The sequence below is a fragment of the Pseudomonas neuropathica genome (genome assembly GCF_015461835.1).
GTDB classification, from domain to species: Bacteria; Pseudomonadota; Gammaproteobacteria; order Pseudomonadales; family Pseudomonadaceae; genus Aquipseudomonas; species Aquipseudomonas neuropathica.
Genome location: NZ_JACOPX010000014.1, coordinates 172,410 through 230,080, shown reverse-complemented (window position 1 = coordinate 230,080; position 57,671 = coordinate 172,410). Strand labels below are relative to the sequence as shown.

Genomic DNA, 57,671 nt, shown 5'->3' with positions numbered 1-57,671 from the left:
ACATGGCGCCTACCGACCAGCGACATGAACACGCCCTGAAAGTATTTCTCGACGCGCGTCCCGAACTGCGCGAATCCCTCGACCACCTCAACCCGCTACTGGCTCAGGCCAAAGGCGAAACTCAGGCGCAGTATCGTGAAGAACGACTGCATGAAGCGTTCGAGGCCGAGGCGGAACAACAAGGTCTGTTTGCCTGGGAGCTGACACTGCTACTGACGGCCGCAACGCCTGAGGAATACCAAGCGCAGCGCCTTGAGGTGCATCGTGAAGTCGCAGAAATGGCTCATATGGGCTGGCTGGAATATTGCGATCTGTATGGCATAGAACCCTAACCGCCGCCCAAGGACACTTCTACCGATGCTGCCATCCGCCTCGACTCACCGCGCCAGCCCCGGCCATCTGCACACGCAAAAGTGGCGCGGTCGAGTGGGTCTGGCGCTGGTGGCCAGCCTCTCGGTGCTGGCCGGCATGACCGATGCCATTGGCTTTATGGCCAGCGGCGATTTCGTCTCGTTCATGAGCGGCAACACCACTCGACTCGCCGTGGCGATCAGCGATGGCGAGGTCGGGTTGACCGTGCGCCTGGTGATTCTCGTCGCAACTTTCGTTGTCGGTAACGCTTTGGGTGTTGTCGTCGCACGTTTCGGCGGACGCCGGGCGCTGCCACTGCTGCTGTGTATCGCCACCCTGCTGTGCGCGGCGGCGGTCTGGCCATTCGAACCCCAACTGCCGGCGCTGATGGCGGCGATCATTGCGATGGGCATGCTCAACGCGGCGGTCGAAGAAGTGAATGGCTTGCCGGTCGGGCTGACTTACGTGACTGGCGCGTTGTCGCGGTTCGGCCGTGGATTGGGCCGCTGGATGCTGGGCGAACGGCGCAGTGGCTGGCGGGTGCAACTGGTGCCCTGGAGCGGGATGTTTATTGGCGCGATTCTGGGCGCGGTGCTGGAACACCATTGGGGGCTGAAGGCGATGTTTGTCAGCGGTTTGCTGGCCGCAATGATCGGGCTGCTATCGCTGAAAATCCCACGGCGCTGGCAGTTGGGTTACATGCCGCGTTGATTGAGACCTCACCCCAATCCCCTGTAGGAGCTGTCGAGTGAAACGAGGCTGCGATCTGTTGATCTTGCTTTTAAAGATCAAGATCAACAGATCGCAGCGTGCCGCTGCTCCCACAGAGATCGTGTTTCGCTGCAAGCGCTGCGATCCTTTGCGGTCTGCAATGCTTTATCATGGCCGCAGTTTTGCTGATCGAGTCCGTCATGAAGTTCGCCATTGCGCTGTTTTCCGCCGCCCATGCGCCCTCCTCGCGCCGCGCCCTGCTATTTGCACAAGCAGCGCTGGCCGGCGGGCATGAAATTGTCCGGCTGTTTTTCTATCAGGACGGCGTTTACAACGCTTCGGACGCGGTGGTCACCCCGCAGGACGAACCGGACCTGCCCAAACAATGGCGCACCTTCATCACCGAACAAAAGCTCGACGGCGTTGTGTGTATCGCCGCCGCCCTGCGCCGTGGCGTGCTGGACGCTGAAGAAGCCAAGCGCTATCAGCGTGACGCCGTTTCCGTCAGCGCGCCGTGGGAATTGTCCGGCCTCGGTCAGTTGCATGACGCGGTGCAAGACGCTGACCGCTTGATCTGCTTCGGAGGTGCGTGAGATGGCCAAGTCCCTGTTGATCATCAGCCGCCAGTCGCCATGGTCAGGCCCCGCGGCCCGCGAAGCGCTGGACATCGTGCTGGCCGGCGGCGCCTTCGATCTGCCGATCGGCCTGTTGTTTCTCGATGATGGCGTACTGCAACTCGCCGCCGGGCAGAACGCCAAGGCCCTGCAACAGAAAGACCTCAGCGCCAACCTGCAGGCACTGCCAATGTTTGGTGTAGAAGAACTGTTTTACTGCGCCGACAGCGCCAGCACACGTGGTCTCGGCAATCTGTCGCTGGACGAAGCGCAGCCGCTGGCCGCCGAGCAAATCACCGCCCTTATTGACCGTTACGACCAGGTGATCACCCTCTGATGTCGACTTTGCATGTGTTGTCTCATTCCCCGTTCGGCGATGATCGCCTGAGCAGTTGCCTGCGCCTGATCGGCAGCGCTGATGCCCTGCTGCTGTCCGGCGATGCCGTCTATGCATTGCAACCGGGTACAGCGCCATTCACCGATCTGCAAAACCGCCAGATCAAATTGTTGGTTCTGGCCGAAGATGCACAGGCTCGCGCCATCGAAGTCCCGGATTGGGCCGACGCCATCGATTACCCGGCCTTCGTCGAGCTGTCGATCCACCACGACAAGGTCAACAGCTGGCTATGAATTCCATGACCGTCGGCGCCCGCGCCATCGAACTGGACAAGGACGGTTTTCTCGTCGACCTCAGCGACTGGTCTGCAGACGTTGCCAGCGCCCTCGCCGCTGCCGAAGAGATCGAGTTGACCGCCGAACACTGGGAAGTCCTCGAACTGCTGCGCAGCTTCTACGAAGAATTCCAGCTGTCCCCGGCCACCCGGCCGCTGATCAAGTACACCGCGTTGAAACTCGGCCCGGACAAAGGCAACAGCCTGCACCTCAACCGACTGTTCAAAGGCACCCCTGCCAAACTCGCCGCGAAACTGGCGGGCCTGCCCAAACCGACGAATTGCTTATGACCGACTTTCCAGCGCTGACCCTCGAAACGCCTGCCGAACACCCGTTCGCCCAATTCGTGCGGATTCTCGGCAAAGGCAAACGTGGCGCTCGCGACCTGACCCGCGAAGAGGCGCGCGAAGCCATGGGCATGGTGCTCGACGACAAGGTTGAAGACACCCAGCTCGGCGCGTTCCTGATGTTGCTGCGGCACAAGGAAGAAAGCGCCGAGGAAATGGCCGGCTTCACCGAAGCCCTTCGTGACCGCTTGCAGGCGCCGGCACTGAACGTCGATCTGGACTGGCCGACTTACGCTGGCAAGAAGCGTCATCTGCCGTGGTATCTGCTGGCAGCCAAGTGCCTGGCACAGAACGGCGTGCGCATTTTCATGCACGGCGGCGGCGCACACACCGCCGGGCGTCTGTACAGCGAGCAATTGCTTGGTGAATTGAACATTCCGCTGTGCCGCACCTGGCAACAGGTCGGCGCGGCACTGGACGACGGCGGGCTGGCGTTCATGCCGTTAGTGGACTGGGCGCCGCAGCTGCAGAACATGATCGACCTGCGCAACACCTTGGGCCTGCGCTCACCGATCCATTCCCTGGCGCGGATTCTCAATCCGCTGGGCGCACGCTGCGGCCTGCAAAGCATTTTTCACCCTGGTTATCAGGCGGTACACCGCGATGCCAGCGGATTGCTTGGCGACACGGCGATTGTGGTCAAAGGCGATGGCGGCGAAATCGAGATCAACCCGGATGCCGACAGCCACCTCTACGGCACCACCGGCGGCGAGAGCTGGGACGAGGAATGGCCGCAATTGTCGGCGCAACGCCACGTCAAACCGGCGACCCTGGACGTCGAACACCTGAAAGCCGTATGGCGTGGCGAGGTGGTCGACAGTTACCCGCAAATGGCCTTGATTGCGACCATGGCGCTGGCCTTGCGCGGTCTCGGTCAAAGCCGTGAGCAAGCCTTCGCAACCGCCGAGCACTACTGGGCCGCGCGGAACAAATCGATTTAACCGATCATTCGCGCCTGATCTTTGCGCTTTTTGTTCGAACTCATCGGAATAGACTCGACTCCAACGATTATTGGTTTACGGAGTCTTGATCATGGGTTTACTCGTCGATGGCCACTGGCAGGACAAGTGGTACGAAAGCAGCAAGGACGGCGCCTTCCAGCGCGAACAGGCCAAGCGCCGCAACTGGGTGACCGCGAACGGCGAACCCGGCCCCAGCGGTGAAGGCGGTTTTGTCGCGGAGGCCGGGCGCTATCACCTCTATGTTTCGCTCGCCTGTCCGTGGGCGCATCGCACGCTAATCCTGCGCAAACTCAAAGGCCTGGAAAGTCTCATCGACGTCTCGGTGGTCAGTTGGTTGATGCTGGAAAATGGCTGGACCTTCGACACGGCGCTCGGCTCAACCGGCGACAAACTCGATGGCTTTGAATTCATGCATCAGCGCTATACCGCCGACACTGCCGATTACACCGGCCGCGTCACCGTGCCGGTGCTGTGGGACAAGAAGCTCAAGCGCATCGTCAGTAATGAATCGGCGGAAATCATCCGCATGTTCAACAGCGCGTTTGATGGTTTGACCGGCAATGATCTGGATTTCTATCCGGCGCCATTACGCGGCGAGATCGATGCGCTGAACGAGCGGATTTATCCGGCGGTGAACAACGGCGTGTATCGCGCAGGTTTTGCGACGTCGCAACAAGCTTATGAAGAAGCGTTCGATGAGGTGTTTGCCGAACTCGATCACCTTGAAGGCGTTTTAAGCGCAAACCGCTATCTGAGCGGCGAATACCTCACTGAAGCTGACGTGCGCCTGTTCACTACGATCATCCGGTTTGATGCGGTGTATCACGGCCACTTCAAGTGCAATCTGCGGCGCATTGCCGATTATCCGAACCTGTCGAACTGGCTGCGGGAGATGTATCAGTTGCCGGGGATTGCCGAGACGGTGGATTTCCATCACATCAAGAATCACTACTACGGCAGTCACAAGACGATCAATCCGACTGGGGTTGTGCCGAAGGGGCCGGAGCAGGATTTCAGCGTGGCCCATGATCGGACGCGGCTGGCTGGGAAAGGGGTTTGGTTGAAGGGTTAATAGCAAAAAGCAAAAGATCGCAGCCTTCGGCAGCTCCTACAGGGAACGCATTCTCATGTAGGAGCTGCCGAAGGCTGCGATCTTTTGATCTGACTCAGACCTGCGCCTGAGCCCCTTCGAACCACGCCAGCTTCTCGCGCAGTTGCACCACTTCACCAACGATCACCAATGTCGGCGCATGCACTTCATGCTCCGCCACCAGTCGCGGCAAATCAGCCAGCGTGCCGGTGAAGACGCGCTGATTGACCGTGGTGCCCTGCTGAATCAACGCCGCCGGGGTATCGGCTGAACGACCATGTTTGATCAGTTGTTCGCAGATGACCGGCAACCCGACCAGGCCCATGTAGAACACCAGCGTCTGCGCCGGCGCGACAAGGTCGGCCCAAGGCAGATCGGTGGAGCCGTCCTTCAGATGGCCGGTAACAAAGCGCACCGACTGCGCGTAATCACGGTGCGTCAGCGGAATCCCGGCATACGCCGCGCAACCACTTGCCGCCGTAATACCCGGCACCACCTGAAATGGAATGCCGTGAGCGGCCAGCTCTTCGATCTCTTCGCCGCCCCGGCCGAAGATAAACGGATCACCGCCCTTCAACCGGACCACGCGTTTGCCGGCCTTGGCCAGATCGACCAGTTGCTGGTTGATCTGATCCTGCGGCACGGCGTGATCAGCACGACGCTTGCCGACGTAGACCCGCTCGGCATCACGACGGCATAGCTCAAGAATCGCAGGTGCAACCAAACGGTCGTAGAGCACCACGTCGGCTTGCTGCATCAGACGCAAAGCCTTGAAGGTCAGCAGATCCGGATCGCCCGGGCCCGCGCCGACCAGATACACCTCGCCGGTCGTGACCATGGCTTCACCATCGATCTTGGCTTGCAGCAGACGCTCGGCTTCGGCGCCCTGCCCGGCCAGTTGGCGATCGGCAATCGGCCCCTGAAACACGTCTTCCCAGAAACCACGACGCTGTTGCACATCCGGAAACAGGCCTTTCACCTGATTGCGAAAACGCGCTGCCAGCCCGGCCAATTGGCCGTAGGTCGATGGAATCCAGGTTTCGATCTTGGCGCGGATCAAACGCGCCAGCACCGGCGCATCGCCGCCGCTGGACACGGCAATGATCAGCGGCGAACGGTCGACAATCGCCGGGAAGATCACGCTGCACAAGGCCGGCGCGTCGACCACGTTGACCGGCACGCAGCGCTTGTGCGCATCGGTGGAGACTTGTGCGTTCAGCGTCTCATCGTCGGTAGCGGCAATAATCAGCCCGCAACCGTCGAGATCCGCCTCGACGTAACCGCGCAACAGGCATTCACCGCCAGAAGCGGTAACCAGCTCACGCAGTTGCGTTTCGATTTCAGGTGCGACCACCCGCAGCAGCGCACCGGCATCGGCCAGCAGGCGGGATTTGCGCAAGGCAATTTCCCCCCCACCGACGACCAACACACGACTGCCGCGCAGGTTGTGAAACAGCGGCAGATATTTCATTTAGCCGATGACCTCAAGGCCACCCATGTACGGCTTCAGCACGTCCGGCACACGGATCGAACCGTCGGCCTGCTGGTAGTTTTCCAGCACGGCAACCAGCGTACGGCCGACTGCCAGACCCGAACCGTTCAAAGTGTGTACCAGCTCAGGCTTGCCGGTTTCCGGGTTGCGGAAACGCGCTTGCATACGACGGGCCTGGAAGTCGCCGCAGTTCGAGCACGAGGAGATTTCGCGGTACTTGTCCTGGCTCGGGATCCACACTTCCAGATCGTAGGTCTTGACCGCGCTGAAACCCATGTCGCCGGTGCACAGCGCCAGGGTGCGGTAAGGCAGACCGAGCAATTGCAGGACCTTTTCAGCGTTGGCGGTCAGGCCTTCCAGCGCTTCCATCGAAGTCGATGGCTCAACGATCTGGACCATTTCGACTTTGTCGAACTGGTGCTGACGGATCATGCCGCGGGTGTCACGGCCCGATGCACCGGCTTCACTGCGGAAGCACGGAGTGTGCGCGACGAACTTGATCGGCAGCAGTTTCGAATCGACGATTTCGCCGGCAACGATGTTGGTCAGCGACACTTCAGCGGTCGGGATCAGGTACAGATCGGCTTCGCCTTCGCGCGCGATCTTGAACAGGTCTTCTTCGAACTTCGGCAGTTGACCGGTGCCTTGCAGCGCCGGGGCCTGGACCAGATAAGGCGTGTAAGCCTCTTCGTAGCCGTGCTCGTTGACGTGCAGGTTGATCATGAACTGCGCCAGGGCGCGGTGCAGACGCGCGATCGGGCCACGCAGCAGGGCGAAACGCGCGCCGGACAGCTTGGCGGCGGTTTCGAAGTCCAGCCAGCCGAACTTCTCGCCCAGGGCAACGTGATCTTTCACTTCGAAATCGAAAGCAGTCGGCGTGCCCCAGCGGCGCACTTCGACGTTGTCGTCTTCGTCTTTACCGACCGGCACGGATTCGTGCGGCAGGTTCGGGATACCCAGCAGGATCGAATCCAGTTCGGTCTGGATCGCGTCCAGCTCGACTTTACCGGCGCTCAGTTCGCCCGCCATGCGCTCGACGTCCGCCATCAACGGCGCGATGTCTTCGCCGCGCTGCTTGGCCTGACCGATGGATTTGGAACGCGCGTTACGCTCAGCCTGCAGTGCTTCGGTGCGGGTCTGGACGGTCTTGCGCTGATCTTCCAGCGCTTCGATGCGCGCGGTATCCAGGGCAAAGCCACGGGAAGCCAGGCGGTCCGCTACGTCCTGAAGGTTGCTACGTAACAGTTTGGAATCGAGCATGTCGGTTTCTCGTTATCAAAGTTTGGTCAAAGACAGGCCGGCCCACGTCGCGAGCAGCCCGCCGAATACGCTGAGTGCCGCATAGCCCAGGGCCAGCGGCACTTGCCCGCTTTCCAGCAAGCGCACCGTATCCAGTGAAAAGGATGAAAAAGTCGTCAGCCCCCCGAGGAAGCCGACCATCAACCCGGCACGCACCTCGATCGGCACTTCCGGGCGTATCAAAAACAGGCCGTACAACACGCCAATCAGCAGACAGCCCACGATATTAACGGCCAGCGTCGCGGTATAGAAGTGCCGCGGCCAATTGGCGTTGACCCAATTACCGGTGGCGAAGCGCAACAAGGTGCCGGCAACCCCGCCAGCGGAGACCGCAATGATCAATGGAAGCACTATTTTCTCCGCTGCCGAGGGCTTAAACGATCGAGTTGGGCGAGGTGGTTGAGCTTCTCGCCGATCTTCAATTCCAGACCGCGCGGCACCGGTTGGTAGAACGGGATGGGATCAAGCTCTTCCGGGAAATAGTCTTCGCCGGCGGCATAAGCGTCCGGCTCGTCGTGGGCGTAGCGGTATTCGTCACCGTAGCCCAATTGTTTCATCAGTTTGGTCGGTGCGTTGCGCAGGTGCAGTGGCACCTCAAGAGAGCCGTTTTCAGCGGCGGCGCGCAAAGCGGTTTTGAAGCCCATGTACACCGCGTTGCTTTTTGGCGCACAGGCCAGATAGGTGATGGCTTGGGCCACGGCCAACTCGCCTTCCGGGCTGCCGAGACGCTCCTGCACTTCCCACGCCGCCAGGCACAGGCTGAGGGCGCGCGGGTCGGCATTGCCGATGTCTTCGCTGGCCATGCGCACTACGCGCCGGGCCAGGTACAGCGGATCACAACCGCCGTCGATCATTCGCGCAAACCAGTACAGTGCACCGTCGGGGTTGGAGCCGCGCACGGACTTGTGCAGCGCCGATATCTGGTCGTAGAACGCTTCGCCGCCCTTGTCGAAACGCCGGCGGGTGTCGCCGAGCAGGCTCTGCAGCAGCTCGGTGCCGATTTCGCTGTTGTCTTCAGCCAGGTCCGAGGCGTTTTCCAGCAGGTTGAGCAGACGCCGGCCATCGCCATCGGCGGCGGACAGCAGCATCTTGAAGCCTTCATCGTTCAGCGTCAGGTTGCGCTTGCCCAGACCGCGCTCTTCGGTAAGCGCGCGGTGCACCAGTTTGCGCAGCGCCGCTTCGTCGAGGCTTTTCAGCACGTAGACGCGGGCACGCGACAAAAGAGCGTTGTTGAGTTCGAACGAAGGGTTTTCGGTGGTGGCGCCGATGAAGATCAGCGTGCCGTCTTCAACGTACGGCAGGAATGCGTCCTGCTGGGACTTGTTGAAACGGTGCACTTCATCGACGAACAGAATTGTGCGCTTGCCGTACTGGCCGGCCTGCTGCTTGGCGATTTCAACGGCCTGACGGATCTCCTTGACCCCGGCGAGCACCGCCGAGACCGTTTCGAAGTGTGCATCGGAGACTTCTGCAAGCAACCGCGCCAGCGTGGTTTTGCCCACACCCGGCGGGCCCCAGAAGATCATCGAATGCAGGGCACCCTGCTCCAGCGCCTCACGCAGAGGCTTGCCGCGAGCGAGCACGTGCTCCTGACCGACATACTCATCCAGATTGGTCGCACGCAAACGCGCGGCCAGTGGCTGGGCAATCGGTGCACTGCGAAACAGATCCATCACGTAGCGTTGAAACCTCTATTTTGCCGATCATTGCCCCTGTAGGAGTGAGCCTGCTCGCGATAGCGGTGGGTCAGACGATGAAGATGTGACTGACAAATCGAATCGCGAGCAGGCTCAATCCTACAAAGGGTTTTGTGTTTATTCCTGGATCACGTCGGCACCCTTGGGGATGTCGAACTTGAACTTGGTTGCCGGTACTGGCTCGTTGGCCTTGACCCCGGTAAACAGGATGTTGGTGCGCTGGCCGACGCTGTCGATCAGTTGCATATCGTTGAGCAGACCGTTGCGGAACGACAGACGCAGGTTATCGAACAGAGTGTCTTTGGTTTTCGGCTTGAGGGTGAAGTCGATAACGCCGCCTGCTTCTTTCGCGCTGATATCAAAGCTCTGGCTGATCTTCGACACATCACCGGACAGCAGCAGCGCCGGGGTTTGGGTCAGACGCTCGTCGAGCTTCTTGATGGTGGCCTGTTCCAGGTCCGGATCCCACAGGGTGACTTTCTTGCCGTCGGAGACCATGGTCTGCTCGGCCGGCGCATTGGTGTGCCAGTAGAACAGGCCCGGACGCTGCAGGGTCATGTTGCCGGTGGTTTCCTGCAACTGCGTGCCGCTGCCGTCGAGGGTCAGCTGCGAGAAGTTCGCGCTCAGGGTCTTGGATGTTTCCAGCAATTGGGTCAGACGCGCCACGTCCTTGTCATCGGCGTGGGCCGTGAGAGTGGTCAGCGCCAGTACTGGCAGCAGCATGCGGATAAGACGCATGGGAGTCCTCTTGAATACTCGTTGGGAGAGCGGCGGCACATCATTGTCCCGCCTCTTGCGTTTGCAATCAGTCGCGTACCGGGCCCGGGGCCAGGACTTCACGGGAACCGTTGGTGTTCATCGAGGTGACGACGCCGGCCATTTCCATGGCTTCGATCATCCGAGCGGCGCGGTTGTAGCCGATCTTCAACTTGCGCTGTACCGCGGAAATCGAGGCGCGACGGCTTTCGAGTACGAACTGTACCGCTTCGTCGTACAGCGCGTCGGCTTCCGGATCATCGCCGTCGCCGCCACCGCTGCTGCCTTCAAAACCGCTGCCAGCTTCTTCGACACCGTTGAGGATGTCATCGTTGTATTCCGGTGCGCCGCGCAGTTTCCACGCTTCGACCACACGGTGTACCTCATCGTCGGATACGAATGCACCGTGAACCCGAATCGGCAGGCTGGTGCCCGGCGGCATGTAGAGCATGTCACCGTGACCGAGCAGTTGTTCGGCGCCACCCTGATCGATGATGGTGCGGGAGTCGATCTTGCTCGACACCTGGAACGCCATACGCGTCGGAATGTTGGCCTTGATCAGACCGGTGATCACGTCCACCGACGGCCGCTGGGTCGCGAGGATCAAGTGAATACCGGCAGCACGGGCCTTCTGGGCGATACGGGCGATCAGTTCTTCAACCTTCTTGCCGACGATCATCATCATGTCGGCGAATTCGTCAACCACCACGACAATGGTCGGCAGTTTCTGCAGCAGCGGCGCTTCGTCGTGAATGCTTTCACGCTTGTACAGCGGATCGCTCAACGGTTCGCCGGCGTCCTGGGCTTCCTTGACCTTGGCGTTGAAGCCGGACAGGTTGCGCACGCCCATTTTCGCCATCAGCTTGTAGCGGCGCTCCATCTCGGCAACGCTCCAGCGCAAGGCGTTGGCGGCGTCCTTCATGTCGGTGACGACCGGGCACAGCAGATGCGGAATGCCTTCGTAGATCGACAGCTCCAACATTTTCGGGTCGATCATGATCAGCTTGGCGTCTTCCGGGCCGGACTTGAACAGGATCGACAGGATCATCGCGTTCACACCCACCGACTTACCGGAACCGGTCGTACCGGCCACCAGCAGGTGCGGCATCTTCGCCAGGTCAGTAATGACCGGCTTACCGCCGATGTCGTGACCCAACGCCAGGGTGACCGGCGATTTGAAATTGTCGTATTCAGGCGTCGACAGCACTTCGGAGAAGCGCACGATCTGCCGGTCTTCGTTGGGAATCTCGATACCGACGGTGGTCTTGCCCGGAATCACCTCGACCACCCGCACACTGGTCACAGCCAGGGAACGTGCAAGGTCTTTGGCCAGGTTGGCGATGCGGCTGACTTTGACGCCGGCGGCAGGCTGAATTTCGTAACGGGTAATCACCGGGCCCGGGTGAATTGAATCCACCGTGACCTCGACACCGAACTCCTTGAGCTTGATTTCCAGCAAGTGGCCCACGGCCGCCAGGGATTCCGGTGAGTAATTGAGTTGTTTCTTTTCCGCAGGATCAAGAATCGAGATCGGCGGCAAGGTGCCTTCCACGGCGCTGTCGACGAACAACGGCACCTGTTTCTCTTTCTGCACGCGCTTGCTTGGCTCGGGCGCCTTGGCCGGGGCCGGGGCGATAACCGGCGGCACTTGTTTCTCGCGGTCGGACATGTGCTTGCTCAGGGCTTGCTCACGTTCGATCAGGCGTTCTTTGACTTTGGCTTGTTCGCGTTTGTCAGTGACCGTCGGCGCGACCACGTCATGCACGCGATCGTCGACTTCACGCAATTGCGCAACCAGTTGCTTGCGCTCGGTACGAGCCGACCACCAGCGATTGAGCGCGCCTTGAAACAGTTCGAACAGATCAAGGGTGATCTTGCCGGTGATGTCCATCACCTTGAACCACGACAGGTCGGTAAACACGGTCAGGCCAAACAGGAACAACGCAATGAACAACAGCGTGCTGCCCTGAATGTTCAGGGCGTTCTTCGCCAGATTGCCGAGGCTTTCGCCCAGCGCGCCACCAGCCCCCGCCGGCAGGCCCGAGGCCGCGTGAAAGTGCAGATGCGCCAGCGCAGCGCCAGACAACACCAGAAACACCAGACCGATCAGACGCCAGGAAAACAGCCAGCCGCTCCACTGCCACGGCTCGTGGCGCTGGCGGAAAATCTGGTACGCCTTGATCGCCAGCAGCAACGGGAAGATATAGGCGAAGTAACCCAGCACCATGAACAGGATGTCGGCGCTGTAAGAACCCGCCGGGCCGCCGAAATTCTGTACGTCATCGATCTTGCTGTTGTGGCTCCAGCCTGGATCGTCCTTGCCGTAGGTCAGCAAAGCCATCATCAGGAACAGGCACAAGGCGCCGATGGCGATCAATGCACCTTCCTTGAGCCGGTAGTGCAACTGTTGGCGCCAGAGCGGGACGACTGTTTTTGGTGCTTCGGTGGATTTCTTCAAAACGCTTCTTTTCCTGCGCCCGAGGCGCGTCCATCTATTGAATGACGATAAAAAACTGCCCAATCCAGGCAGGTAAAAAGTTAACGAGCGCAACTGAGACTACTTTTAACAACGAGCGCAACTGAGACTACTTTTAACACTGTGCTGCCGCTTTTATAAATACAGCGCACGGCGAACATTCTGTAACAGCCCGGCATTGTACGGGTTTGTGCGTGCGATGCCATGCTTCAAGCCCCAGGACTGAGCATAGTCAAGCACACAGAAGCCGCGACTCAATTTGAGCATGCATTACCTTTTGTGACAAAGGCTTATGAGGTCTATTTGATGAACGTAGCGAAGCATTCACGCCTGATTATCCTCGGCTCCGGCCCGGCCGGTTACAGCGCTGCCGTGTATGCCGCCCGCGCCAACCTCAAACCCGTGGTCATCACTGGCCTGCAGGCCGGTGGCCAGCTCACCACCACCGTCGAGGTCGACAACTGGCCCGGTGACGTCGAAGGCCTCACCGGCCCGGTGCTGATGGAGCGCATGCAGAAACACGCCGAACGCTTTGCCACAGAGATCGTTTACGACCACATCCACACCGCCAAGTTGCAGCAGCGCCCGTTCGAGCTTATCGGCGACAGCGGCACTTACACCTGCGACGCACTGATCATTGCCACCGGCGCCTCGGCGCAGTATCTGGGCTTGCCCTCGGAAGAAGCCTTCGCCGGCAAAGGCGTTTCCGCCTGTGCGACCTGTGACGGCTTCTTCTATCGCAATCAGGTGGTCGCCGTAGTCGGCGGCGGCAATACGGCGGTTGAGGAGGCACTTTACCTGTCGAACATCGCCAGGGAGGTGCACCTGATCCATCGTCGCGACAAACTGCGTTCGGAGAAAATCCTTCAGGACAAACTGTTCGAGAAAGCTGCGAACGGCAACGTACGCCTGCACTGGAACCAGAATCTCGACGAAGTGCTCGGCGATGCCGGCGGCGTCACCGGCGCGCGACTGCGGGACAGTCATACCGGCGAAACCCACGAACTGGCGTTGGCCGGCGTATTCATTGCCATTGGTCACAAGCCCAACACCGACCTGTTCCAAGACCAGTTGCCGATGCGCGACGGTTACTTGCGGGTCAAGGGCGGCAGCGACGGCGACGCCACCGCCACCGAGATTCCCGGGGTATTTGCCGCCGGTGACGTGGCTGACCACGTTTACCGCCAGGCGGTAACGTCAGCCGGTGCCGGGTGCATGGCCGCTCTGGATGCCGAGAAGTATCTGGACGACATTCCTGTGATTTAACGGCACACTTTATCGCGGGCCAGACGCCCCACCGCCCTCCCCTTCTGTAAGCCTGGATGCCATGCTGACTTGGTTACAACGTAATTCCCTGACTTTTCCGCCACTGGAAAAGGCCATGCGCGACCCCAACGGATTGCTGGCTGCGGGTGGCGATCTGTCGGCCGACCGGCTGATTCAGGCTTATCGCCATGGCTGCTTTCCATGGTTTTCCGAGGGCCAGCCGATTCTCTGGTGGTCGCCGGATCCGCGCACGGTGTTGTTTCCCGACGAACTGCATGTCTCGCGCAGCCTCGGCAAACTGCTGCGTCAGGAACGCTATCAAGTGACCTTCGATCAGGATTTCGATGCCGTGATCCGCGCCTGTGCCGCACCAAGGGATTACGCCGATGGCACCTGGATCACCGAGGCGATGCAGGACGCCTATGTCGAACTGCATCGTCGCGGCTTCGCGCATTCGGTGGAGGTCTGGGATCAGGGCGAACTGGTCGGTGGCCTGTACGGCTTGGCGATGGGCCAATTGTTTTTTGGTGAATCGATGTTCAGCCGCGCCGACAACGCCTCGAAATTCGGCTTTGCCACCCTGGTGCGGCACCTGAAAGACTCGGGATTCGTGCTGATCGATTGCCAGATGCCGACCGATCATCTGCACAGTCTCGGCGCCAGAGCCATTCCCCGCCAGGAATTCGCCGACTATCTGGCTCGCCATCTGGACCAACCCAATCGTGCCACCTGGGTTTGCTGAGCGACTTTTGCGCGCGTGGCTTACACTTAATTCACCAGCTTATCCCGAGGGTTGATCATGACCGAGTTGGCGCGATTGAAGTTCTATGCCACTCAGCCTCACTCTTGCAGTTATCTGCCCGAGGAGCAGGCCACGACCCTGTTTCTCGATCCGAGTCAGCCCATGGATGTGCATGTCTACGCAGACCTGTCGGAAATGGGCTTTCGTCGCAGCGGCGATCATCTGTACCGCCCGCATTGCCAGAACTGCAATGCGTGCGTGCCTGCGCGCATTCCCGTGGCGCAGTTCATGCCCAATCGTCAGCAGAAGCGGATTCTCAAGCGCAATACGGATTTGCAGGTGCGCCCGGCCAAACCGCAATTCAGCGAAGAATATTTCGATCTGTATCAGCGTTACATCGAACAGCGTCATGCAGACGGCGACATGTACCCGCCGAGCCGTGATCAGTTCGCGACGTTTCTGGTCCGCGACTTGCCATTCTCGCGCTTTTACGAGTTCCGACTCGACGGACGGTTGCTCGCCGTGGCGGTCACCGATTTGCTGCCGAACGGTTTATCAGCCGTGTACACCTTCTACGAACCCGCCGAAGAACGCCGCAGCCTTGGCCGATTTGCCATCCTCTGGCAAATCGCCGAGGCACAGCGTCTCGGGCTTGAGGCGGTGTACCTCGGTTACTGGATCAAGAACTGCAAAAAGATGAACTACAAGACGCAATATCGACCCATCGAACTGCTGATTAATCAGCGCTGGGTGATCCTCAACTAAACCCAAGCCGTAAACCCCTTGGCGTAAACCCCATTTTTCGGGCACAATGCACGCCGCTTTTGCCTGGCGCAGTTGCACCGGGCCATTCATTGGATACCGAGGGCTTTACTGCATGTCGAAAGAAGACAGCTTCGAAATGGAAGGCACTGTCGTCGACACCCTGCCCAACACCATGTTTCGTGTGGAGTTGGAAAATGGGCACGTCGTAACCGCGCATATTTCCGGCAAGATGCGCAAGAACTACATTCGTATTCTTACCGGTGACAAAGTGCGCGTCGAGCTGACGCCCTATGACTTGAGCAAAGGGCGCATCACTTACCGCGCTCGTTAATCAAGTCAATACAGAACGCCCGGTTTATGCCGGGCGTTTTTGTTTGTCTGGGATTTGGGGTTTGGGGTTTGGGGTTTGGGGGCATATCCGTTTTTTCGGGTGCGGCCGCTGGCGGTTTCGCTCTTACAGCGAGTCCCTTTTTCAAACGCCAAAAAGGAACCAAAAGGCTTTGCCCCTGGCGTACGGCCCGCTCGCTGGGGCTCGGGGTTCCCGAGCTACGGTGTCCATCCGGGGGCATCGCCTACGGTTTGCTTCGCTGCACCTCCTCTCGATGTATGCGGCTACGCCGCACGGCGCTGCGCGCCTACCCCCGGATGAACACCTCCGCTCGGCCTGCCGATGGGGCAAAAAATCAAAAACCGAAGCAAGATCAAAATCCGGATAAAAAGCCAGATCAAGAGTCCCTCACCCTAGCCCTCTCCCGGAGGGAGAGGGGACTCACCGCGTGGACTGGAAGAGATACGCCGACGTGCGATTCCGCGTTGAACTCAGGTTTTGAAAAGCCCGAAAATCGGCCCCCTCTCCCTCGGGAGAGGGCTGGGGTGAGGGGTAGCCCCACCACAGAATCAAAGCCGAGCACGATGTGCCCCTCACCACTCAACAGGATGAGCGTTAGCTCGGCTGCAGCTTTTGATCTGTAAGGCGACGTCGGAAGGCTGAGTGGAGGGATTGATCCGGGCGTGGGAGCGCAGCGACCGTTTGGCGCAGCCAAACACAGCGAGAGGAGGTGCAGCGAAGCAAACCGTAGACGCTGCGCCCGGATCGATCCCGCAGCGAAGGAACCCCGAGCCCCAGCGAGCGGGCCGCACGTAGGAGCAAGCGTTTTTTGCTTACTTTTTTTGGCGCTTGAAAAAAAGTGAGTCGCCGTAAGGGCGAAACCGTAATAAGCCATCACCGCAGCAACGGATATTCACCCAAAAAACCCAAACGACAAATAACAAAAAGGCGCCCGAAGGCGCCCTCTTGATCTCAGGCCATCAGGCCATTTCTGCGGTAGTTTCGAAGTCAAACGTCAACTCACCATCCTTGATGTCGATGTGCACCACACCGCCATGCTCGGCCAGCTCGCCAAACAGAATCTCCTCCGCCAACGGACGCTTGATCTTGTCCTGGATCAAACGAGCCATCGGACGTGCGCCCATCGCCGAGTCATAACCACCCGCCGCCAGCCAACTCCGCGCGGCATCAGTGACCTCAAGCAGCACACGCTTGTCTTCCAGCTGCGCCTGAAGCTCGGTAAGGAACTTGTCCACCACACTCTTGATGACCTCATGGCTGAGGCGACCAAACTGGATAATGGTGTCCAGACGGTTACGGAACTCCGGCGTAAAGCTCTTCTTGATCACTTCCATCGCATCAGACGAGTGGTCCTGATGGGTGAAACCGATCGAAGCACGCGCCGCTGTTTCGGCACCGGCGTTGGTGGTCATGATCACAATCACGTTGCGGAAGTCCGCCTTGCGCCCGTTGTTGTCGGTCAGCGTACCGTGATCCATCACCTGCAACAGCAGGTTGAAGACTTCCGGATGCGCCTTCTCGATTTCATCAAGGAGCAATACGCAATGCGGCTGCTTGGTGATCGCCTCGGTCAACAGACCGCCCTGATCGAAACCGACATAACCTGGAGGCGCACCGATCAGACGCGATACGGTGTGACGCTCCATGTATTCGGACATGTCGAAGCGAACCAGCTCGATCCCCAACGCCTTGGCCAATTGCCGCGCAGCCTCGGTTTTACCAACACCGGTCGGGCCTGCGAACAGGAACGAACCGACTGGCTTGTCGGGCGATTTAAGCCCGGCACGCGACAACTTGATCGCGGTCGACAGCGAATCGATCGCCGCGTCCTGACCAAACACCGTCAGCTTCAGGTCACGCTCCAGGTTACGCAGCAGCTCCTTGTCGGAGCTGGTGACGTGCTTCGGCGGAATCCGTGCGATTTTCGCCACGATGTCTTCGACCTGTGGCACTTCAATGCGCTTCACGCGTTTTTCGACCGGTTGCAGACGCTGATAGGCGCCCGCCTCGTCGATCACGTCGATGGCCTTGTCCGGCATGTGCCGGTCATTGATGTAGCGCGATGCCAGTTCAGCAGCGGCGCGCAACGACTCATCGCTGTATTCGATGTTGTGGTGCTGCTCGAAACGCCCTTTCAGGCCGCGCAGGATACCGATGGTGTCTTCCACCGACGGCTCGACGACATCGACCTTCTGGAAGCGACGCGCCAGGGCACGGTCCTTCTCGAAGATGCCACGGAATTCCTGGAACGTGGTCGAGCCGATGCAGCGAATGTCGCCAGACGACAGCAGCGGTTTGAGCAGGTTCGAAGCATCCATCACGCCACCGGAAGCAGCGCCGGCACCGATGATGGTGTGGATTTCGTCGATGAACAGGATCGCCTGCGGACGTTTTTTCAGTTCGTTGAGCAGCGCCTTGAAGCGCTTCTCGAAATCACCACGATACTTGGTGCCCGCGAGCAGAGCGCCAAGGTCGAGCGAGTAAACAACGCTGTTGGCCAGCAGGTCCGGCACCTGATTATCAACAATGCGCTTGGCCAGGCCTTCGGCAATCGCAGTTTTACCCACGCCCGCCTCGCCTACCAGCAGCGGATTGTTCTTGCGCCGACGCGCGAGAATCTGCGCGACACGCTCGACTTCCGATTCACGACCGACCAACGGATCGATACGACCCTGGCGCGCGAGTTCGTTGAGGTTGCTAGCATAAGCATCCAGAGGATTGCCTGAAGAAGAAGACTCACCGCCCTCGTCGTCCTGCATATCTTGTTCACCTTCAGAGTGATCGCCATGCCCCGGCACTTTGGAAATGCCGTGTGCGATGTAATTGACGACATCGATGCGCGCAACGCTCTGCTGTTTCAGCAGGAACACTGCCTGACTCTCTTGCTCACTGAAGATTGCGACCAGCACGTTGGCGCCAGTCACTTCGCGTTTGCCCGAGCTCTGTACGTGGAAAACAGCACGCTGCAGTACACGCTGGAAGCCCAGGGTTGGCTGGGTTTCACGATCTTCGTCATGAACGGGGATCAATGGCGTGGTGGAGTCGATGAACTCCTGCAGGTCATGCTTGAGTTTGTCGAGGTTTGCGCCGCAGGCACGCAAAACGGTGGCGGCAGCCTCATTGTCCAATAGGGCCAGCAAAAGGTGTTCGACGGTCATGAATTCATGACGCTTCGAACGAGCCTCCTTGAAGGCTAGATTGAGGGTGACTTCGAGCTCGCGGTTTAACATAGCTTCACCTCATACCCAAGTGGTCGGCGATTAACCGTCCTTCTCGATTTCACAGAGTAGCGGATGCTGGCTTTCCCTGGCGTACTGGTTGACCTGCATGGCCTTTGTCTCGGCGATGTCGCGGGTAAACACTCCACATACTGCCCGTCCTTCTGTGTGGACGGCCAGCATGACCTTGGTCGCCAGCTCGCGATTCAGGTTAAAAAACACCTCGAGCACTTCGACGACGAAATCCATCGGTGTGTAGTCATCATTAAACAAAACCACCTTGTACATCGGCGGCGCCTGTAACGCAGGCTTTGCTTCCTGAACAGCAACGCCTGCCGAATCGTCGTCGTGCTCCTCTGGAAGATCCTTTTGGAGAAGCGGGCGATCCTGATTGAATGTTAGTCGAATCTGGCTGATTGCATGCATGGAAAGAAAGGTTCGTCAGTTGTGCAAATACAGTGGTGGGGGCGGTTGTACGCGTTTTCAACTCCGACTGCCCGGTCACCTTGACTATCGGGAAAACGGTGTTACAACCAATAGAGCCCACAGTGGGTAAAAAAGATCCGCGGAGTCAATCCTTTTAACGGATTAGATTGCGGATGAATTGGATGATACTCCAGCGATGGAGTCTGTTGCAGAGGGATTTGAGCATGGCTGTCGGCAAGGTGAAATGGTTCAACAATGCCAAGGGATTCGGCTTTATCAATACCGATGCCCGCGAAGGCCGCGATGAGGATGGGAAAGAGATCGACTTCTTTGCTCATTTTTCTCAGATTAAGATGGATGGGTACAAAACCCTCAAAGCCGGGCAAGCGGTGGTTTTTAGTATTATTCAAGGCCCTAAGGGGCTGCATGCCACAGACATCCAATCTGTCATCACTGAGCCATCCAGTGCCGTTGAGAGCGCAGCTGTCGGCGCGGCTGCGGCTGCGGCTGCCGCAAACACCAAAGCAATGAGCTGACTGATTTTCACCTGATATTCCAAGCAATAAAAAACCGCCTGACTCAATTCAACGAGTCAGGCGGTTTTTATGTGCCTGCATTTCTTACATATGCGAAATCAACGCATCCCCGAAGCCTGAAGACGACACCAGCTTCGCTCCATCCATCAGACGCTCGAAGTCATAGGTCACGGTCTTGGCACCAATGGCACCATTGGTGCCCTTGATGATCAGATCCGCCGCCTCGGTCCAGCCCATGTGCCGCAGCATCATTTCTGCCGAGAGAATCAGCGAACCCGGGTTGACCTGATCCTTGCCGGCGTACTTCGGCGCCGTACCGTGGGTGGCTTCGAACATCGCCACGGTGTCGGACAGGTTGGCGCCCGGCGCGATACCGATACCGCCCACTTCCGCCGCCAAAGCGTCGGAGAGGTAGTCGCCGTTGAGGTTGAGGGTCGCGATCACATCGTATTCGGCCGGGCGCAGCAGGATCTGCTGGAGCATGGCGTCGGCGATGGCATCTTTGACCACAACGTTCTTGCCGGTTTTCGGGTTTTTGAACTGCATCCACGGGCCACCGTCGAGCAGGGTCGCACCGAATTCTTCGGCGGCCACTTCGTAGGCCCACTCTTTGAAGGCACCTTCGGTGAACTTCATGATGTTGCCTTTGTGCACGATGGTCAGCGAATCGCGGTCGTTATCGACCACATATTGCAGGGCCTTGCGCGCCAGACGCTTGGTGCCTTCCAGCGAAACCGGCTTGACGCCGATGCCGCAGTTTTCGTCGAAACGGATCTTGGTGACGCCCATTTCTTCTTTAAGGAATTTGATGACCTTGGTGGCTTCCGGCGAACCGGCCTTCCACTCAATGCCCGCATAGATGTCTTCGGAGTTCTCGCGGAAAATGGTCATGTCGACATCGCCGGGCTTTTTCACCGGGCTTGGCACGCCTTCGAACCAGCGCACCGGGCGCAGGCAGACGTACAGGTCGAGTTGCTGACGCAGGGCCACGTTCAGCGAGCGGATGCCGCCACCGACCGGAGTGGTCAGCGGGCCTTTGATGGAAACCACGTAATCCTTGACTGCATCGAGGGTTTCCTGAGGCAGCCAGGTGTCCTGATCATAAACCTGAGTGGCTTTTTCCCCGGCGTAGACTTCCATCCAGGAAATCTTGCGTTTACCGCCGTATGCCTTTTGAACTGCAGCATCGACAACCTTGATCATCACCGGGCTGATGTCGACACCAATGCCGTCACCTTCGATGAAGGGGATGATCGGGTTATCAGGAACATTGAGAGAATGGTCTGCATTGACGGTGATTTTGTCGCCGACGGCTGGAACCTGAATCTTCTTGTAACCCATGCTGAACTCCATTGTTTGGATTGAACATCTGGCTTGGTTCGAGCGTAACCCAGTTAAATCAACACGCAAACCCTCTGTTCGTGGCGCGCCTACATCTCGTTTCGTACAAGCCTGAAAGCAAAGGGAAAAGCGCCAAACTCAAGCATTCGCGACGACTCTACGCCCGACCCTGCCCTGCGACCTTTAGACCAATGGACGAGAATCGTTGCATATGAACCATCGGCAGATTGCCAGCTACCTATGTATAATGCCGCCCGCTGACCACAGGGTCACGACGGCTGGCCTCTCTAGCACGAGACTTTCCGCCTGATTGGTCGGGTTGTTACCGCAGTCCGACTGCTTGACGCTCTACTGATGCACCCAACATCACCGCGAAGATTCTCGACATTCGGTTCATGGATGACTTTGAACGAACGCGCTTACCCGGCGCCCCTCGAGTTTCTGCGCACGCTTTAGCAAAGAAGAGAGAGTTAATCCGAATATGCCCACCCGCTCGAAGATCATCTATACCTTCACCGACGAAGCTCCAGCCCTCGCCACCTATTCCCTGCTGCCGATCATCGAGGCTTACACCGCCTCGGCCGATATCGCCGTGGAAACCCGCGATATCTCTCTTGCAGCACGTATTCTGGCCAGCTTCCCCGAGCAACTGGGCGACAAAGCCGTAGCCGACCACCTCGCCGAACTGGGCGACCTGGCCGTTACGCCTGAAGCCAACATCATCAAGCTGCCGAACATCAGCGCTTCGGTGCCACAGCTGCAAGCCGCGATCAAAGAGCTGCAAGCTCAGGGCTACAACCTGCCGGACTACCCGGAAACCGTGACCAGCGACGCCGACAAAGACGCCAAGGCGCGTTACGACAAGGTCAAGGGCAGTGCCGTGAACCCGGTTCTGCGTGAAGGCAACTCCGACCGTCGTGCACCGCTGTCGGTGAAGAACTACGCGCGCAAGCACCCGCACAAAATGGGCGCCTGGGCCAAAGACTCCAAATCCCACGTCGCTCACATGAGCACCGGCGATTTCTACGGCAGCGAAAAAGCTGCCCTGATCGACGCCGCTGACGCCGTGAAGATCGAGCTGATCGCCAAGGACGGTACCGCTACCGTTCTGAAAGAAAAAACCACCGTTCAAGCTGGCGAGATCCTCGACTGCGCCGTGATGAGCAAAAACGCCCTTCGCGCGTTCATCGCTACTGAAATCGAAAGCGCCAAGGCCCAAGGCGTGCTGCTTTCGGTTCACTTGAAAGCAACCATGATGAAGGTCTCCGACCCGATCATGTTCGGCCAGATCGTTGCCGAGTTCTATAAAGACGCCCTGACCAAGCACGCTGACGTGCTGGCCGAGATCGGCTTCAACCTGAACAACGGCATCGGCGATCTGTACGCGCGCATCAAAGCCCTGCCGGCTGAGCAGCAAGCACAGATCGAAGCTGACATGGCCGCCGTCTACGCTGCTCGCCCATCGCTGGCGATGGTCAACTCCGACAAAGGCATCACCAACCTGCACGTGCCGAGTGACGTGATCGTCGACGCCTCGATGCCGGCAATGATCCGTGACTCCGGCAAAATGTGGGGCACCGACGGTCAGTTGCACGACACCAAGGCTGTGATCCCGGATCGTTGCTACGCGACCATCTACCAGGCTGTGATCGAAGATTGCAAAGCCAATGGCGCTTTCGACCCGACCACCATGGGCAGCGTGCCAAACGTTGGCCTGATGGCGAAGAAAGCCGAAGAGTACGGCTCGCACGACAAGACCTTCCAGATCAAGGCTGACGGCGTGGTTCGCGTCACCGACAGCAAGGGCAACCTGCTGATGGAACAGGCTGTTGAAGCCGGCGACATCTTCCGCATGTGCCAGACCAAAGATGCGCCGATCCAGGACTGGGTCAAACTGGCCGTCAACCGCGCTCGCGCGAGCAGCACCCCAGCGATCTTCTGGCTGGACCCGATGCGCGCTCACGACGGCGTAGTGATCGAGAAAGTTCAGGCTTACCTGAAGGATCACGACACCACCGGTCTGGACATCCAGATCATGGCACCGGTCGACGCCATGAAGTACACCCTGCAGCGCACCCGCGAAGGCAAGGACACCATTTCGGTGACCGGCAACGTACTGCGCGACTACCTGACCGACCTGTTCCCGATCATGGAACTGGGCACCAGCGCCAAGATGCTGTCGATCGTGCCGCTGATGAACGGCGGCGGCCTGTTCGAAACCGGCGCCGGCGGTTCGGCACCGAAGCACGTGCAGCAACTGGTTGAAGAGAACTTCCTGCGCTGGGATTCGCTGGGCGAGTTCCTCGCACTGGCAGCGTCCCTTGAGCATCTGGGTGTGAACTACAACAACCCGAAAGCCCTGGTGCTGTCGAAAACCCTGGATCAGGCCACCGGCCAGTTCCTCGACAACAACAAGTCGCCATCGCGCAAAGTCGGCAACATCGACAACCGCGGCAGCCACTTCTATCTGGCGATGTACTGGGCTCAGGCCCTCGCTGCCCAGACTGAAGACGCAGCACTGCAAGCGCAGTTCGCGACCCTGGCCAAAACCCTGACCGAGAACGAAGCAACCATCGTTGCCGAGCTCAACGCCGTTCAGGGCAAGCCAGTCGACATCGGCGGTTACTACCACGCCAATGCCGAGCTGATCAGCAAGGCCATGCGCCCAAGCGCAACCCTCAACGCGGCGATTGCTGCGCTGGTTTAAGGTTGTAAAGGGAACATCACAAACCCCGGCCTCGTGCCGGGGTTTGTGTTTCTGAACACAACACAATTCCTTGTAGGAGTGAGCCTGCTCGCGATAGCGGTATACCATTCAACAGATATGGTGGCTGGTGTACCGCTATCGCGAGCAGGCTCACTCCTACATTGGATTGCATTTCAATCCCAGAATTGAGGAAGGTTTTATGGAATGGCTCCCCCACATCACCGTCGCCACCATCGTCGAGGACAACGGCCGCTTCCTGATGGTCGAGGAACACAAGGCCGGGCGTAACGTGCTCAACCAGCCCGCCGGCCATCTCGCCCCGGACGAAACCCTGATCGAAGCCGCCGTGCGCGAAACCCTCGAAGAAACCGGCTGGGACGTCGAACCTACCGGCGTGATCGGCATTTACCTGTACACCGCACCGAGCAATGGCGTGACCTACCAGCGCGTGTGCTTCAGCGCCAAAGCCGTGCAACACCACCCCGACTACCAACTCGATGACGGCATCGTCGGCGCCAAGTGGCTGACCCGCGACGAATTAATCGCCCAGCGCGACAACTGGCGCAGCGAGCTGATCATCCGTTGCATCGACGATTATCTGGCCGGTCATCACTTCAGCCTCGAACTGATCCGCCCTTCTCTTTAGCCTTGAGGCTGCGAGCCTGCTAGAATCGCGTCCTTTTTCAAGACACTCATTGAATCCCTATGCGTGATCCAGCCCCTTCTGACACAACCAAGAAGCGCGTCATTGTCGGCATGTCCGGCGGCGTGGACTCTTCCGTTTCCGCTCTCCTGCTGATCGAGCAGGGTTACGAGGTGGAAGGCCTGTTCATGAAGAACTGGGAAGAAGACGACGGAACGGAATACTGCACCGCCATGGACGACCTGGCGGATGCCCAGGCTGTCTGCGACAAGATTGGCATCAAGTTGCACACCGCCAACTTCGCCGCCGAGTACTGGGACAACGTGTTCGAGCACTTCCTGGCCGAATACAAGGCCGGCCGTACGCCGAACCCGGACATCCTGTGTAACCGCGAGATCAAGTTCAAGGCGTTCCTCGACTACGCCATGATGCTCGGTGCCGACCTGATCGCCACCGGTCACTACGTGCGCCGCCGCGATATCGATGGCCGCACCGAACTGCTCAAAGGCCTCGATCCGAACAAGGATCAGAGCTACTTCCTGCACGCCGTTGGCGGTGAACAGATCGCCAAGACCCTGTTCCCGGTCGGCGAACTGGAAAAACCGGAAGTGCGCGCCATTGCCGAGAAATACGAGCTGGCGACCGCCAAGAAGAAGGATTCCACCGGGATCTGCTTCATCGGCGAGCGGCGCTTCAGCGACTTCCTCAAGCAATACCTGCCGGCGCAACCGGGCGAAATCAAAACTACCGAAGGCGAAGTCATCGGCCGTCACCACGGTTTGATGTACCACACCATCGGTCAGCGCCAAGGCCTGGGCATCGGCGGCTTGAAAGATGCCGGTGACGAGCCGTGGTACGTGCTGCGCAAGGACCTGGACAGCAACGAGCTGATCGTCGGCCAGGGCAACAACCATCCGTGGCTGTTCTCCAGCGCCCTGCTCGCTTCGGAAATCTATTGGGTCAACCCGATCGACCTGAGCCAGCCGCTGCGCCTGACCGCGAAAGTGCGTTATCGCCAGAGCGATCAAGCCTGCACCCTGGAAAAAACCGCCAGCGGCTACCGCGCCGTGTTCGACGAGCCGCAACGCGCGGTGACGCCGGGCCAATCGGTGGTGTTCTACGACGGTGAAATCTGCCTCGGCGGCGGCGTGATCGAAGTGGCCGAGCCGTGGAGCGGCCAGGCATGAGCCCGACTCAGGAGCAACTGACGGCGCTCGGCGGCGTGTTTCTCGCCGCCGTGCTGGTCGACCGGATCGCCAAGACCGGCCAGACCAGCGAGGCCGGCCTGAGCTGCATGCTCGGCAGCCTGCTCGTGCGCGACCCGAAGGACACGCTGGACGTGTACGGCGGCGACGACATCAATTTGCGCGAAGGTTACCGCGCACTGATCGGCGCCCTCGAGCGCGACCCAAGCACATTGCAGCGCGAGCCACTGCGTTATGCCCTGTCGATGCTCGGCCTGGAACGTCAACTGGCCAAGCGCAACGACATGCTCGACATCATCGGTAAGCGTTTGCCGCAGATCCAGTCGCAGGTCGAGCATTTCGGCCCGGCCCACGAAAACGTGGTCGCGGCTTGCGGCGCGCTGTACCAGGACACCCTGAGCACCTTGCGCCAACGCATTCAGGTGCACGGCGACATGCGCAATCTGCAGCAACCGAGCAATGCCTCGAAAATCCGCGCCCTGCTCCTTGCCGGTATCCGTTCGGCACGCCTATGGCGGCAGCTCGGCGGCCATCGCTGGCAGTTGGTGATCAGCCGGCGCAAGCTGCTCAAAGAGCTGTATCCGTTGATGCGCAGCGAGTAATTCGCCGCGCAATAAAAGCTTTGTAGTCTGTAACGCGTAATACGCCGGTCAGTTGGCAACGGACCGGCGGATTTTTTCATGTATGATACGCGCCCCATTTCGTTGCCCGACTGTCCGAGAACACCCCATGCAGCTTTCTTCGCTCACTGCGGTTTCCCCTGTTGACGGCCGCTACGCCGGCAAAACCCAGGCCCTGCGCCCGATTTTCAGCGAGTACGGCCTGATCCGTGCCCGTGTTCTGGTTGAAGTGCGCTGGCTCCAGCGTCTGGCCGCCCACGCTGGTATCCCTGAAGTGCCAGCCTTCTCCGCCGAGGCCAACGCCGTTCTCAATGAACTGGCTGAAAACTTCTCGCTGGAGCACGCCGAGCGCGTCAAAGAGATCGAGCGCACCACCAACCACGACGTCAAAGCGATCGAATACCTGCTCAAAGAGCAGGCGGCCAAGCTGCCGGAGCTGGCCAAGGTCAGCGAGTTCATCCACTTTGCCTGCACCAGCGAAGACATCAACAACCTGTCCCACGCCCTGATGCTGCGCGAAGGCCGTGACGACGTGATGCTGCCGCTGATGCGCCAGACTGCCAACGCCATCCGCGAACTGGCCATCCGTTTCGCTGACGTGCCAATGCTGTCGCGCACCCACGGCCAACCGGCCTCCCCGACTACTTTGGGTAAAGAGCTGGCGAACGTGGTTTACCGTCTCGAGCGTCAGATCGCTCAAGTCGCTGCCGTGCCGCTGCTGGGCAAGATCAACGGCGCTGTCGGCAACTACAATGCCCACCTGTCGGCCTACCCGCAGATCGACTGGGAAGCCAACGCCCGCGCCTTCATCGAAGACGAACTGGGCCTGGGCTTCAACCCGTACACCACGCAGATCGAACCGCACGACTACATCGCCGAGCTGTTCGATGCCATCGCGCGCTTCAACACCATCCTGATCGACTTCGACCGTGACATCTGGGGCTACATCTCCCTGGGTTATTTCAAGCAGCGCACCATCGCTGGCGAAATCGGTTCGTCGACCATGCCGCACAAGGTCAACCCGATCGACTTCGAAAACTCCGAAGGCAACCTGGGCATCGCCAACGCACTGTTCCAGCACCTGGCGAGCAAACTGCCGATCTCCCGCTGGCAGCGCGACCTGACCGACTCCACCGTATTGCGTAACCTCGGTGTCGGCTTCGCCCACAGCGTGATCGCCTACGAAGCCAGCCTCAAAGGCATCAGCAAACTGGAGCTCAACGAGCAGAAGATTGCCGCTGACCTCGACGCTTGCTGGGAAGTGTTGGCCGAGCCGATCCAGACCGTGATGCGCCGCTACAACATCGAAAACCCGTACGAAAAACTGAAAGAACTGACTCGCGGCAAGGGCATCAGCCCTGAAGCATTGCAGACTTTCATCGATGGTCTGGACATGCCTGCCGAAGCGAAAGCCGAGCTCAAGCAACTGACTCCGGCCAACTACATCGGCAACGCTGTAGCGCAAGCCAAACGCATCTGATCGACCGCTTGCTCCGTTTGAGACGCCCGGCCGCGCCGGGCGTTTTTATTCCCGTCTGAAAAGTGCTTTTTTTCAATAGGTTACATATGAATTCCGATATTCCTCTTCAACTTCTGGGCGGCCTCACAGCACGCGAATTCCTGCGCGACTACTGGCAGAAAAAGCCACTGCTGATCCGTCAGGCGATTCCTGACTTCGAAAGCCCGATCGACGCCGACGAACTGGCCGGCCTGGCCCTGGAAGAAGAAGTCGAATCGCGCCTGGTGATCGAGCATGGCGAGCGCCCATGGGAACTGCGTCGCGGCCCGTTCGCTGAAGACGAATTCAGCAAACTGCCGGAAAAAGAGTGGACCCTGCTGGTGCAAGCGGTCGACCAGTTCGTACCGGAAGTCAGCGAGCTGCTGGAAAACTTCCGCTTCCTGCCGAGCTGGCGCGTCGACGACGTGATGATCAGCTTCGCCGCCCCGGGTGGCAGCGTCGGTCCGCACTTCGACAACTACGACGTGTTCCTGCTGCAAGGTCACGGCAAGCGCAACTGGAAAATCGGCCAGATGTGCGATTCCGAGAGCCCGCTGCTGCAACACGCAGACCTGCGCATCCTCGCTGAATTCCACGAGACCGAAGAATGGGTACTGGAACCGGGCGACATGCTCTACCTGCCGCCGCGCTTGGCGCACTGCGGTGTCGCGGTCGATAACTGCATGACCTACTCGGTCGGCTTCCGCGCACCAAGCGCTTCCGAAGTGCTGACTCACTTCACCGACTTCCTCAGCCAGTTCCTGACTGACGAAGAGCGCTACACCGATGCCGATGCGCAGCCGGCCAGCGATCCACACCAGATTCAACACGATGCACTGGATCGCCTGAAAGCCCTGCTTGCCGAACACATGAGCGACGAGCGCCTGCTGCTGACCTGGTTCGGCCAGTACATGACCGAGCCGCGCTACCCGGAACTGGTGGCCGGCCCGGAAGAAATCGAAGAAGAAGATTTCCTCGCTGCCCTGCAGGATGGCGCCATTCTGATCCGCAATCCGAGCGCACGCCTGGCCTGGTCGGAAGTCGATGACGACCTGCTGCTGTTCGCCAGCGGCCAAAGCCGTTACCTGCCGGGCAAGCTGCGCGAACTGCTGAAGCTGATCTGCGCTGCTGACGCCCTGCACACCGACAACCTCGGTGAGTGGCTGAACGACGAAGACGCTTGCAGCCTGCTGTGCCAGTTGGTCAAGCAAGGGAGCCTGGGGTTCGCCGATGAATAAAATTCGCGTTCGTGTCGCAGACTGGCAGAAGGACATCGCCGAGATCCGGCGCATTCGTGAAACGGTGTTCATCGCCGAGCAATCGGTGCCACCTGAGCTGGAATGGGACGCGGACGACGCGACCGCCGTGCATTTTCTGGCGTTTGAAGGCGACTTTCCGATTGGTACTGCGCGGCTGCTGCCTGACGGGCACATCGGCCGGGTTTCTGTGCTGAAAGACTGGCGCGGGATGAAGGTCGGTGATGCGCTGATGCAAGCAGTCATCGCTGAAGCTGAAGCGCGTGGCTTGAAGCAGCAAATGCTCAGCGCTCAGGTGCAGGCCACGGCGTTCTATGAGCGCCTCGGCTTCAGCCTGATCAGCGAGGAATTCCTCGAAGCCGGGATTCCGCATGTCGACATGGTTCGGCATTCGGCATAAAACCGCGGCGCGGCGATCGCGAGCAGGCTCACTCCTACAATTGAAATGCGATTCCCTGTAGGAGTGAGCCTGCTCGCGATGGCGCCCGCAAGAACACCACAAAACGCCCCGACATCAACCGATGCCGGGGCGTTTTGCTGTCTACGATTCAACTTGCCCCACCCAAGGCCGACAAACTGGCAATATCAAGCCTTTCGAAAGCGGAGATAACGGACATGTCCCTACGCACCCTGCTCACCACCCTGCTGCTCGGTTGCAGTTTTTCGGTGATGGCAGCCACAGAAATCGTGCCCCTCAATTACCGCACCAGCACTGACATGCTGCCGATGGCGCAAGACTTCCTCGGCAAGGACGGTCAGGTCAGTGCCTATGGCAACCAACTGATCATCAAGGCCGAGCCAGACAAGATTCAGGAACTCAAGGCGCTGATCACGCAGCTGGATACAGCGCCCAAGCGCTTGCTGATCACCGTCGATACCAATGAAAACAATGGCCGTGGCGACGAAGGTTACTCAGTCAACGGTGCACAGCCGACCCAGACCCGCATCATCAGCCGCAGCACCGCCAGCCGTGACGGCGGCGTACAGCAGGTGCAGGCCACCGACGGCATGCCGGCGCTGATTCAAGTCGGGCAAAGTGTGCCCATCACCAGCAGCCAGACCAACTCCTATGGCGATTACAGCAGCCAGACCCAATACCGCAACGTCACCCAGGGTTTCTACGTCACCGCCAGCGTCACCGGCGACATCGTTCACCTTGCGATCAGTACCAACCGTGACCGCATGAGCCAGGAACGTCCCGATGTAGTGAACGTGCAAAGCACCGACACAACGGTCAGCGGCCGCCTCGGTGAATGGATCACCCTCGCCGGTGTGAATCGCCAGACTCAGGCCGACAAACAGGGCCTGACCCGCAGCTACTCGACTCAAGGCCGGGATGACATGACGTTGCGGGTCAAAGTCGACGCCTTGGACTAAAGCACCGAAAACTGACTGATTAGTCGTATTAGACGAAAGATGTAGTGCTTGAAAAAAAGCACTACAAAACGTTTGACGGGGTAAAAAAGCGAAGGCATGATGGCCTCGCTCCCGCTAATCAGAGGCCCTGGCAAGGGCCTTCGAAGCGATGTTCGCACCTACCCCGCGAACCGTTTCGTGTCTGTACCGCCCACAAGGTGTGTTTGACGAGGTTGCCGACTGGAACGAAGTTGTCCCGAGGGACGGAAGCGTAATTAGGTAACCCGGCTTCACGCTGTAGACCGTATAAAGGCCCACGACGCCCGAATGCGCCCGCAGTCCGCCACTACCTGCTCACTTCCCCTCGAGCCTATCGTTCATCCCGTCGCCTACCCCGCCGAATCCGACTTGACCACCTAAGCTTCTGGTCAGCGAGCGCAGGAATTTTCCACCGCAGAACAACTTTTCATAAAGACGCGACGAGGTTTATCTCCATGGCACTGACACGCGAACAGCAAATTGCAGCCCTCGAAAAAGACTGGGCTGAAAACCCGCGCTGGAAAGGCGTGACACGCACTTACTCCGCTGCTGACGTCGTCCGTCTGCGTGGCTCGGTTCAACCTGAGCACACCTTTGCAAAAATGGGCGCCGAGAAGCTGTGGAACCTGGTCACCCAGGGTGCCAAGCCGTCCTTCCGTCCTGAGAAAGATTTCGTCAACTGCATGGGCGCTTTGACTGGCGGCCAGGCTGTTCAGCAGGTTAAAGCCGGCATCCAGGCAATCTACCTGTCGGGCTGGCAAGTGGCTGCGGACAACAACTCCGCAGAATCGATGTACCCGGACCAATCGCTGTACCCGGTGGACTCGGTGCCAACCGTGGTCAAGCGCATCAACAACTCGTTCCGTCGTGCTGACCAGATCCAGTGGAAAGCCGGCAAGAACCCGGGCGACGACGGCTACATCGACTACTTCGCGCCGATCGTGGCTGACGCTGAAGCCGGTTTCGGCGGCGTTCTGAACGCTTACGAACTGATGAAGAGCATGATCGAAGCAGGCGCCGCCGGCGTTCACTTCGAAGACCAACTGGCTTCCGTGAAAAAATGCGGTCACATGGGCGGCAAAGTACTGGTTCCAACTCAGGAAGCCGTACAGAAGCTGACCGCCGCGCGTCTGGCGGCTGACGTTGCCGGTACTCCGACCATAATCCTGGCCCGTACCGACGCCAACGCTGCTGACCTGCTGACTTCCGATTGCGACCCGTACGACCAGCCGTTCGTGACTGGCGAGCGCACTCAGGAAGGTTTCTACAAGGTCCGTGCTGGTCTGGATCAAGCGATCGCCCGTGGCCTGGCTTACGCGCCGTACGCCGACCTGATCTGGTGCGAAACCGCCAAGCCGGATCTGGAAGAAGCCCGTCGCTTCGCTGAAGCGATCAAAAAGGAATACCCGGACCAACTGCTGTCGTACAACTGCTCGCCTTCCTTCAACTGGAAGAAAAACCTGGACGACGCGACCATCGCCAAGTTCCAGCGCGAACTGTCCGCCATGGGTTACAAGCACCAGTTCATCACCCTGGCCGGCATTCACAACATGTGGCACAGCATGTTCAACCTGGCGCACGACTACGCCCGCAACGACATGACTGCCTACGTGAAGCTGCAAGAGCAGGAATTCGCTGACGCCGCCAAGGGTTACACCTTCGTGGCTCACCAGCAGGAAGTAGGCACCGGCTACTTCGACGACATGACCACTGTGATCCAGGGTGGCTCGTCCTCGGTAACCGCACTGACCGGTTCGACCGAAGAAGAACAGTTCCACTGATTCGGCTTCGCTGAGCAAACGGCCTTTGCGGATCGTATAGAAAGCTAACCGCAGAGCCGCAAAACTGACGCCCCGACTGGTTCGGGGCGTTTTTTTTTGCGCCCGGAAAACACACCCTCCCCTGTAGGAGCTGCTGAAGGCTGCGATTTTTTGATTTTGCTTTTAAAAGACAAGATCAAAAGATCGCAGCCTTCGGCAGCTCCTACAGGGAGCATGTGTTGGGTTCAAGACCTCCCAAGCGCCACGAAACCTTGTGGGAGCGAGCCTGCTCGCGATAGGGGTGGGTCAGTCACCGCATGCGCAAGCTGACGCACCGCTATCGCGAGCAGGCTCACTCCTACAGGGATCGGCGCAGCCCAGACAAAAACATTGATCCAGCGCGGTACAACCGTCAGAAAAATCCGCTAAAACGTGCGCCGTCGCTACTTGCAGTAACGTGCAAGTAAGACAACTTCCCAACTGACATCCCGTTAGACAGTTACAAAACACCCGCAAACGATATTAATTATCATTTAGCCACAACTATGTTCGTTACATTCCCTACAAAACATTATTTGCATAAACCCGCCTAATGCCCGCAACGCATGGGCTGCAGGGCATTGGAGATGCGCTATGTCCTTATTCCAATAAATAATTTCGCTATAGGAATTTTACTTGCAGGGTGTTTAGCCATAAAATCAGCGCGATTGATTGCTGCGACATATCGTCACTGCCTATTTCTTTATCAAGCTCAGAGACCTTTGCTCTCTGTTAAGGATTACCAGCATGCCCGAAGCGACAGGACTCATGGCCCACAACTGGGGCTTTGCCATTTTCCTTCTGGGTGTCGTCGGCCTGTGTGCCTTCATGCTTGGCGTCTCCAGCCTCCTTGGGTCAAAAGCCTGGGGCCGCAGCAAAAACGAACCGTTCGAGTCGGGCATGCTACCTACCGGTGGCGCCCGCTTGCGGCTCTCAGCCAAATTCTATCTGGTCGCGATGCTCTTCGTGATCTTCGATATCGAAGCCCTCTTTCTCTTTGCATGGTCTGTGTCCGTCCGCGAAAGCGGCTGGACCGGATTCGTCGAAGCTCTCGTTTTCATAGCAATTCTGTTGGCAGGTCTTGTCTACCTGTTCCGAGTGGGCGCCCTTGACTGGGCTCCGGAAGCTCGTCGCAAGCGGCAGGCGAAGCTGAAACAATGAGGCTTTGGCAATGCAATACAATCTCACCAGGATCGACCCCGATGCTCCTAACGAGCAATATCCGATTGGCGAACGGGAAACCGTTTCCGATCCGTTAGAAGATCAAGTTCACAAAAACATTTTCATGGGCAAGCTGGAAGACGTGCTGAGTGGCGCGGTCAACTGGGGGCGTAAAAACTCCCTGTGGCCGTACAACTTCGGCCTGTCGTGCTGCTACGTGGAAATGACCACCGCCTTCACGGCGCCCCACGACATCGCGCGCTTTGGCGCCGAAGTGATCCGGGCATCGCCGCGTCAGGCCGACTTCATGGTTATCGCCGGCACCTGCTTCATCAAGATGGCGCCGATCATCCAGCGTCTCTACGAGCAAATGCTCGAGCCGAAATGGGTTATCTCCATGGGTTCGTGCGCCAACTCCGGCGGCATGTACGACATCTACTCTGTGGTTCAAGGGGTGGACAAGTTCCTGCCCGTGGACGTCTACGTACCTGGCTGCCCGCCCCGTCCGGAAGCATTTCTGCAAGGCTTGATGCTGCTGCAGGAATCGATTGGACAGGAGCGTCGGCCGCTTTCCTGGGTCGTTGGTGATCAAGGCGTGTATCGCGCCGACATGCCTTCGCAGAAGGAACAGCGCCGCGAACAGCGAATCGCAGTCACCAACCTGCGCAGCCCTGACGAAGTCTGATCCAGATCTGTTCTGAAATAGAAACGAGAAGCTGGCTTCATTCTTTACGTTGACCGAAAGCGAAAAAATAACCATGACTACAGGCAGCGCTCTGTACATCCCGCCTTATAAGGCAGACGACCAGGATGTGGTCGTTGAATTGAACAACCGTTTTGGCCCGGAGGCGTTCACCGCCCAGCCGACCCGCACCGGCATGCCGGTGCTGTGGGTGGCGCGTGCCAGACTCGTCGAAGTCCTGACTTTCCTGCGTAACCTGCCCAAGCCGTACGTCATGCTCTATGACCTGCACGGCGTGGACGAGCGTCTGCGCACCAAGCGTCAAGGCCTGCCGAGCGACGCTGAGTTCACCGTGTTCTATCACCTCATGTCGCTGGAGCGTAATAGTGACGTGATGATCAAGGTCGCCTTGTCCGAGAGCGACCTCAGCTTGCCGACCGTCACCAGCATCTGGCCAAACGCCAACTGGTACGAGCGTGAAGTCTGGGACATGTTCGGTATCGACTTCAAAGGCCACCCGCACCTGTCGCGCATCATGATGCCGCCGACCTGGGAAGGTCACCCGCTGCGCAAGGACTTCCCGGCGCGCGCCACCGAATTCGATCCGTACAGCCTCAACCTCGCCAAGCAACAGCTTGAGGAAGAAGCCGCGCGCTTCCGTCCGGAAGACTGGGGCATGAAGCGTTCCGGCCCGAACGAGGACTACATGTTCCTCAACCTCGGCCCGAACCACCCTTCTGCGCACGGTGCGTTCCGCATCATTCTGCAACTGGACGGTGAAGAGATCGTCGACTGCGTGCCGGACATTGGCTACCACCACCGTGGTGCCGAGAAGATGGCCGAGCGTCAGTCCTGGCACAGCTTCATCCCGTACACCGACCGTATCGACTACCTCGGCGGCGTGATGAACAACCTGCCGTACGTGCTCTCGGTCGAGAAGCTGGCCGGCATCAAGGTGCCTGAGAAGGTCGACGTCATCCGCATCATGATGGCCGAGTTCTTCCGGATCACCAGCCACCTGCTGTTCCTCGGGACTTACATCCAGGACGTCGGCGCCATGACTCCGGTGTTCTTCACCTTCACCGACCGCCAGAAGGCGTACACGGTGATTGAAGCCATTACCGGTTTCCGTCTGCACCCGGCCTGGTACCGCATCGGTGGCGTCGCGCACGACCTGCCACGCGGCTGGGAAAAACTGGTGAAAGACTTCGTTGAATGGCTGCCCAAACGCCTCGACGAATACACCAAGGCTGCCCTGCAGAACAGCATCCTCAAGGGTCGTACCATCGGCGTTGCCCAGTACAACACCAAAGAGGCCCTGGAATGGGGCGTCACCGGTGCTGGCCTGCGTTCGACCGGGTGCGACTTCGACCTGCGTAAAGCGCGTCCGTACTCCGGCTACGAGAACTTCGAGTTCGAAGTACCGCTGGCCGCCAACGGCGATGCCTACGACCGCTGCATGGTTCGCGTCGAAGAGATGCGCCAGAGCATCAAGATCATCGACCAGTGCATGCGCAACATGCCGGAAGGCCCGTACAAGGCGGATCACCCGCTGACCACGCCGCCGCCGAAAGAGCGCACGCTGCAGCACATCGAAACCTTGATCACGCACTTCCTGCAAGTTTCGTGGGGCCCGGTGATGCCGGCCAACGAATCCTTCCAGATGATCGAAGCGACCAAGGGCATCAACAGTTATTACCTGACGAGCGACGGCGGCACCATGAGCTACCGTACCCGGATCCGCACTCCAAGCTTCCCGCATCTGCAACAGATCCCTTCGGTGATCAAAGGCAGCATGGTCGCGGACATGATTGCGTACCTGGGTAGTATCGATTTCGTTATGGCCGACGTGGACCGCTAAGCATGAACAGCACGCTTATCCAGACAGACCGTTTCACCCTCAGTGAAACCGAGCGCTCGGCCATCGAGCACGAGCTGCATCACTACGAAGACCCGCGCGCGGCGTCGATCGAAGCCCTGAAGATCGTTCAGAAAGAACGCGGCTGGGTGCCGGATGGCGCCTTGTACGCGATCGGCGAGATCCTCGGCATCCCGGCCAGCGACGTTGAGGGTGTGGCGACGTTCTATAGCCAGATTTTCCGTCAGCCGGTTGGCCGTCACATCATTCGCGTCTGCGACAGCATGGTCTGCTACATCGGCGGCCACGAGTCGGTGGTCAGCGAAATCCAGAACAATCTGGGCATCGGCCTGGGTCAGACCACCACCGACGGTCGTTTCACCCTGCTGCCTGTCTGCTGCCTCGGCAACTGCGACAAGGCACCGGCGCTGATGATCGACGACGACACCTTTGGTGATGTGCAGCCTGCTGGCGTCGCCAAACTGCTCGAGGGCTACGTATGACCCTGACATCTTTCGGTCCTGCCAACCGCATTCAGCGTTCGGCCGAGACTCACCCGCTGACCTGGCGTCTGCGCGATGACGGCGAAGCCGTGTGGCTCGACGAGTACCAGGCCAAGAACGGTTACGCCGCTGCACGCAAAGCCTTCGCCGACATGGATCAGGACGCCATCGTCCAGACCGTGAAAGACGCAGGCCTCAAAGGTCGCGGCGGTGCGGGCTTCCCCACGGGCGTGAAGTGGGGCCTGATGCCCAAAGACGAATCCATCAACATCCGCTACCTGCTGTGCAACGCGGATGAAATGGAGCCGAACACCTGGAAAGACCGCATGCTGATGGAGCAACTGCCCCATCTGCTGATCGAAGGCATGCTGATCAGTGCTCGCGCGCTGAAAACCTACCGTGGCTACATCTTCCTGCGCGGCGAATACACCACCGCCGCCAAGCACCTCAACCGTGCCGTGGAAGAAGCCAAGGCTGCTGGCCTGCTGGGTAAAAACATTCTCGGCAGCGGCTTCGATTTCGAGCTGTTCGTCCACACCGGCGCCGGGCGTTACATCTGCGGTGAAGAAACCGCACTGATCAACTCCCTCGAAGGCCGCCGCGCCAACCCGCGCTCCAAGCCGCCCTTCCCTGCCGCTGTCGGCGTGTGGGGCAAGCCGACTTGCGTGAACAACGTGGAAACCCTGTGCAACGTGCCGGCGATCATTGCCGACGGCGTTGACTGGTACAAATCGTTGGCGCGTGAAGGCAGCGAAGACATGGGCACCAAGCTCATGGGCTTCTCCGGCAAGGTCAAAAACCCTGGCCTGTGGGAGCTGCCATTCGGCGTCACCGGTCGCGAGTTGTTCGAAGACTACGCCGGCGGCATGCGCGACGGCTTCAAGCTCAAGGCCTGGCAGCCAGGTGGCGCCGGTACCGGTTTCCTTCTGCCAGAACACCTCGACGCACAAATGTATGCCGGCGGCATCGCCAAAGTGGGCACCCGTATGGGTACCGGCCTGGCCATGGCGGTGGATGACAGCGTCAACATGGTCTCCTTGCTGCGCAACATGGAGCAGTTCTTCGCTCGCGAGTCGTGCGGTTTCTGCACCCCGTGCCGCGATGGTCTGCCATGGAGCGTCAAGCTCTTGATGGCCATCGAACAAGGTCGCGGTCAGCCGGGCGACATCGAGACCCTGCTGGGACTGGTCAACTTCCTCGGCCCGGGCAAGACCTTCTGTGCTCACGCACCGGGTGCCGTGGAACCGTTGGGCAGTGCCATCAAATACTTCCGTCCAGAGTTCGAAGCCGGTATCGCGCCAGTCAGCGCCGCCGTCCCGCCTCTGGCAAGGCCGATCGTAATCGGCGCGTAAACGCTTAAAAAGGCGAAGGGTCCGTGCCCTTCGCCTTTCGTCCGATGACGCCTTTCGGGGCTGACTGGATTCGGACGAATAACAAGATTCCATTAGCCACGCCCGCTGACACCGGGCCAACGAAGACCTTTGAACCATGGCCACTATCCACGTAGACGGCAAAGCGCTCGAAGTCGACGGGGCAGACAACCTGTTACAGGCATGTCTGTCGCTGGGCCTCGACATCCCTTATTTCTGCTGGCACCCCGCGCTTGGTAGCGTCGGGGCCTGCCGCCAGTGCGCGGTCAAGCAGTACACCGACGAGAACGACACCCGTGGTCGCATCGTCATGTCCTGCATGACCCCGGCCACCGACAACACCTGGATCTCCATCGACGATGAAGAATCCAAGGCATTCCGCGCCAGTGTTGTTGAATGGCTGATGACCAACCACCCGCACGACTGCCCTGTGTGCGAAGAAGGCGGTCACTGCCACCTGCAAGACATGACGGTGATGACCGGCCACAACGAGCGCCGTTATCGCTTCACCAAACGCACCCACCAGAACCAGCAACTGGGCCCGTTCATTTCCCACGAAATGAACCGCTGCATCGCTTGCTACCGTTGTGTGCGTTTCTACAAGGATTACGCCGGCGGCACCGACCTCGGTGTATTCGGTGCCCACGACAACGTGTACTTCGGTCGCGTTGAAGACGGCACCCTCGAAAGCGAGTTCTCCGGCAACCTCACCGAGGTCTGCCCGACCGGTGTGTTCACCGACAAGACTCACTCCGAGCGCTACAACCGCAAGTGGGACATGCAGTTCGCACCGAGCATCTGCCATGGCTGCTCGAGCGGTTGCAACATCTCCCCGGGCGAGCGCTACGGCGAACTGCGTCGCATCGAAAACCGTTTCAACGGTTCGGTGAACCAGTACTTCCTGTGCGACCGTGGCCGTTTCGGCTATGGCTACGTCAACCGCACCGACCGTCCACGTCAGCCACTGCTGGCCGACGGCACCAAGCTCGGTCTGGATGCTGCACTGGATAAAGCCGCTGACCTACTACGCGGTCGCAACATCGTCGGTATCGGTTCGCCGCGCGCCAGCCTCGAAAGCAACTACGCGTTGCGCGAACTGGTTGGCGCCGAGCACTTCTACTCGGGTATCGAAGCCTCCGAACTGGAGCGCATCCGTCTGGTCCTGCAAGTGCTGAAAGACAGCCCGCTGCCAGTGCCGAACATGCGCGACATCGAAGACCACGATGCGATTTTCGTCCTCGGTGAAGACCTGACCCAGACCGCCGCCCGCATGGCGCTGTCGCTGCGTCAGTCGGTCAAAGGCAAAGCCGAAGACATGGCCGAAGCCATGCGCGTTCAGCCTTGGCTCGACGCGGCGGTGAAGAACATCGGTCAGCACGCGCTGAACCCGCTGTTCATCGCCAGCCTCGCGGAAACCAAGCTCGACGACATCGCTGAAGAATGCGTACACGCCGCTCCCGATGACCTGGCGCGCATCGGTTTTGCCGTTGCCCACGCACTGGACGCCAGCGCCCCGGCCGTTGAAGGTCTGGACGCCGAAGCACTGGAACTGGCTCAGCGCATCGCTGACGCCCTGCTTGCTGCAAAACGTCCGCTGATCATCGCCGGTACTTCGCTGGGCTCCAAAGCCCTGATCGAAGCTGCCGCGAACATCGCCAAGGCGCTGAAGCTGCGCGAGAAGAACGGTTCGATCAGCCTGATCGTCCCGGAAGCCAACAGCCTTGGTCTGGCCATGCTCGGTGGCGAATCGGTCGACGCGGCGCTGCAAGCTGTGATCGATGGCAAGGCTGACGCGATCGTCGTGCTGGAAAACGATCTGTACACCCGCACCGCCAAAGAAAAAGTCGATGCTGCACTGAACGCTGCGCAAGTGGTGATCGTTGCTGACCATCAGAAAACGGCTACCAGCGATCGCGCGCATCTGGTGCTGCCAGCCGCGAGCTTCGCCGAAGGCGACGGTACGCTGGTCAGCCAGGAAGGTCGCGCCCAGCGCTTCTTCCAGGTTTTCGACCCGCAATACATGGACGCGAGCATCCTGGTTCACGAAGGCTGGCGCTGGCTGCACGCCCTGCGCGCGACCCTGCTGAACCAGCCGATCGACTGGACGCAACTCGACCACGTCACCGCTGCCGTTGCTTCGAGCACCGAGCAACTGGCGCGTATCGTCGACGCTGCACCGTCCGCCGCGTTCCGCATCAAGGGTCTGAAACTGGCGCGTGAGCCGCTGCGTTATTCCGGTCGCACCGCGATGCGCGCCGACATCAGCGTTCACGAACCACGCACCCCGCAAGACAAAGACACCGCGTTTGCCTTCTCCATGGAAGGTTACTCGGGCTCTGCCGAACCGCGTCAGCAGGTACCATTTGCATGGTCGCCGGGCTGGAACTCGCCACAAGCGTGGAACAAGTTCCAGGACGAAGTTGGTGGTCATATCCGCGCTGGCGACCCAGGCACCCGCCTGATCGAAAGCACCGGTGATTCGCTGAACTGGTTCGCTGCAGCACCGCGCGCGTTCAACCCGGCGCCGGGTACCTGGCAAGCCGTGCCGTTCTTCCACCTGTTCGGCAGCGAAGAAAACTCTTCGAAAGCCGCCCCGGTGCAAGAGCGCATTCCGGCTCCGTACGTGGCTCTGGCCAAGTCGGAAGCGGATCGTCTGGGCGTCAACGACGGTGCCCTGCTGAGCCTGAACGTGGCCGGTCAGACCCTGCGTCTGCCGCTGCGCATCAATGAAGAACTGGGCGCCGGTCTGGTGGCATTGCCTGCGGGCATCGCCGGCATTCCACCGGCATTCGCCGGCGTATCCGTCGACGGTCTGCAGGAGGCAGCGCAATGACCTGGTTCACCCCTGAAGTGATCGATGTGATCCTCTCGGTCGTCAAAGCCATCGTGATTCTGCTGGCCGTTGTGGTTGCAGGCGCGTTGCTCAGCTTTGTCGAACGTCGCCTGCTGGGCTGGTGGCAGGACCGTTACGGTCCAAACCGCGTTGGCCCGTTCGGTATGTTCCAGATCGCCGCCGACATGCTGAAGATGTTCTTCAAGGAAGACTGGACCCCGCCGTTTGCCGATAAAGTGATTTTCACTTTGGCACCGGTGGTGGCCATGTCGGCCTTGCTGATCGCCTTTGCGATTATCCCGATCACCCCGACCTGGGGCGTCGCGGATCTGAACATCGGCCTGCTGTTCTTCTTCGCCATGGCCGGTCTGTCGGTCTACGCGGTGCTGTTCGCCGGCTGGTCGAGTAACAACAAGTTCGCCCTGCTCGGCAGCTTGCGTGCTTCGGCGCAGACCGTGTCCTACGAAGTGTTCATGGGCCTGGCCCTGATGGGCATCGTGGTCCAGGTCGGCTCGTTCAACATGCGCGACATCGTCGAGTACCAGGCGCAGAACCTGTGGTTCATCATTCCGCAGTTCTTCGGCTTCTGTACCTTCTTCATCGCTGGCGTCGCCGTGACTCACCGTCACCCGTTCGACCAGCCGGAAGCGGAACAGGAACTGGCCGACGGTTACCACATTGAATACGCCGGTATGAAATGGGGCATGTTCTTCGTCGGTGAATACATCGGCATCATCCTGATCTCGGCGCTGTTGGTCACCCTGTTCTTCGGTGGCTGGCACGGTCCGTTCGGCATCTTGCCGCAACTGGCCTTCGTCTGGTTCGCACTGAAGACCGCGTTCTTCATCATGCTGTTCATCCTGCTGCGCGCTTCCATTCCGCGTCCGCGTTATGACCAGGTGATGGATTTCAGCTGGAAATTCTGCCTGCCACTGACCCTGATCAATTTGCTGGTGACCGCTGCGGTCGTGTTGTGGAACACGCCTGCAGTCGCGGTTCAGTGAGGATTTGACCCATGTTCAAATATATTGGCGACATCGTTAAGGGTACTGGTACCCAGTTGCGCAGCCTGATCATGGTCTTCGGCCATGGCTTTCGCAAGCGTGACACCCTGCAATACCCGGAAGAAGCGGTCTACCTGCCACCACGCTACCGAGGTCGCATCGTCCTGACCCGCGACCCCGATGGCGAAGAGCGTTGCGTAGCCTGCAACCTCTGCGCCGTAGCTTGCCCAGTGGGTTGCATCTCGCTGCAGAAAGCTGAAACCGAAGACGGTCGCTGGTACCCGGACTTCTTCCGTATCAACTTCTCGCGCTGCATTTTCTGCGGTCTCTGCGAGGAAGCCTGTCCGACCACCGCAATCCAGCTGACACCGGATTTCGAGATGGCCGAGTTCAAACGTCAGGACCTGGTGTACGAGAAAGAAGATCTGTTGATCTCCGGCCCCGGCAAAAACCCTGATTACAACTTCTATCGTGTTGCAGGTATGGCAATCGCTGGCAAGCCGAAAGGCTCCGCGCAGAACGAAGCCGAACCGATCAACGTGAAGAGCTTGCTGCCTTAAGGAAGAACGATGGAATTCGCTTTCTATTTCGCATCGGGTATCGCTGTTGTGTCCACGCTTCGCGTAGTCACCAACACCAACCCTGTGCACGCCCTGCTCTACCTGATCATCTCGTTGATCGCCGTGGCCATGACCTTCTTCGCACTCGGCGCACCGTTCGCCGGTGTGCTGGAAGTGATCGCCTACGCTGGCGCCATCATGGTGCTGTTCGTGTTCGTGGTGATGATGCTGAACCTCGGCCCAGCCTCGGTTCAGCAAGAACGCGTCTGGCTCAAGCCCGGCATCTGGGCGGGCCCGGTGATTCTCGCCGCGCTGCTGCTGGCCGAACTGCTGTATGTGCTGTTCGCTCATCAGAGCGGCCAGGCCATCGGCCACACCACCGTAGACGCGAAAGCCGTGGGCATCAGCCTGTTCGGTCCGTACCTGCTGGTGGTCGAACTCGCCTCGATGCTGCTGCTTGCTGCAGCCGTCACGGCGTTCCATTTGGGCCGTAACGAGGCGAAGGAGTAAGACATGCCTGCTATCCCTCTCGAACATGGTTTAGCCGTCGCCGGCATCCTGTTCTGCCTTGGTCTGGTCGGCCTGATGGTCCGCCGCAACATTTTGTTCGTGTTGATGAGTCTGGAAGTGATGATGAACGCCTCTGCACTGGCGTTCATTGTTGCAGGCGCCCGTTGGGGCCAGCCGGATGGACAGATCATGTTCATCCTGGTGATCAGCCTTGCAGCCGCCGAGGCCAGTATTGGTCTGGCGATCCTGCTGCAACTGTATCGCCGCTTCCACACGCTCGATATCGACGCTGCCAGTGAGATGCGCGGATGAATCTTATCTTTCTGACTTTCGTATTCCCTCTGATCGGTTTCCTGCTCCTGTCGTTCTCCCGTGGACGCTGGTCGGAAAACCTCTCGGCGCTGATCGGCGTGGGTTCCATTGGCTTGTCGGCGATTGTCGCCGCCTACGTCATCTGGCAATTCAACGTCGCACCACCCGAAGGCGGTCACTACACGCTGGTACTGTGGAAGTGGATGGCGGTCGAAGGCTTCAAGCCTGACTTCGCCCTCTACGTCGACGGCCTGTCGATCACCATGCTTGGCGTGGTTGTCGGTGTAGGTTTCCTGATCCACCTGTTCGCATCCTGGTACATGCGCGGTGAAGCGGGTTACTCGCGCTTCTTCTCGTACACCAACCTGTTTATCGCCAGCATGCTGTTCCTGGTGCTCGGCGATAACCTGTTGTTCCTGTACTTCGGCTGGGAAGGCGTGGGCCTGTGCTCGTACCTGTTGATCGGTTTCTACTACAGCAACCGCAACAACGGTAACGCCGCACTCAAGGCCTTCATCGTGACCCGGATCGGCGACGTGTTCATGGCCATCGGCCTGTTCATCCTGTTCCAGCAAGTGGGCACGCTGAACATCCAGGAACTGCTGGTGCTGGCACCGCAGAAATTCCAGGTCGGCGACTTCTGGATCACCCTGGCTACCCTGATGCTGCTGGGTGGCGCGGTCGGTAAATCGGCACAACTGCCGCTGCAAACCTGGCTCGCGGACGCGATGGCCGGCCCGACTCCGGTGTCGGCACTGATCCACGCCGCTACCATGGTTACCGCCGGTGTCTACCTGATCGCCCGTACCCACGGTCTGTTCACCCTGGCGCCGGAAATTCTGCACCTGGTCGGCATCGTTGGTGGCGTGACCCTGGTTCTCGCAGGCTTCGCCGCATTGGTACAGACCGACATCAAACGTATCCTCGCCTACTCGACCATGAGCCAGATCGGCTACATGTTCCTGGCACTGGGCGTTGGTGCATGGGATGGCGCGATTTTCCACCTGATGACCCATGCCTTCTTCAAGGCCCTGCTGTTCCTTGCTTCCGGTGCGGTGATCGTTGCCTGCCACCACGAGCAGAACATCTTCAAGATGGGCGGTCTGTGGAAAAAACTGCCACTGGCCTACGCCAGCTTCATCGTCGGCGGCGCGGCACTGGCTGCCCTGCCACTGGTCACCGCAGGCTTCTATTCCAAGGACGAAATCCTTTGGGAAGCGTTCGCCAGCGGCAACCACGGTCTGCTCTACGCAGGTCTGGTCGGCGCGTTCATGACCTCGCTGTACACCTTCCGCCTGATCTTCATCACGTTCCACGGTGAAGCCAAGACCGAAGCCCACGCCGGTCACGGCATCTCGCACTGGTTGCCACTGTCGGTGCTGATCGTGCTGTCGACGTTCGTCGGCGCCATGATCGTGCCACCGCTGCACGGCGTGCTGCCAGAAAGCGTTGGTCATGCCGGTGGCGAAGCCAAGCACAGTCTGGAAATCGCTTCGGGCGCCATCGCCCTGGCCGGTATCCTGCTGGCAGCGCTGCTGTTCCTCGGCAAGCGTCGCTTTGTCACGGCAGTCGCCAACAGCGGCATCGGCCGTTTCCTCTCGGCCTGGTGGTTCGCTGCCTGGGGCTTCGACTGGATCTACGACAAACTGTTCGTCAAGCCTTACCTGGCGATCAGCCACGTACTGCGCAAAGACCCGCTCGACCAGACCATCGGTCTGATCCCGCGTATGGCCAAGGGTGGTCACACTGCCCTGAGCCGCACCGAGACCGGTCAACTGCGTTGGTACGCTGCTTCGATGGCTGCTGGTGCCGTGCTGGTTATCGGCGCCATCGTGCTGGTAGCGGTCTGATATGAACCTTGCGAATTTGCGAAAGGAAACGAGCCCGTCATGATTCTGCCTTGGCTAATCCTGATCCCCTTCATCGGCGGCCTGCTGTGCTGGATGGGTGAGCGCTTCGGCGCTACCCTGCCCCGCTGGATTGCGCTGTTGACCATGACCCTGGAACTCGCCCTCGGCCTCTGGCTGTGGGCCCACGGTGACTATTCATTTGCGCCGGCGCCTGGCGCCGATCCGACCTGGGCGCTTGAGTTCAAGCACGTCTGGATCCAGCGCTTCGGCATCAACGTGCACCTGGCCCTCGACGGCCTGTCGCTGTTGATGATCCTGCTGACCGGTCTGCTGGGTATCCTCTCGGTACTCTGCTCGTGGAAAGAGATTCAACGTCACGTTGGCTTCTTCCACCTGAACCTGATGTGGATCCTGGGCGGCGTTGTCGGCGTGTTCCTCGCCCTCGACCTGTTCATGTTCTTCTTCTTCTGGGAAATGATGCTGGTGCCGATGTACTTCCTCATCGCGCTCTGGGGTCACAGTTCTTCGGACGGCAAGAAAACCCGGATCTACGCAGCGACCAAGTTCTTCATCTTCACTCAGGCTTCCGGCCTGATCATGCTGGTGGCGATCCTCGGTCTGGTGCTGGTCAACTTCAACAACACCGGCGTGATTACTTTCAACTACGCCGACCTGTTGAAAACCAAGATGTCGATGACCACCGAGTACATCCTGATGCTCGGCTTCTTCATCGCCTTCGCGGTCAAGCTGCCAGTGGTTCCGTTCCACTCGTGGTTGCCTGATGCCCACGCCCAGGCGCCGACTGCCGGTTCCGTCGACCTCGCCGGTATCTTGCTGAAAACCGCTGCCTACGGTCTGCTGCGTTTCGCTCTGCCGCTGTTCCCGAACGCTTCGGCCGAGTTTGCGCCGATCGCCATGACCCTCGGTCTGGTCGGGATCTTCTACGGTGCGTTCCTCGCTTTCGCCCAAACCGACATCAAGCGTCTGATCGCCTTCTCTTCCGTTTCCCACATGGGTTTCGTGTTGATCGGCATCTATTCCGGCAGCCAACTGGCCCTGCAAGGTGCAGTGATCCAGATGCTGGCGCACGGCGTGTCGGCGGCGGCACTGTTTATCCTCAGCGGTCAGTTGTACGAGCGTCTGCACACTCGTGACATGCGTGAGATGGGCGGTCTGTGGTCGCGTATCGCTTACCTGCCGGCGATCAGTCTGTTCTTTGCAGCCGCTTCGCTGGGTCTGCCGGGTACCGGTAACTTTGTCGGTGAATTCCTGATCCTGATCGGCACTTTCGCCAGCGCTCCATGGATCACTGCGATTGCCACGTCCGGTCTGGTGTTCGGTTCGGTCTACTCGCTGATCATGATCCACCGTGCCTACTTCGGTCCGTCGAAATCGGATTCGATCCTGCACGGTATGGACGCTCGCGAACTGATCATGGTGCTGGGCCTTGCGGTGCTGCTGGTTTACCTCGGCGTCTACCCGCAACCGTTCCTCGACACGTCTGCCGCCACGATGCATGGCGTGCAGCAGTGGCTCGGCACCGCCTTCACTCAACTCGCTTCGGCCCGGTAAGAGCGCTATGGAATTCACGATTCAACACTTTATTGCGCTTGCGCCACTGTTGATCACCAGCCTCACCATTATCGTGGTGATGCTGGCAATCGCCTGGCGCCGCAACCACTCGCAGACCTTCCTGATCTCGGTCGCCGGTCTGAACCTGGCCTTGCTGTCGATTCTGCCAGCCCTGAAAGTCGCGCCTCTGGCCGTGACCCCATTGCTGCAAATCGACACCTTCGCCTGCCTGTACATGGCACTGATCCTGGTCGCCACCCTCGCCTGTGTGACCCTCGCCCACGCCTACTTGGGTGATGGCGGTTCGGGTTACCCGGGCAACCGTGAAGAACTGTACCTGCTGATCCTGATGGCCGCCGCCGGTGGTCTGGTTCTGGTCAGCGCGCAGCACCTGGCCGGTTTGTTCATCGGTCTGGAACTGTTGTCGGTACCGGTTTACGGTCTGGTGGCTTATGCCTTCTTCAACAAGCGTTCGCTGGAAGCCGGCATCAAATACATGGTGCTGTCGGCCGCCGGTTCCGCGTTCCTGTTGTTCGGTATGGCGCTGCTGTACGCCGACTCGGGTTCGCTGAGCTTCGTCGGTATCGGTCAGGCCCTGGCTGCGACTGGCCTGCCTAGCTCGCTGGCTCAGTTGGGTCTGGGCATGATGCTGATCGGTCTGGCGTTCAAGCTGTCGCTGGTACCGTTCCACCTGTGGACGCCGGACGTTTACGAAGGTGCTCCGGCACCGGTGGCGGCGTTCCTCGCCACTGCGTCGAAGGTTGCGGTGTTTGCGGTGATGGTGCGTCTGTTCCAGATCTCCCCTGCTGCCAGCAGCGGTGTACTGAGCGACGTGCTGACCGTCATCGCCATCGCCTCGATCCTGTTCGGTAACTTGCTGGCCCTGACCCAGAGCAACCTCAAGCGTCTGCTGGGTTACTCGTCCATCGCGCACTTCGGCTACCTGCTGATCGCGCTGGTGGCGAGCAAGGGTCTGGCGGTGGAAGCCATCGGCGTGTACCTGGTCACCTACGTGATCACCAGCCTCGGCGCCTTCGGCGTGATCACCCTGATGTCCTCGCCGTACAACGGCCGCGACGCGGATGCCCTGTACGAATACCGCGGCCTGTTCTGGCGCCGTCCGTACCTGACCGCCGTGCTGACCGTGATGATGCTGTCGCTGGCGGGTATCCCGCTGACCGCAGGCTTCATCGGCAAGTTCTACATCATCGCTACCGGTGTTGAATCGCACCAATGGTGGCTGGTCGGCTCCTTGGTACTGGGCAGCGCCATCGGCGTCTTCTACTACCTGCGCGTGATGGTCACCTTGTACCTGATCGAGCCAAACCTGCGTCGCCACGACGCCCAGCTGCACTGGGAACAGAAGGCAGGCGGCGTGATGCTGCTGGCCATCGCCCTGGTCGCGTTCTTCCTGGGTGTGTACCCGCAGCCATTGCTGACACTGGTTCAGCAGGCGGGTCTAGCGGGCTGATTGCTCCGTTAGAGCTGGCAATAAATGAAAACGGCACCTTCGGGTGCCGTTTTTGTTTTTGTGGGATTCAACATCTCGAGCGCTTGCGCTGGCCTCATCGCGGGCAAGCCCGGCTCCCACAGGTTTGTGCGTCGTTCACAAACTCCGGGCACACCCAAAAACCATTGTGGGAGCGAGCTTGCTCGCGAAGGCGCAGGCACTTTCAAAATTTTGATTGGCTGACACTCCGCTATCGCGAGCAGGCTCACTCCTACAGGTTGTTTGTCGTGCACAATTTCTACGGCCACCACGAATTACTGTGGGAACGTGGCTTGCCCGCGAAGACGTATTCCGACACGCCAGTTGCGAAGCCTCTTCATAGATCAGTCGAACGTTCCCACCGCCCCCGTCAACTCGTCCTACAGGTGTTTCCACGACCGGCGTCTACCGTTGAAAAAGGGACGAAAAGCAAGGCCAGGAGGCCTTGACCGATTCGATTATCGAGACAACACTATACGTAGGTAACGTACAGAACATGGATGCTCTATTTATCGAATTGCCTGTGTTTCAGAAGCACCGAGACGACTATCTGGATGACGATCTGTTTCGCAGCGTTCAACTGGAGTTGCTGAAAAATCCGCAAGCGGGCGATCTCATCGAGGACACAGGTGGGCTTCGTAAAATTCGCTTTGGCGACCAACGAAGAGGGAAAGGCAAGCGCAGCGGATTACGAGTGATTTATTACTGGTGGTCAGGCTTCGATCAGTTCTGGCTCTTTACCGTCTACAACAAAAACGAGCAGGACAATTTGACGCCTGACCAGAAAAAACTTTTCAGAAAAACACTGGATAGAGAGCTCAACGCGAGAACCCACTATGAAACGTGACATTTTTTCCGAGCTGATGGATGGACTGGAAGCACTGGCCGATGAACGCCAAGGCAAAATCACCTTGCGTACCCACAAGGTTCAGCTGCCAAAACTGATGCCGATCACTGCGGAGGAGGTGGTAGCCATCCGTCAGCAACTTAATCTTTCCCGGTCAGTATTCGCGATGTACCTACGCACCAATACCCGCACCCTCGAAAACTGGGAACAAGGGCGGGCAACGCCTAACGCACAGGCGACGACGCTGATTCGTCTGGTTGAGCGATTTCCGCAAACGATCGAACAACTGGCGGCCCTGACCTGATATTTGGCCATGCCTCTGCCTGAATAAAAAACGCCCTTCCTCTGACAAGAAAGAGCGTCATCTAACGGCTTAATCAGGGCATTACGTTGCTGCCGTCGTAGTGGTTAAAAATGCTCAACGTTGGAATGTCGCCATCGTAACGGACATACAACCAGCCATCCTGACCCGTTTCACGCAGCGTAGGTTGCCCGTGTGGGAACTGTATGGTTACAGAAACACCACCGGCCGGCAGTTCGGTGAACGTGGACGTCGCTCGAATGCCATATCTCCCCCAACCACCCGCTTCATCCGTGGGGCCGTATTTTTCAGTAATCTTGACTTTGTTGTGCCCCAGGACCATGGGTAGCGCCGCCGATTCAGAGTTCCATGCCGGCACCTTCAACCACACTGCAAAGTCGCCATTTTTATGGCTATCGACGCAATTCAATGTCCAGCTCACGCCCTCTGTTCCGAGTATTTGCGGCGTGGTCGGGCTCACGATCACCCCAAGCTCTGCCGCGCCATCACTCAATTCCAGAGTCACGTGCTGGCCAATCAAAGGGCCTGCCTGCCTGGGCTTCACGGTCACCGTATGCGTTGCACCCAGACATGGATACGCCGGACCGCCACCGAACACCTGCGCAAATGAATCGAAAGCAACATTCACCATTTCAGTGATGTGCGCTTCCACACGCCCCGGCAACTGCCAGGCGGGCAGTACCGAGCTGTTCAGATTCAAGCCGAATATGCCGCCGCTCGCCTCCTCGGCAAAAATGTACCAATGCACCGACAGACCTTCTTCTATGACCTGCGGTGTTTCCAGGTCGGGAACAAAGGTCAGGCCACGCTCCGTAGCGCTCCAAAGATTCTGCATAGTGACCGTAGACCCCAGCAAGGCACTGCCCTGGCTGACCTTGAGTTCCAGCTTATAGGCTTCGACTTTTCCCCTTGCCAGCACGAGGTCGCTGACGGCCAGATCAATTCGCTGGCCATCCAGACAGAGCTCGGCTTCCTTCGCCCATTCATCCTGCAGAACAGCGTTTACCTCGTAAGGTTCGGTCATGGCGACACCCTCGTTGGCTTGGGTGATATCCGCCAGGATCTCACGCTTGCCGATCGTGTCCGGGGTATACGCATATTGCGTCCAGCCCTCGAAGTCGGTCGTGGTTTCCGTCAGAGGCTCCAACTCACCGTTGAGGCGCCACTGCACTTTCACGCCTTCGGCCGCCATCCCGGTATCAGCTGAGATCACCTGAACACGCAACACTACGCTCTGGCCTGTACCGACTACCGGCGTGGCCAGTACCGGAATGGCGTCACCTATTCCGTATAGTGACTCGACCACCTGGAAACGGTGAGGTTGCGTCCACTCGGAACAGTCGCCGTCGGCGGTCTGCTGTGCCTGAATGGTGTAAGTACCGATATCCCACTCCTCCTCGGCGTTCCAGCGCCAGTTTTTAGAACCGTCGGCAAAGGCAAACGGTGGCTCGGGTTCTGCTACATGGCGCAGCACGATCTGCCCACCGGTTTCCCCGCCGCCCTGAATCCTGGGACGGCGTAGTGCATTGCCATCCGCTCCCGGCACTCGAATAACCGGTGTTGCTGGCGGTGCGTGTACCGTGAACGGATGAGGTTTACTCCAATCGGAATCCAGGCCATTGCTTGCCTGTTTCCCTTGAAGTTCGTTGTAGCCGGGCACCAAAGGATCCACCACCGTGAACTCCAGAATGCCGTCGTCGTCCGCTGTGTCCTCGCACAACGTATCACCACCGACAAGGCGGACGGTGTGCAGTGCACCGGGTAACCCGACGACCTGAATGGTCGGGTATCTTGAGGTCCCACCGCCCCTCTGCGGTTGTTGAAACCCGGGGGGATCAGGTCTGTCTGCCACCTCCACGGTAAAGGTGCACGTGTCACTAGGGTCGGAGTCCACGCCGTTTACTGTTTGTATGACGTAGACGGTGTTTTCGCCAGGCGTCCAATCCGCATCGGGTATGAAAGTGCGAGTCGCACCGTCACCGGCAAACTCGCCGTCGACCCCGACACCCGTTTGCGTCGACATACGCAATGCGACGACACCCGACCAGACATTACTTATTTTCAGTCCACCTCTCACGGCGACCGGGGTATCCGGTTGCTCAATGACGGCTAGGGGCGGTCTGATGTAAAAATCCAGCATATCGGTAGGATCGGATGTCTGCCCGCCTGACGTTTGTACCGCTTTGATCCGCTGTTGGCCTGGCTCCCAAGGATGTTCGAAAGACCACTGCGTCTGGACGTAGCTCATTTTGCCCTCCAGCGCAATATCGTTGGCGTATTGCACAGCCACTGTTGCCCCCGCTTCGCAAGTTCCTTCCACCGCGAGATTCGCCAAATGACTGGAGTTCGGTAGTGGTTGAGTCAGACGTGGCTTGGGTGGTTTGGCTAAAATCCTGATGGTGACCAGTTCGCTTGGGGCAGAAGGCACATCGTCGATTATCTGCGCGACCTGGACCTGGGTGATGCCCGCCGGCCAATTCGCTTCCGGGGTAAACGTTCGGGTTGTCCCACTACCCCTGAAGCTGCCATCCACTATCGCGCCTGACCCGGTTGTCATCTGAAAATGGCTGGCATTGGCTAACACACCGTTAATAGTTAGCGGCTCTTTGTCCGCAGCCGGATCTGTAGGTTGGGAGATGTCCGGTTTGGGCGGCATTACTGCAACGGTCACTACATCGCTCCACTCGGAGGCCACGTCGCTGACTATCTGCATGGCTTTGACCGGAGTTTTTCCCGCTGCCCAATTCGCTTTCGGTATGAACGTTCGAAGCGCGCCGCTGCCGGTATATTCGCCATCAATCGCTGCACCCGTCTCGCTGGACATTTGCAAGGTGTCAACATTGGACACGACGCCGGTAATTTTCAGTTGCTGGTTCGACGCAGCAGGAATGGTCGGTTGTTCGATAACCAAAATGGACGGTCGAGCAATAACGGAAACCAAATCGCTCGGGATGGATTCCACACTATTGTAAAGCTGTACGGCTTTGACCTTGGTGACACCCGGTGCCCAGGCATTGGTTGGTGTAAAGGTCAGGATCCCGCCGTTGTTGGTAACGCTGCCATCCACGGAGGCATTTGCCTCGGTCCTCATTCGCAGGGAGCTGCCAACAGAGTAGTTCGCAATGATCAGTGCCTGTTTTTCCGTCACCGGATTGGATGGCCGGATGATCGCCAGGGTGGAGGGGCGCACCACAATCATCGCCAAATCGCTTGGATCAAACGGTACTCCGTCGAGAGTCTGCACGGCCTTGACATAGTTGAAGGCAATCGGCCAGAAATCCCTCGGCGTAAAAGTGCGGGTATTCCCCTCCCCCGTGAACTCGCCTTCTACAAGGACATTTTCGTTGGTGTGGATTTGCAAGGTGACTGTACCGCTCAAGACACCGGTAATGGTCAGCGCTTGTTTGGGGTGAGCCGGATCGGGTGGCGGATTAATCCCCGGGATGCCGGTTTCAGCCACAATGGTCACCAGCTCGCTTGGATCAGAGTCTACATAGTCCACGGTCTGCACGACCTTCACCCGAGTGGTGCCCACTCGCCAGCTCACTGCCGGTAGGAAAGTGCGTGTTGCGTTACTGCCGGTGAAATTGCCACCAACCGGCGCGCCTGCTTCAGTGAACATTTGCAGGTCGGCGCTCTCGGTCATGACATTCGTAATGGTCAGCGCCTGATTTACAGAGGTCGGGTTGGGTGGCGGTGTGATGACGGGGCTGGATGGTTTCACTGCAATAAAAACCAGCGCGCTCGGATCTGAGGCTACACCGCCCACAGTCTGCACGACCTTGACCCGGGTGATGCCCGCTGCCCAGTTCGCTTTTGGCGTGAAAGTGCGAGTGGCGCCACTGCCGGTAAAGTCGCCAATCACCGGCGCGTTTTTATCGGTGGACACTTGCAAGGTAACGTCACCGGTCATCACGCCAGTGATGGTCAGCGCCTGTTTCGCTGCTGCCGGATCGGGAGGCGGTGTGATCGTCGGTGTAGATGGTTTCACTGTAACTGAAACCAGACTACTTGGCTCAGAAGCCACACCGCTCACAGTCTGCACGACCTTGACCCGGGTGATGCCCGCTGCCCAGTTCGCTTTTGGCGTGAAAGTGCGAGTGGCGCCACTGCCGGTAAAGTCGCCAATCACCGGCGCGTTTTTATCGGTGGACACTTGCAAGGTAACGTCACCGGTCATCACGCCAGTGATGGTCAGCGCCTGTTTCGCTGCTGCCGGATCGGGAGGCGGTGTGATCGTCGGTGTAGATGGTTTCACTGCGATGGAAACGACATTGCTGGGGTCCGAAGCCACGCCACCTACGGTTTGAACGGCCTTGACCCGGGTAACGCCTACAACCCACTCCGCTGCTGGGATAAACCCGCCTGTGTTGGAAATGTAATAGCCAGGCACCGGTTCGCCTCTCTCGGTGGACACCAGCACCGAGGCATGACCCGAGACGTTATAAATGATCAGCTCCTGTCTCACTGATGCCGGGTAAGGCGGCGAGTAAATGTGCGGGCTTTTCGGCTTATCCGGTTCAGGCGGTTCAGGTTTCGGCACGTACAAATTGTGACATTCAGCCCAATCACTCCAGACCCACGCCTGTTTGTACCTGACTTTGAAATTGAAGCGCGCACCAAATCGATCGAAAGAAGTATCGGGCACCCAATGCTCCAGCTTCATCCACTCACCTTCTGACCCATGATGGTCAGTTGCTTCTCCCCAGCATTCAATTTTCCAACTGGTAGTAAGTCCTCCAGAAGATAGAGCAACGATATTGAACCCGCCGGGCGACACTGTAGAGTTACTTCCCGGTGACAAGATCACCGGCGCCGGCCACAAGCCATTTGGCTGCAGCTCGTTTTCTTCATCCATTTCCATCGCTCCCAGTCTCCTGACGCAATTGCCAGCGTCGAAGACGCGATTTTCGACCTCCTGTACTGCTTGCGCCTACCTGTCAACTCTGACAGTCCCGACGAACGGTTCAGCAAAAAATAGTAGATTCATTGTGAATCACATAAACGAATAAAAACAACATAAAAAATAACAAAAAGATCTAAAAAATAGCCATCGACCTGTCAGGTTTGACAGGTTACTCAACTTTGTTTTGTCGTTACTTTGATCCTGCCAGGCATCTCGGATGCCTCCCCCCCTTCCGGCAGGAGATCCAAAGTCATGGCCGACACCCCCTCACTGTTAAACGCCCTCATCAAGTTCGACGCCCCGTTAAAAAGAGGCCGCACCGACTTCGCAACGGCCATGCAGAAAATGGGCTTCACCTCCGTCTTCGATATTGTCCGCCTACCCAAAGCCGCGTTCGTTCGTCAGCTTGCCGAGTTCACCGATGCCAACGCCGAACTCGCCTACGACAATGCCATGGCCTATGCGGCATTGATTTCACGTTTGTACCGGGAACACCAGACCTCCACTGGCAAGTTTCAGCAACTTTCTCAACGTAGCGGCGTTCGCGCGCTGGTTCCGCCGGGGCCTACTTTTCAGAACTTATTCAATGAAAGCTGGGACGACTTCTGCAAGGTCGGGGCGCTGGTTGCCGTTGATATGATGATTGCTTACCTGATCAACTTAAGGGTATTTCTCCTGCAACTGGAAGCTACCAACAAGGACCCCAAGCGCATCCTGATGGATATGCGTCGTCCCGACCTGAAGGAACTCTTGATCACCCACGAAAGCACTTTTACCCCAAGGCCGATGCTGGAGCTGGTGACTGAGATACTGCAAGATCGTTTGGGTGCCTTTCTAAAAACCAGTCTTGCTGATAAAGGCAAGTCCGCCCATGAAGCAGTGGCTGATCGGCGTTATCCCTTCGAACTGCCCTACAACTTTTATCACCATCAGTGCCAATTGGGGCTGGCCGATAAAAAGCCAAGTTTGGGGGAATTGAACTATCGGGCCAGCTTGTTATTGCCGATCAAACAGCAATCAAGCAACGACTATGGCGAAGTACAGAAACCGGTACTACAAGCGCAACGCTTGTTATGCGGATTGAGCAACGAACAACAGAACCTGCTGATCGAACCCTCGGTGTTCAGCAATTTTTATCTCACCCGAAATGATCTGATCAAAGGCTGGGGAAGCCCGGGCACCACCCATCTGCGCCCGCATATCTCTTACAAGAGCTGCTATTTGCTGCTGGCGGATCAGGAGGATGTCGCAACCGTCAATCCGCAGGCACTAACGCCCACAGGAGATGGGGGCAGCAAAACCCTCCTGTCGCTGACTTTTCGCAAAGGCTCCCAGACACTGCCAGCCGATGTCGATCTGAGTTCCAACACTCCGGTTCCTTTAGCGGGCTGGCTGATCAATCGCCTGCACAATGCGTCACCGAACCCCATCATTTCATACCTGAAGGGCACCGCATCCCTCCCCACCCCCACCGAACAGGGATACACCGCCAGTTTCGATCTGGTCACCGCCACCGCCACCACTGTCGACGCCGAGCCTGTCAGGCTGGCCCGCCAGCGCTTCACCCTCACACTCGATGAGCACTACACACTGACAGCCGCGCAGATGGATTTTTTCAGAAAATCCTACGGTGTCGAGGTTTCGGAAAGTTCGCCGCCATGGCAATTGACGCGCCTCACAGACTTCATGGCGCATACCGGCCTGAATGCCGAACAGGTTGAAATGCTTCTGTGCCGACAGACCCGCACGGTGCGTTTGTCGCCAAACTGCCCCAGCCAGAGCTTGCAACACGGCGGGGTAACGCTCCCGGAAGCGGCTGAAAAAGTGCTTCCGTTTCCCCATCCGAACCAGTATGGAGCCTGCTATGTCAATGGCACCGGCACCGGTGCAGACCTCAATGACAGCGAGCGGGAACCTGACGCCGCATCGATCCTCCGCGATCAGTTCGACAATGCGATGGGGCTGGAACAAATCACCGTGGGCGATAGCAAGCAATGGCGCCTGAGCAAAACCTCGCTCGACCGTCTCGACCGCCTGCAACGCATGATTCGCCTGCAACGCTGGCTGCAGATCCCCTTCGCCAAGCTGGACACGCTGATCATGTCTGCGATCCGCGCCGAGGGCGAAGACAACCTGGCGATGGAACTCAACGAAAATACCCTGCGTGCATTGGGCGTCTATCGCTACCTCCATCGGCACCACGGTATCGAGCCGGAGGAGTTCGCCGCGCTGATGCACGACCTCTCGCCTTATGCCAGCGGCAAGGATGAAGTGCCGTTGTTCGATCAGGTGTTCAATCGCGTGCAACTGTTCGACACCCCTCTGATCCTCGATCAAGAGATCATTGACCTGAACGCCATCGACACCGCCACGCAGAAAACCGTGTTGCAGTTGTGTGCCGGCCTCGGTGTGCAACCGACTGAAGATTCGTTTCTGTTGATTGCCAAGCAAACCAAGAAGTACCTGACCGAGCTCAAGCGCGATTTGCCCACTGTCTCCTCGCTCTACCGTCAGGCCCGGATTGCCCGACTGTTTGGATGCTCCGTCGCCGACTTGCTGACGCTGGCAGGCCTGCTCGGAGGTTCGGATTATAAAACCATATTGGCGAGCGGCCGCCTGAGAACACGGGCGACGACGGGAAAAGCGGACATCCTCGATGTGACGATGCAGTTGAACTGGGCCTTTCAATGGCTCAAGGACAGCCAACAGACCGTCACACAATTGCAACAACGCCTGGGGCCGCATGCTTTGGTGCATGTCGACGATCTGGACGGTAATCCGCAAGCTCAGATGGCCGAGCCGCCGCCCCTGCCCGACGATTTGCTTGAGCGTCTGCGCAAATTGCAGGAGGACACGCGCCGCAGCATGGTGACCGAAGCGCAAGTGGCCGCATTGGGCCTTCCGCTGCGTAAGGATGTAAAAAACCGACCACAAGACATCCAATGGTTCAGCCTGCTGGTCGGCCATAAGCTGATCACAGCAGAAGGCCTGTTGATGGACCTTGATCGTGCACTGACGCTGGTGGACGAACCGATCACCTGGCTACAGGCAGGTGTCGCGAACGTACTCAAGGACCAGGACCTGGAACAGGCCGTCAAAGACACGTGCGCCGAGAAACTCACTGAACTGCTGCTCGGTGCGCATGATCGCCAGGTTCAGTTGCTCGAAGGACTGTTCCAGGAAACCGCCAAGCTGGCGCCGGACCGCTGCCGGGCGGTCATTCACTGGGCACATTCGTCGGTCTACAGCATTCTACTGTCAGCGCTCAAGGACACACTCACACCTGAATTGATCGAGCATTACCAGCGCGTCTTTCGCCACGCCGAAATCGTTGTGCAACTGCGATTGAGCAACAGCGCCCTGCGCCTGTTCGTGGTCAATCCAACATGGCTGGGTGGCTCGCAATACGAGGGTAGCGGCAGCGAGCCGTGGCTGTCCGATCTCTATCTGCTCGAACGCTTCAGCCACTGGTTCCACAGCCAGAGCCAATCGGAGGACAGCGTGCTGAGCTACTTCAGTTGCGCCAATCCGGCCAAGGCGCAATTGAAAAACAAAACCCTGCGCAAGCTCGCGAGCGAAACGGCCAACGCGGCACTGGCTCGTTTGCTGGACTGGTCCGAAACAGAAATTGCCACGCTGACCATTACCCTCCCCGGTGA

The 57,671-nt window shown here is 58.9% G+C and carries 48 protein-coding genes (1 of these 48 only partly in view); 38 read left to right on the top strand and 10 right to left on the bottom strand.

Translation table 11 applies throughout. The features are described from left to right. Positions 1-2: 2 nt before the first annotated feature. The 8 genes from H8F23_RS21285 (at position 3) to H8F23_RS21250 (ending at position 4,729) form a co-directional block, all read left to right on the top strand. Positions 3-332 (top strand): DUF6388 family protein, encoded by a 330-nt coding sequence (locus H8F23_RS21285; RefSeq protein ID WP_194935677.1) that lies wholly within the window; start codon positions 3-5, stop codon positions 330-332. A 25-nt stretch (positions 333-357) separates the two neighbouring features. Beyond that, complete coding sequence (locus tag H8F23_RS21280; protein WP_194935676.1) at positions 358-1,062, top strand: YoaK family protein; 705 nt, start codon at positions 358-360, stop codon at positions 1,060-1,062. A gap of 200 nt (positions 1,063-1,262) precedes the next feature. Continuing rightward, positions 1,263-1,655, top strand: a complete 393-nt coding sequence (gene tusD, locus H8F23_RS21275; RefSeq protein ID WP_194935675.1) for a sulfurtransferase complex subunit TusD — start codon at positions 1,263-1,265, stop codon at positions 1,653-1,655. Between the two features lies 1 nt (position 1,656). After that, positions 1,657-2,013, top strand: a complete 357-nt coding sequence (gene tusC, locus H8F23_RS21270) for a sulfurtransferase complex subunit TusC (RefSeq protein WP_194935674.1) — start codon at positions 1,657-1,659, stop codon at positions 2,011-2,013. Beyond that, on the top strand, positions 2,013-2,306 hold the full coding sequence (tusB, locus tag H8F23_RS21265) for a sulfurtransferase complex subunit TusB (RefSeq protein WP_194935673.1): 294 nt from the start codon (positions 2,013-2,015) through the stop codon (positions 2,304-2,306). The genes tusC and tusB overlap by 1 nt, the downstream gene beginning before the upstream one ends. Next, entirely contained in the window at positions 2,303-2,638 is a 336-nt protein-coding gene (locus H8F23_RS21260) for a TusE/DsrC/DsvC family sulfur relay protein (protein WP_095118237.1), read from the top strand. Before tusB ends, H8F23_RS21260 begins: the two co-directional genes overlap by 4 nt. Beyond that, positions 2,635-3,636 carry a glycosyl transferase family protein gene (locus H8F23_RS21255; RefSeq protein ID WP_194935672.1) on the top strand — a complete coding sequence of 334 codons (1,002 nt, stop codon included), beginning with the start codon at positions 2,635-2,637 and terminating at the stop codon, positions 3,634-3,636. Before H8F23_RS21260 ends, H8F23_RS21255 begins: the two co-directional genes overlap by 4 nt. A gap of 91 nt (positions 3,637-3,727) precedes the next feature. After that, positions 3,728-4,729 carry a glutathione S-transferase family protein gene (locus H8F23_RS21250; protein WP_194935671.1) on the top strand — a complete coding sequence of 334 codons (1,002 nt, stop codon included), beginning with the start codon at positions 3,728-3,730 and terminating at the stop codon, positions 4,727-4,729. 94 nt (positions 4,730-4,823) lie between these two features. On the opposite strand, the gene cysG is transcribed toward H8F23_RS21250, so the two are convergent. The 6 genes from cysG to H8F23_RS21220 all read right to left on the bottom strand — a co-directional run bounded on the left by cysG (position 4,824) and on the right by H8F23_RS21220 (position 12,449). Further along, positions 4,824-6,218, bottom strand: a complete 1,395-nt coding sequence (gene cysG / locus H8F23_RS21245) for a siroheme synthase CysG (protein ID WP_194935670.1) — start codon at positions 6,216-6,218, stop codon at positions 4,824-4,826. Beyond that, the gene (serS, locus tag H8F23_RS21240; RefSeq protein WP_194935669.1) at positions 6,219-7,499 is read right to left on the bottom strand and encodes a serine--tRNA ligase; all 1,281 of its coding nucleotides are present in this window, start codon (positions 7,497-7,499) and stop codon (positions 6,219-6,221) included. It lies immediately after the preceding gene. A gap of 15 nt (positions 7,500-7,514) precedes the next feature. Next, positions 7,515-7,889: a fluoride efflux transporter CrcB gene (gene crcB, locus H8F23_RS21235; protein WP_007908079.1), complete on the bottom strand. Its 375-nt coding sequence runs from the start codon at positions 7,887-7,889 to the stop codon at positions 7,515-7,517. Then, positions 7,889-9,211, bottom strand: a complete 1,323-nt coding sequence (locus H8F23_RS21230) for a replication-associated recombination protein A (RefSeq protein ID WP_194935668.1) — start codon at positions 9,209-9,211, stop codon at positions 7,889-7,891. Before H8F23_RS21230 ends, crcB begins: the two co-directional genes overlap by 1 nt. Before the next feature lie 141 nt (positions 9,212-9,352). Beyond that, a complete protein-coding gene (lolA, locus tag H8F23_RS21225) occupies positions 9,353-9,973 on the bottom strand; it encodes an outer membrane lipoprotein chaperone LolA (RefSeq protein ID WP_122843733.1) in 621 nt (206 codons plus the stop codon). A gap of 67 nt (positions 9,974-10,040) precedes the next feature. Beyond that, entirely contained in the window at positions 10,041-12,449 is a 2,409-nt protein-coding gene (locus H8F23_RS21220; RefSeq protein WP_034155142.1) for a DNA translocase FtsK, read from the bottom strand. Between the two features lie 324 nt (positions 12,450-12,773). Between H8F23_RS21220 and trxB the strand changes: the two genes are divergently transcribed. From trxB to infA, 4 genes are all read left to right on the top strand, one after another. Further along, positions 12,774-13,733, top strand: a complete 960-nt coding sequence (trxB, locus tag H8F23_RS21215; protein WP_194935667.1) for a thioredoxin-disulfide reductase — start codon at positions 12,774-12,776, stop codon at positions 13,731-13,733. A gap of 61 nt (positions 13,734-13,794) precedes the next feature. Continuing rightward, a complete protein-coding gene (aat, locus tag H8F23_RS21210) occupies positions 13,795-14,475 on the top strand; it encodes a leucyl/phenylalanyl-tRNA--protein transferase (protein WP_093434297.1) in 681 nt (226 codons plus the stop codon). Between the two features lie 57 nt (positions 14,476-14,532). Next, positions 14,533-15,240, top strand: a complete 708-nt coding sequence (locus H8F23_RS21205) for an arginyltransferase (protein WP_194935666.1) — start codon at positions 14,533-14,535, stop codon at positions 15,238-15,240. Between the two features lie 112 nt (positions 15,241-15,352). Next, the gene (gene infA, locus H8F23_RS21200; protein WP_002553999.1) at positions 15,353-15,571 is read left to right on the top strand and encodes a translation initiation factor IF-1; all 219 of its coding nucleotides are present in this window, start codon (positions 15,353-15,355) and stop codon (positions 15,569-15,571) included. 977 nt (positions 15,572-16,548) lie between these two features. On the opposite strand, the gene clpA is transcribed toward infA, so the two are convergent. After that, positions 16,549-18,819 carry an ATP-dependent Clp protease ATP-binding subunit ClpA gene (gene clpA / locus H8F23_RS21195; RefSeq protein WP_016987404.1) on the bottom strand — a complete coding sequence of 757 codons (2,271 nt, stop codon included), beginning with the start codon at positions 18,817-18,819 and terminating at the stop codon, positions 16,549-16,551. Positions 18,820-18,849: 30 nt separating this feature from the next. After that, positions 18,850-19,233: an ATP-dependent Clp protease adapter ClpS gene (clpS, locus tag H8F23_RS21190; RefSeq protein ID WP_016987405.1), complete on the bottom strand. Its 384-nt coding sequence runs from the start codon at positions 19,231-19,233 to the stop codon at positions 18,850-18,852. A gap of 224 nt (positions 19,234-19,457) precedes the next feature. Between clpS and H8F23_RS21185 the strand changes: the two genes are divergently transcribed. Further along, entirely contained in the window at positions 19,458-19,769 is a 312-nt protein-coding gene (locus H8F23_RS21185; RefSeq protein WP_194935665.1) for a cold shock domain-containing protein, read from the top strand. Positions 19,770-19,853: 84 nt separating this feature from the next. Here H8F23_RS21185 and icd read toward each other — a convergent pair whose 3' ends face one another. After that, the gene (gene icd / locus H8F23_RS21180; RefSeq protein WP_034155137.1) at positions 19,854-21,110 is read right to left on the bottom strand and encodes an NADP-dependent isocitrate dehydrogenase; all 1,257 of its coding nucleotides are present in this window, start codon (positions 21,108-21,110) and stop codon (positions 19,854-19,856) included. A 481-nt stretch (positions 21,111-21,591) separates the two neighbouring features. On the opposite strand from icd, the gene H8F23_RS21175 reads away from it, so the two are divergent. The 24 genes from H8F23_RS21175 (at position 21,592) to H8F23_RS21060 (ending at position 49,088) form a co-directional block, all read left to right on the top strand. After that, complete coding sequence (locus H8F23_RS21175) at positions 21,592-23,817, top strand: NADP-dependent isocitrate dehydrogenase (RefSeq protein WP_194935664.1); 2,226 nt, start codon at positions 21,592-21,594, stop codon at positions 23,815-23,817. 199 nt (positions 23,818-24,016) lie between these two features. Further along, positions 24,017-24,463, top strand: coding sequence for an NUDIX hydrolase (locus H8F23_RS21170; RefSeq protein WP_194935663.1), 447 nt, complete (start codon positions 24,017-24,019; stop codon positions 24,461-24,463). A 59-nt stretch (positions 24,464-24,522) separates the two neighbouring features. Further along, positions 24,523-25,647, top strand: coding sequence for a tRNA 2-thiouridine(34) synthase MnmA (mnmA, locus tag H8F23_RS21165; protein WP_194935662.1), 1,125 nt, complete (start codon positions 24,523-24,525; stop codon positions 25,645-25,647). After that, entirely contained in the window at positions 25,644-26,267 is a 624-nt protein-coding gene (gene hflD / locus H8F23_RS21160; RefSeq protein WP_016987411.1) for a high frequency lysogenization protein HflD, read from the top strand. The genes mnmA and hflD overlap by 4 nt, the downstream gene beginning before the upstream one ends. A gap of 127 nt (positions 26,268-26,394) precedes the next feature. Further along, positions 26,395-27,765, top strand: coding sequence for an adenylosuccinate lyase (gene purB / locus H8F23_RS21155; RefSeq protein ID WP_003223822.1), 1,371 nt, complete (start codon positions 26,395-26,397; stop codon positions 27,763-27,765). 86 nt (positions 27,766-27,851) lie between these two features. Next, the gene (locus tag H8F23_RS21150) at positions 27,852-29,021 is read left to right on the top strand and encodes a ribosomal protein uL16 3-hydroxylase (RefSeq protein WP_194935661.1); all 1,170 of its coding nucleotides are present in this window, start codon (positions 27,852-27,854) and stop codon (positions 29,019-29,021) included. Beyond that, a complete protein-coding gene (locus tag H8F23_RS21145) occupies positions 29,014-29,439 on the top strand; it encodes a GNAT family N-acetyltransferase (RefSeq protein ID WP_093434279.1) in 426 nt (141 codons plus the stop codon). The genes H8F23_RS21150 and H8F23_RS21145 overlap by 8 nt, the downstream gene beginning before the upstream one ends. A 215-nt stretch (positions 29,440-29,654) precedes the next feature. Continuing rightward, positions 29,655-30,416, top strand: coding sequence for a secretin N-terminal domain-containing protein (locus H8F23_RS21140; RefSeq protein WP_194935660.1), 762 nt, complete (start codon positions 29,655-29,657; stop codon positions 30,414-30,416). Between the two features lie 473 nt (positions 30,417-30,889). Beyond that, positions 30,890-32,215 (top strand): isocitrate lyase, encoded by a 1,326-nt coding sequence (aceA, locus tag H8F23_RS21135; protein ID WP_016775277.1) that lies wholly within the window; start codon positions 30,890-30,892, stop codon positions 32,213-32,215. Between the two features lie 765 nt (positions 32,216-32,980). Next, entirely contained in the window at positions 32,981-33,394 is a 414-nt protein-coding gene (locus H8F23_RS21130) for an NADH-quinone oxidoreductase subunit A (protein WP_003223812.1), read from the top strand. Between the two features lie 10 nt (positions 33,395-33,404). Continuing rightward, the gene (locus H8F23_RS21125; RefSeq protein WP_003223809.1) at positions 33,405-34,079 is read left to right on the top strand and encodes a NuoB/complex I 20 kDa subunit family protein; all 675 of its coding nucleotides are present in this window, start codon (positions 33,405-33,407) and stop codon (positions 34,077-34,079) included. Positions 34,080-34,152: 73 nt separating this feature from the next. Then, positions 34,153-35,937 carry an NADH-quinone oxidoreductase subunit C/D gene (gene nuoC / locus H8F23_RS21120; RefSeq protein ID WP_093434270.1) on the top strand — a complete coding sequence of 595 codons (1,785 nt, stop codon included), beginning with the start codon at positions 34,153-34,155 and terminating at the stop codon, positions 35,935-35,937. 2 nt (positions 35,938-35,939) lie between these two features. Continuing rightward, a complete protein-coding gene (nuoE, locus tag H8F23_RS21115) occupies positions 35,940-36,437 on the top strand; it encodes an NADH-quinone oxidoreductase subunit NuoE (RefSeq protein ID WP_007920186.1) in 498 nt (165 codons plus the stop codon). Further along, positions 36,434-37,789: an NADH-quinone oxidoreductase subunit NuoF gene (gene nuoF / locus H8F23_RS21110; RefSeq protein ID WP_007920184.1), complete on the top strand. Its 1,356-nt coding sequence runs from the start codon at positions 36,434-36,436 to the stop codon at positions 37,787-37,789. The genes nuoE and nuoF overlap by 4 nt, the downstream gene beginning before the upstream one ends. A 136-nt stretch (positions 37,790-37,925) precedes the next feature. Beyond that, positions 37,926-40,640 carry an NADH-quinone oxidoreductase subunit NuoG gene (nuoG, locus tag H8F23_RS21105; RefSeq protein ID WP_194935659.1) on the top strand — a complete coding sequence of 905 codons (2,715 nt, stop codon included), beginning with the start codon at positions 37,926-37,928 and terminating at the stop codon, positions 40,638-40,640. Further along, a complete protein-coding gene (gene nuoH, locus H8F23_RS21100) occupies positions 40,637-41,644 on the top strand; it encodes an NADH-quinone oxidoreductase subunit NuoH (RefSeq protein ID WP_007920179.1) in 1,008 nt (335 codons plus the stop codon). The genes nuoG and nuoH overlap by 4 nt, the downstream gene beginning before the upstream one ends. A gap of 11 nt (positions 41,645-41,655) precedes the next feature. Then, positions 41,656-42,204 (top strand): NADH-quinone oxidoreductase subunit NuoI, encoded by a 549-nt coding sequence (gene nuoI, locus H8F23_RS21095; protein ID WP_042559871.1) that lies wholly within the window; start codon positions 41,656-41,658, stop codon positions 42,202-42,204. Positions 42,205-42,213: 9 nt separating this feature from the next. Continuing rightward, positions 42,214-42,714 carry an NADH-quinone oxidoreductase subunit J gene (gene nuoJ / locus H8F23_RS21090; protein ID WP_007920176.1) on the top strand — a complete coding sequence of 167 codons (501 nt, stop codon included), beginning with the start codon at positions 42,214-42,216 and terminating at the stop codon, positions 42,712-42,714. Between the two features lie 3 nt (positions 42,715-42,717). Further along, a complete protein-coding gene (nuoK, locus tag H8F23_RS21085; RefSeq protein ID WP_003223790.1) occupies positions 42,718-43,026 on the top strand; it encodes an NADH-quinone oxidoreductase subunit NuoK in 309 nt (102 codons plus the stop codon). Further along, complete coding sequence (nuoL, locus tag H8F23_RS21080) at positions 43,023-44,876, top strand: NADH-quinone oxidoreductase subunit L (protein WP_034155128.1); 1,854 nt, start codon at positions 43,023-43,025, stop codon at positions 44,874-44,876. The genes nuoK and nuoL overlap by 4 nt, the downstream gene beginning before the upstream one ends. 39 nt (positions 44,877-44,915) lie before the next feature. After that, a complete protein-coding gene (nuoM, locus tag H8F23_RS21075) occupies positions 44,916-46,448 on the top strand; it encodes an NADH-quinone oxidoreductase subunit M (RefSeq protein WP_077573624.1) in 1,533 nt (510 codons plus the stop codon). A gap of 7 nt (positions 46,449-46,455) precedes the next feature. After that, the gene (gene nuoN / locus H8F23_RS21070) at positions 46,456-47,919 is read left to right on the top strand and encodes an NADH-quinone oxidoreductase subunit NuoN (RefSeq protein ID WP_007920173.1); all 1,464 of its coding nucleotides are present in this window, start codon (positions 46,456-46,458) and stop codon (positions 47,917-47,919) included. Positions 47,920-48,433: 514 nt separating this feature from the next. Further along, entirely contained in the window at positions 48,434-48,784 is a 351-nt protein-coding gene (locus H8F23_RS21065; protein ID WP_194935658.1) for a type II toxin-antitoxin system RelE/ParE family toxin, read from the top strand. Next, a complete protein-coding gene (locus tag H8F23_RS21060; RefSeq protein WP_007964870.1) occupies positions 48,774-49,088 on the top strand; it encodes a helix-turn-helix domain-containing protein in 315 nt (104 codons plus the stop codon). The genes H8F23_RS21065 and H8F23_RS21060 overlap by 11 nt, the downstream gene beginning before the upstream one ends. A gap of 73 nt (positions 49,089-49,161) precedes the next feature. Here the strand turns inward: H8F23_RS21060 and H8F23_RS21055 are convergent, their stop codons facing one another. Beyond that, entirely contained in the window at positions 49,162-53,970 is a 4,809-nt protein-coding gene (locus tag H8F23_RS21055) for a hypothetical protein (protein WP_194935657.1), read from the bottom strand. Between the two features lie 294 nt (positions 53,971-54,264). Here H8F23_RS21055 and H8F23_RS21050 point away from each other — a divergent pair, with 294 nt between their 5' ends. After that, positions 54,265-57,671: the 5' portion of a Tc toxin subunit A gene (locus H8F23_RS21050; RefSeq protein WP_194935656.1), read on the top strand. Its footprint extends 178 nt past the window's final position; 3,407 of the gene's 3,585 nt are visible here — the first part of the coding sequence; its start codon is at positions 54,265-54,267; its stop codon lies beyond the right edge, outside the window.

Bases quoted from the DNA above. Each gene is read 5' to 3' on its own strand.
- H8F23_RS21285 (WP_194935677.1), top strand. From the start codon at position 3: ATGGCGCCTACCGACCAGCGACATGAACACGCCCTGAAAGTATTTCTC.
- H8F23_RS21280 (WP_194935676.1), top strand. From the start codon at position 358: ATGCTGCCATCCGCCTCGACTCACCGCGCCAGCCCCGGCCATCTGCAC.
- tusD (WP_194935675.1), top strand. From the start codon at position 1,263: ATGAAGTTCGCCATTGCGCTGTTTTCCGCCGCCCATGCGCCCTCCTCG.
- tusC (WP_194935674.1), top strand. From the start codon at position 1,657: ATGGCCAAGTCCCTGTTGATCATCAGCCGCCAGTCGCCATGGTCAGGC.
- tusB (WP_194935673.1), top strand. From the start codon at position 2,013: ATGTCGACTTTGCATGTGTTGTCTCATTCCCCGTTCGGCGATGATCGC.
- H8F23_RS21260 (WP_095118237.1), top strand. From the start codon at position 2,303: ATGAATTCCATGACCGTCGGCGCCCGCGCCATCGAACTGGACAAGGAC.
- H8F23_RS21255 (WP_194935672.1), top strand. From the start codon at position 2,635: ATGACCGACTTTCCAGCGCTGACCCTCGAAACGCCTGCCGAACACCCG.
- H8F23_RS21250 (WP_194935671.1), top strand. From the start codon at position 3,728: ATGGGTTTACTCGTCGATGGCCACTGGCAGGACAAGTGGTACGAAAGC.
- cysG (WP_194935670.1), bottom strand. From the start codon at position 6,218: ATGAAATATCTGCCGCTGTTTCACAACCTGCGCGGCAGTCGTGTGTTG.
- serS (WP_194935669.1), bottom strand. From the start codon at position 7,499: ATGCTCGATTCCAAACTGTTACGTAGCAACCTTCAGGACGTAGCGGAC.
- H8F23_RS21230 (WP_194935668.1), bottom strand. From the start codon at position 9,211: ATGGATCTGTTTCGCAGTGCACCGATTGCCCAGCCACTGGCCGCGCGT.
- lolA (WP_122843733.1), bottom strand. From the start codon at position 9,973: ATGCGTCTTATCCGCATGCTGCTGCCAGTACTGGCGCTGACCACTCTC.
- trxB (WP_194935667.1), top strand. From the start codon at position 12,774: ATGAACGTAGCGAAGCATTCACGCCTGATTATCCTCGGCTCCGGCCCG.
- aat (WP_093434297.1), top strand. From the start codon at position 13,795: ATGCTGACTTGGTTACAACGTAATTCCCTGACTTTTCCGCCACTGGAA.
- H8F23_RS21205 (WP_194935666.1), top strand. From the start codon at position 14,533: ATGACCGAGTTGGCGCGATTGAAGTTCTATGCCACTCAGCCTCACTCT.
- infA (WP_002553999.1), top strand. From the start codon at position 15,353: ATGTCGAAAGAAGACAGCTTCGAAATGGAAGGCACTGTCGTCGACACC.
- clpA (WP_016987404.1), bottom strand. From the start codon at position 18,819: ATGTTAAACCGCGAGCTCGAAGTCACCCTCAATCTAGCCTTCAAGGAG.
- clpS (WP_016987405.1), bottom strand. From the start codon at position 19,233: ATGCATGCAATCAGCCAGATTCGACTAACATTCAATCAGGATCGCCCG.
- H8F23_RS21185 (WP_194935665.1), top strand. From the start codon at position 19,458: ATGGCTGTCGGCAAGGTGAAATGGTTCAACAATGCCAAGGGATTCGGC.
- icd (WP_034155137.1), bottom strand. From the start codon at position 21,110: ATGGGTTACAAGAAGATTCAGGTTCCAGCCGTCGGCGACAAAATCACC.
- H8F23_RS21175 (WP_194935664.1), top strand. From the start codon at position 21,592: ATGCCCACCCGCTCGAAGATCATCTATACCTTCACCGACGAAGCTCCA.
- H8F23_RS21170 (WP_194935663.1), top strand. From the start codon at position 24,017: ATGGAATGGCTCCCCCACATCACCGTCGCCACCATCGTCGAGGACAAC.
- mnmA (WP_194935662.1), top strand. From the start codon at position 24,523: ATGCGTGATCCAGCCCCTTCTGACACAACCAAGAAGCGCGTCATTGTC.
- hflD (WP_016987411.1), top strand. From the start codon at position 25,644: ATGAGCCCGACTCAGGAGCAACTGACGGCGCTCGGCGGCGTGTTTCTC.
- purB (WP_003223822.1), top strand. From the start codon at position 26,395: ATGCAGCTTTCTTCGCTCACTGCGGTTTCCCCTGTTGACGGCCGCTAC.
- H8F23_RS21150 (WP_194935661.1), top strand. From the start codon at position 27,852: ATGAATTCCGATATTCCTCTTCAACTTCTGGGCGGCCTCACAGCACGC.
- H8F23_RS21145 (WP_093434279.1), top strand. From the start codon at position 29,014: ATGAATAAAATTCGCGTTCGTGTCGCAGACTGGCAGAAGGACATCGCC.
- H8F23_RS21140 (WP_194935660.1), top strand. From the start codon at position 29,655: ATGTCCCTACGCACCCTGCTCACCACCCTGCTGCTCGGTTGCAGTTTT.
- aceA (WP_016775277.1), top strand. From the start codon at position 30,890: ATGGCACTGACACGCGAACAGCAAATTGCAGCCCTCGAAAAAGACTGG.
- H8F23_RS21130 (WP_003223812.1), top strand. From the start codon at position 32,981: ATGCCCGAAGCGACAGGACTCATGGCCCACAACTGGGGCTTTGCCATT.
- H8F23_RS21125 (WP_003223809.1), top strand. From the start codon at position 33,405: ATGCAATACAATCTCACCAGGATCGACCCCGATGCTCCTAACGAGCAA.
- nuoC (WP_093434270.1), top strand. From the start codon at position 34,153: ATGACTACAGGCAGCGCTCTGTACATCCCGCCTTATAAGGCAGACGAC.
- nuoE (WP_007920186.1), top strand. From the start codon at position 35,940: ATGAACAGCACGCTTATCCAGACAGACCGTTTCACCCTCAGTGAAACC.
- nuoF (WP_007920184.1), top strand. From the start codon at position 36,434: ATGACCCTGACATCTTTCGGTCCTGCCAACCGCATTCAGCGTTCGGCC.
- nuoG (WP_194935659.1), top strand. From the start codon at position 37,926: ATGGCCACTATCCACGTAGACGGCAAAGCGCTCGAAGTCGACGGGGCA.
- nuoH (WP_007920179.1), top strand. From the start codon at position 40,637: ATGACCTGGTTCACCCCTGAAGTGATCGATGTGATCCTCTCGGTCGTC.
- nuoI (WP_042559871.1), top strand. From the start codon at position 41,656: ATGTTCAAATATATTGGCGACATCGTTAAGGGTACTGGTACCCAGTTG.
- nuoJ (WP_007920176.1), top strand. From the start codon at position 42,214: ATGGAATTCGCTTTCTATTTCGCATCGGGTATCGCTGTTGTGTCCACG.
- nuoK (WP_003223790.1), top strand. From the start codon at position 42,718: ATGCCTGCTATCCCTCTCGAACATGGTTTAGCCGTCGCCGGCATCCTG.
- nuoL (WP_034155128.1), top strand. From the start codon at position 43,023: ATGAATCTTATCTTTCTGACTTTCGTATTCCCTCTGATCGGTTTCCTG.
- nuoM (WP_077573624.1), top strand. From the start codon at position 44,916: ATGATTCTGCCTTGGCTAATCCTGATCCCCTTCATCGGCGGCCTGCTG.
- nuoN (WP_007920173.1), top strand. From the start codon at position 46,456: ATGGAATTCACGATTCAACACTTTATTGCGCTTGCGCCACTGTTGATC.
- H8F23_RS21065 (WP_194935658.1), top strand. From the start codon at position 48,434: ATGGATGCTCTATTTATCGAATTGCCTGTGTTTCAGAAGCACCGAGAC.
- H8F23_RS21060 (WP_007964870.1), top strand. From the start codon at position 48,774: ATGAAACGTGACATTTTTTCCGAGCTGATGGATGGACTGGAAGCACTG.
- H8F23_RS21055 (WP_194935657.1), bottom strand. From the start codon at position 53,970: ATGGAAATGGATGAAGAAAACGAGCTGCAGCCAAATGGCTTGTGGCCG.